This is a genomic window from Mycobacterium sp. IS-1264 (genome assembly GCF_001954195.1).
GTDB lineage: Bacteria > Actinomycetota > Actinomycetes > Mycobacteriales > Mycobacteriaceae > Mycobacterium.
The window spans coordinates 1-57,671 of the sequence record NZ_MBES01000086.1; the positions used below are offsets into that span (position 1 = coordinate 1).

The following is a 57,671-nucleotide window of genomic DNA, read 5'->3' on the forward strand; positions in this document are numbered from 1 at the left end:
ACCGAGACGTCGAACGCCAACGAATGCCATTGCGACCAAACCCGTTTCGCCAGCTCGAGGTGATCGGCGGCGGCGTCGGTGAGCATGTATGTGGTGCGTTCGCTGGGGTAGTTCGGGTCGATAGGCAGGTAGGCCGCGCCGGTTTTGGAGATGGCCAGCAGCGCGGTGACCAATCGGGTGGAGCGGGGCAGTGCGACCGCGACGATGGTTTCGGGTCGGGCTCCATAGGTGGTCAGCTGGGCGGCGAGATGGTTTGCCCGAGCGTCGAGTTGGTGATAGGTCAGGGTCTCGTCGTCGTCTTCGACCGCGAGCGCCTGGGGTGTGCGGGCGGCTTGGGCGGCGAACAGTTCTGGCACGCTGCCGCGCGGTATTGGGGTGGCGGTGTCGTTCCACCGGTTCACGACCTGGTCGCGTTCGACCGCATCGATGATCTCGATCTGATCGATCCGCCGCTCCGGATCAACCGAGACCTCATGCAAAAAAGACGTCAGCTGAGCTGCCAAACGGAACAGATCGTGCTTCGCATAGAGCAGCCCGTTTGCATCAAGTTGGACATAAACATCACCGCCCTGGCTCTTGTCGCCTTGACCCGTGTCGTAATATGCCGAGATCAGGAGATCATCACAGGCTCCGAAAGAGGCGCCCCGAAAAACTGCACGGCTTTCGCCAAATTTGATGTTCCCGAAGAATGGCAGAACATTGATAACGGGTCCAAATCGGCTTTTTTGTCCGTTCAACAGGCGGGCATCGCGCTGAATAGCCGAGATCTGATATCGGGAATGGGCAACCAGTGTGCTGATCTCTCGGTCCAGTGATTTCGCAAAATCAATGAATCGGATTCCTGGCGCCATGTTGATGCGCACCGGAACGACATTGGAAAGCATGCAGGGCGTGCTCCACGCGGTGCCGAACCTGTTAGCGACCGCTAGTCGAATCGAAAACTCCGATGGCGAACACGCTCGACTAAAGAAACCGGCCAGACACCCGGTCAAAAAACGCGGCAGGGACTGGTCAGCGCGACCCGCAGCAGTTCTGAGGAGAGTTGCATCGTCTCCGGTGAGAGCCAAGCTCTGATGCAACGTCGGCGGTTGCGGGGAATTTGGACGTTCGGAGATCGCCAGCGGCTCCGGCCAAGCCGTCGTGTAATTGGCCCAGAATTCTTTGTCCGAAACAAAGCTCTCGGAGCATCTATATTCCAAATCGTCGCTGGCGATCACTTCGGGACTGCAAAACTTGGATCGGGAAGGGCTGACGCTCGACGTCGCGGCCGTGTACACCTCCGCTATGCGCCGGACAGCGACGAGCAGCCCAAATCCGTCACAGACGATGTGGTGGACTACCACGAATAACGTATGGCGCGCCTCATCTAGCTTGATCAGCCCCGCGCGGTACAAGATATCGTGACTTAGGTCGAACGCGCGATGAGTCATCGCCGATATGATGATGCGTCCAGCGGATTCCGGGTTATCCGTATGGCTGACATCGACGTAATCCGGTTCCCAGGCGTCCGGGTCGCCCTGCGTTTGCCACAGTCCGGCTTCGTCTTGAACAAAGGTGACACGCAAAGTCGTTGCTTCGCGACAGACGTCACGCAAAGCTTTCGCCATGACGCGGTGATCCAGTGGGCCCAAGATTTCAAGGTGGCAGGAGATGTTATTTGGCGGATCGGGAACTAATTTCTGGGCAAACCATAAAGCCTCTTGCGCAGATGATGCTGCGATGCGACGGTCCGACACGACTACCTCCCACAACGGACGCTGATGCCGTCAATCCGGCTATGAAGTTTTGGGGTTTACCCGGTAGAGGCGACTATCGCCGTTATCGTGGAGAGCACGCCCAGGATTAGGTAATCGGTCCGTGTCCTCGTCTTCGGCTTTGGGTACGATGAGATTGGCGAGCTCGCCGATCGTGAGCTCGACAAATACCACCACTTCTCCAATATTCAAGGGAACGTCGAGAGCGCGTTCGACTTCCAGCAGGAGCTCCACCCGGGACGCTGACTCGAGGCCCAAGTCCAGCGACAGGTTGGTCTGATGATTTAGTTCCCGCTCAGAAAAGGACGGGCGCATGGCGCGTACGGCGCGGATGATCTCAGCGATCACGCGATCGCGGGTTAGCGGCGTGCCGCTTACCGGCGCCGTCTTTTTCGGAGTGTGAATCTCGGGTTTGTCATTGTGCGACGCGTTGGCAGAGCCGGTCATTGCCCGCCTCCATGAGATCTGCGGCAATTCGGCGCCTGCGCAGCTTGCCGCTGGTTGTCCTGCTTAGCCAGTTCCGCGGTACGAATCTGACTCCTGTCAGCGGCAGACCGGCCGCTCTGGCGGCTCCCAGGAGCTCGCGACGGCGGGCCGTTGCCGCCTCATCGCTGATGTCGGATCCGCTTTCGATCACTGCAACCATTTGGGTCGCCGCGTCGTTGTCGACTCCGACTACGGCAACGCGCCCCGTTTTGCCGAAGCCCGTCCGGACCAGGAAGTCTTCCACCTCGGTGGGCAAAAAATCCTGCCCGGCGACCCGTACGACTTCGGCCGCCCTACCGGTAAAGACCAGCTCGCCGTCGGCAATGAACCCCAGGTCGCCGGTGTGCACCGGAACCGACGCGGGGACCACTTCGCCCCCGAAGGGGCCCGAGCAGCGGGAAGCCGACCGCACGACTACATCGCCGATGATGCGCTCGCCGACAGGATGACCCCCGACCTCGATCCATACCTCGGTGTTGGGCGCGGGTGGGCCAACAGATACCAGTCGGGTATATCGCTCGCTGCGATCGGGGGTTTCGGGCGCATCCACCGTCCGCCAGTGCCGATCCCCGGGAGCGCAGGTCACCATCAGCGTCGCATCGGCGAGGCCGTAGCAAGGGCGCACGACATTTTCGCCGCAGCCGGCCGTTGATTCGAATGCCGTTAAGACATTAGGGCGTATGACATCGGCGCCGACGAGCACAGCTCGCAGCGCACCGAGGCGGCGGCCGCGCGATGCCAATGCCTTGGTCGCGATATGCATCCCCGCGGGAATGACCGGCCAAAAGCCCACTCGGTGAGTCGCCATCTGCTCGATCCACTGGGCCGGCGCCGTCAGGAACTCTTCTGGGCTCCACAGCAACAAGGGGCACCCGAGCGACAAACCGAGCAAGGTGCTGACAAGTCCCATGTCATGCGACAGTGGCAACCACGAGCCCGCCACGGGGTCCGATCCGACCGCGGTGGCATCCGCCAATATCTCCAATTGAGCGCTGAGGGCGCGATGTGATATCCGCAGCGGCCGAGGGCTGCCGACACTCCCCGAGCTGAACTGTAAAAAGGCCGTTTCCTCGTGAGCGACGTCGGGTTGTGAATCCTTTGATACCTGTTGCCACGTTCCGTGTAGGTAGACGAATCGAGCATTGACCTTTTCGGCAACATCGTTAATGCGTCTTTGCACCGCCGTAGCCGACTCATACGTTCGTGAACCAGACAGCACAAGTGGCACGCCGCCGGCAAGCGCCACGGCGAAAAGCCCGGCCAAGGCGTCCTGTGGCTCCTGCACGACGATCGGTACGACAGTGCCCGCGAGATCTGGGGCCATCGCCGATTCGGCCCGACCTGCGGCGACGATCTCACGCGCATCGAGCGTGGAGCGAGCGCGGATGATCGGTATCGCTGTCGATCTGCCTTCGATCGACTCGCAGAGGTCAACAAGTACGGAACGTTGGGAAACGAAGGTGTCTGGCAATAGATTTGCACCCAGGGATTTCATCGTCGCACCTCTCATAACCGGGTCGGATTTTTAGGGGCGCTGTTATGCGGTTACGTACGTAATTCGCGATCGCAAAAGCTTTCCGAAAAATCGCACCCGGGAAGCTGTCTCGTAGAATGGGAAAATGGGGCCCGATGAGTTCAAATATTGTTTGCCGTGTAGCGGCATGTAGAGTGGTATTCTGACGGTTTTTCGCCGCCATAATGAGCTGCCTCGTGGGGCAGCGGCATAAGATTTCGGGCCACCCGCCGAAGGTTTGGTGGGGCCCGATGGGCCGAATGGTGCAAATCGGGAGATGTGATTATGGCCGCTGACCACTTGCACAAACGCTGGCCCGCTAGGCGGGCGGTCGGGATTGCGGTCGCCTTCGGCGGCGATGCGCTTGAGCAACACTGTCCCCGGGTGGACCGCAAACTCGACCATCGCATCCTCCAACCGGTGCAGCACCCGCGTTTCGTAGGAGGGGTGAGCGTGCTGACCGCCGACGAATCTTCTCTCTAACTTCCTCTCTCTCCCAGCTCATCATGGCTCACATCGCTCTCGCTGCACAAGGCCCAAATTGTGTCGGCCTTCGGCCGGCATGGAATTGGGCGCGTGACTGAGCGGCCTTCGTGGCAAGCGGCCGCAAGCGTTACGAGTCGCTCACAGCAACCTGAAAAGCGTCAGTCGCGACATAAGATCTGGCGTCGATTTCGACGCGCTGCTCGGGACCCGGTTGCCCGCTGAGGCGCGATGATCCGATAAACCTGTGCTGAGCGGCAACGCGGCCCCGCGTTCACGGTCGGTGACCGTTTAGCGCCTTCGTCGTGTCACATCTCGTCCAGTTATCACCAAAGTCGCCAGTCGACCTCTTCGATCCCGTAGCGTAGGCTGCAACGTGGTTATTAAGTTTGCTAGGGCGGGGTCAATAGTTGCTCGTGCGTCTAATAGATCAAATTTGTCGTGCGCCTAATAAAAATGGCCAAATTGATCGCGCGCCTAATAACAGCCCCGAATTGTCGATGCCCATTAATTAACGCTCTCGAAGAAATTAATTAACACACTCGAAAGAAATCAATTAACGCATTCGAAGAAATGAGGTTACCTATTTGACCGCAGCGTTGCCCCCGGCGTTGCGTAGGGCGCTGGAACTGCTCGCCGATCCGCCCGCCGAGCCGGACGTCACAAGGGGCTACCTCGATCTGCTGGCCGCTGGATCGGTGGGAGAAGGCTCGGCATCGCCGAACAAAACCGGCGCGATCCAGGCGTTATGGGCCTCGCCGGCGGCGGCGATGGTCTACGACAATGCCCAAGCGGTGTTGCGCAAGCTGGTGAGCGCTTTTCAGCCCTCAGTCGACTGGCTCGACATCCCGCAGGGCGGCATCATCCTCGACGTCGGCTGCGGTCCCGCCAGCGTCACCGCGTCCATCGCCCGCGCGGGGGGGCCGGACGCACTGGTGCTGGGCCTCGATCGCTCCGAGGCGATGTTGGCGCGCGCGGTTCGTGCGCAATCGGGGCCACAGCTCGGGTTCCTACGCGCGGACGCCCAGCGGCTCCCACTGCGCGGTGAGACGGTCGATGCGGTCGTCTCGATCGGCGTGCTGCAATTCATGCCGGACCCGGCTGCCGCGCTGGCCGAGATGATGCGGGTGCTGCGACCGGGCGGACAGTTGGCGGTGGTGGTCCCCGTTGCTCGCCACGCCGTCCGATTCTGGCGCAGGCTACCGAGCCTCGATCCTTACGTGTTCACCCAAGACGAGGTCGGAGACATTCTGAAGGACCACGGCTTCGCCGGCGTGCAGACCAAGAATGTTGGGCCCGTTCAGTGGGTTCGCGGCCGACGTTCAGGAGATTCGGCCAAAAACCGTGGAGCACAAGGGCATACGGGCCGGTGGCCCTGACGGTGAGCTGAACCGCTACGTCGGCGCGTTGGCGGGCTGGAACATCCCGGAGCCGTCGGATTCCTCCTCGGCGCGGATCACGTGCACCACCGCGTTGATCAACGCCAGGTGGGTGAACGCCTGCGGGAAGTTGCCCAGGTGCCGGCCGGTACGCGGCTCGATCTCCTCGGCGTAGAGGTGCAACGGGCTCGCGTAGGACAACAACCGCTCGCAGAGTCGCTTGGCGCGGGCCACCTCGCCGATCTCGACCAACGCCGACACCAGCCAGAAGGAGCAAATCGTGAACGTACCCTCCTCGCCGGACAGCCCATCGTCGGTCTCCTCGACGCGGTAACGCAGCACCAGGCCTTCCTCGGTGAGCTCGTTGGCGATCGCGAGCACCGTGTTGCGCACCCGCGGATCGTCCGGCGGCAGGAATCGGGTCAGCACCACCAGCAGCAGCGAGGCGTCCAGCGCGTCGCTGCCGTAGCGCTGGGTGAACACGCCGCGGGAATCCACGCCGTGCTTCAGGATGTCCGCCTTGATCTCCTCGGCGATGTCCCGCCATTGCTGGGCATAGCTCTTCTCGCCCTGTCGCCTCGCCAGTTTGGACCCGCGGTCCAGGGCCACCCAACACATCACCTTCGACGACGTGAAGTGTTGCGGCTCTCCGCGCACCTCCCAGATTCCGCGGTCGGGCTCGCGCCAATGCGCGATCGCCTCCTCGACCTGTTTCTTCAACACCGGCCACAGGGTTTCAGGAACCTGCTCGCGTGACTTGGCGTGCAGATAGAACGAATCCAGGATCGAGCCCCAGATGTCGTGCTGGACCTGGTCGTAGGCGCCGTTGCCGATCCGCACCGGGCGGGCGTGGTCGTAGCCGGTCAGGTGGTGCAGCTCGTCTTCGACGAGGCTGCGCTCGCCGCCAACCCCGTACATCACCTGCAGTGGATGACGCTCGTTGCTGTTGGCGCCGGACACGTCGGCAATGAAGGCAAAGAAATCGTCGGCCTCGCGGTCCAGGCCCAGCGTGTAAAGCCCCCACAACGCGAACGTCGAGTCGCGAACCCAGGCGTAGCGGTAGTCCCAATTGCGTTGCCCCTGAGGCGTTTCCGGAAGCGACGTGGTACTGGCCGCCAGCAGGGCACCGGTGGGGGAATAGGTCAGACCCTTCAGCGTCAGCGCGCTGCGCTGCAAATACGCCCGCCACGGATGGTCGGGGAAGTTGCCGATGTTGATCCATTGCCGCCAGCATTCGGTGGTCTGCCACATCTTTTCCGCGGCCTCGGCGTAGGTCTGCGGCGCGGGGTGCTTCGTCCAGCTCAGCGCGACGAAGACGTCGTCGCCCTCGGTCATCCGGGTGCGTGCCCGGGCCTCCCGCCCCTCGATGCCGATGCGCAGGTTCGTGGTCAGCCGCAGCGTCGGGTGGCTGTCGGGTTGCCGGCCCGCCTGCGCGACGGCCTCGCCGTACGCGTTGGCCGAGTAGTCCCAGACCGCGGTGTCGCGGTGATAGTCGAATGCCGGCTCGCAGCTCATCATCAGTTCGACGGTGCCGCTGACGCAGCGCACCGTGCGAAGCAGGATGTGCTCGGCATCCCAGTCCATCGGGGTGCGACGGTGCGTGTGCGAGCGACGTTCGAGGTCGTGCCAGGGCCCCATCACCAGCGCGTCGCGCACGATCAGCCAGCCGGTGTGAGTCTGCCAGGTGGTCTCCATGATCAGGCTGCCGGGAAGGTAGCGGCGGGCCGACGGCACGGAGACGCCGTAGGGGCCCAGCCGGAAATGGCCGGCGCTGCGGTCCAGGATCGCGCCGAACACGCTCGGCGAGTCCGGCCTGGGCACGCACAGCCATTCCACCGAACCGGCCGGGGAGATCAGGCAGGTCGTCTCCCAGTCGGACAGAAACGCGTAATCGGCAATCGGCGGAAACGGGTTGCGCAGCGCTCCCGTGGACGCAAAGGGTGCGGGCGCGCTGAAATCGAGCGGCGACGCCAAGGCCGATTCGCGACTGCTCTCCGGCGCCGTTTCGAGGGCTTCCCCGGGGACGGCGTCGGCCGGTTGGTCGGCAGGTTGAGCGTGCAGCACCATTTCGACATCATCGACTGTCGACCTGCTCGCCGTCCATGATTTTGCTGATAAGCGTTGGCGGTGACCTTCCCGCCATAGTTGTGCGGCGCGTCATGCGAGTGGTGGCCCGCGCCACGAGGCTTTGCTGGACTGCCTCATCGGCACGGGCATCGCGTTGATGCGCCGCCGGCGGGGTGCGTGGCTCACCAGCGTGCCGGCGCACAATTGGCGATCGTCGCTGGGCTATTGATACACGCGTCAGACCGGCTGCGCCTCAAAGATTCTCGTCGCATCGTTAGTGGCGATATCGTCGAGCCCGGGATGCGCACGTACGAGACCGCCAGTGGTGGCAAGACTTTGGTAGAGCCGAACTGCGGGATCAGCAACGAGGCGACGGTGCGCAGCTGGCCGTTTCTGCGTATTGCCTTCTGCGCCAGCATAATACGAGTCCGTAAGGGCTCGAGCGTTGTACGCCAGTCCAATACGCGCCGACGTTGCAAAGCTGTGCCGCCGCGCATAGCGTCATCACGGGGTGACCCTCCGCGGCGTCTAGTCGGGGAGGGCACCAGATGGGTGGAGAGTCTGCCCGGGGGGATCAAGCCGGATATCCCCATTCAGTAACGAATGGAGAATGCGATGGAAACACTTCACAACCTCCGCAGATGGATCCTTGCCGCGGCCATGGCGGGCGCACTTGGTGCTTTCGGATTGGGCGCGGGGATGGCCAGCGCTGACCCGGACAACGGCGGCAGCGTCAACGGTGGTGCAGGTGGCGGCGTCAACGTGGGTCCGGTGCAAGGCGGTGTCGGCGGCAACACGGGTGGCGGCGTCAACGCCGGTCCCGGCGGCGTCAGCGGTGGTGCCGGCACTGGCACCGGCGGCGACCTTAACTTGGGTCCGGTTCAGGGCGGCGTGGGCGGCAACACGGGTGGCGGTGTCAACGCCGGTCCCGGCGGCGTCAGCGGTGGTGCCGGCAGCGGCACCCGCGGCGGCGTTGACCTGGGTCCGGTTCAGGGCGGCGTGGGCGGCCACACGGGTGGCGGCATCAACGCCGGTCCCGGCGCCGGCAGGTAATCCCTGGACAGGGCGGTGCCGGTGCTGTCGCGAATGCGGCGGCGCCGGCACCGCGTGCTTTTCCATCACGGTGACTTTTACGCTGGCGCGGGCCAACAGCAGGCCAGCCATCCTGCCCACCGGTCTGCCGCCGGCGATCCGTCGTTGCCCCGGATTGGAGGATGCGGCAGGCGCCGGCCGTTCTCGGCACATTGGTTTCCGGTGCCGGGGCGAATAGTGTGAGCCCGGTGAACGCGTTCCTGAATTGGTGGGACGGCAACGAGCTGTGGCTTTCGGGCTTGGCCTTTGTGTTACAGGCCATGGTGGTGATGCCCGTCGTGCTGGTGGTGGCCTACATCACGGCGACTTTGCTGGACGGTCTCCTCGGCAGGGGCATCGGGCTTATGCGCCGCGCCCGCCACGCCGACGGGGCGGCCGGTTAGCCCGCATGCCCCGCTCGCACGTGACGTTGATTCTCGTCACGCTCGTGGTACTGGTGATCGTCGCGTGGCTGCTAACGCACTGAGGCCGGTGGCCGATGCGGCGTCCGGTGGCAGCCCCACGAATTCCTGTTAGGCTTCGCGCCATGCACGCAGCAACCGGTGTTTTGGACTGCTATGTATTCGTGCACTGTTGTCGCTGACTCCCAAACCCGTGCGCGGTCTGGTCTGAGTTCGTAGCTCCTACTGAAATTCTCGGCGCCTTTCCGCAGTTACGGATCGATATCAATAGTCCCGTACTGGAAGGCCACCAATGTTCGACGACATCGCAGGCGCGCTGCGCCGGCGGCGGGTTCGCTATGCCGGAGCGCTCGGGCTGGTTGCCGCTGTCGTCGCGGCGTGTCAGGGCGGCCCCAGCGACGTCGTCGGTGGTGGCGGCCCGGCGAACGCCCATACGAGCCTTACCCTGGTCGCCTACTCCGCCCCAGAACCCGGCTGGAGCAAGGTGATCCCCGCGTTCAACGCCTCCGAGGAGGGCAAGGGCGTGCAGGTGATCACCTCGTACGGCGCCTCCGGCGATCAGTCGCGCGGGGTCGTCGACGGTAAACCGGCCGACGTCGTGAACTTCTCGGTCGAACCGGACATCAGTCGTTTGGTCAAGGCCGGCAAGGTTTCCAAGGACTGGAATACCGACGCGACCAAGGGCATCCCGTTCGGCTCGGTGGTGACTCTCGTGGTGCGCGCGGGCAATCCCAAGAACATCAAGGATTGGGATGACCTGCTGCGCCCCGGTGTCGAGGTCATCACGCCGAGTCCGCTCAGTTCGGGTTCGGCCAAATGGAATCTGCTCGCCCCGTACGCCGTGAAGAGCAGCGGCGGCCAAAACGCCGATGCCGGCGTCGATTTCGTGCGGCAGTTGGTGAGCGGGCACGTCAAACTGCGCCCCGGATCGGGACGGGAAGCCACGGACGTCTTCGTCCAGGGCAGCGGTGACGTGTTGATCAGTTACGAGAATGAGGCCATCGCCACTGAGCGACAAGGCAAGCCGGTCCAGCATGTCACCCCGCCGCAGACGTTCAAGATCGAGAATCCGGTGGCGGTGGTGAGCACCAGCCCGCACCTGGATGCGGCGCGGGCCTTCAAGAACTTTCAGTACACCGCGGCGGCGCAGAAGTTGTGGGCGCAGGCGGGGTTCCGGCCGGTCGACCCGGCGATCGCTGCCGATTTCCGCGACCAGTACCCGGCGCCGGCGAAGCTGTGGACGATCGCCGAACTCGGCGGCTGGGGCACGGCGGATCCGCAGCTGTTCGACAAGAACACCGGCAGGATCACCAAGATCTACATGCAGGCCACCGGATGACGGCCGCGATTACACCGGACCCCCCGGCGATCCGGCCGGAACTCGACGGCGCCGCCGGTCGATGGGCTCCACGCGGGTGGCCCTCGCGCGGGTCGGGCACCACGTCCTTCCGAGTGGGTGTGGCGCTGGTGTGGCTTTCGGTGATCGTGCTGTTGCCGCTGGCCGCCATCGCGTGGCAGGCCGCGGGCGGCGGTTGGCGCGCGTTCTGGCTGGCTGTGACGTCGAACGCCGCGGTGGAGTCGTTCCGGGTGACGCTCACGATTTCCGCCGGAGTCACCGTCGTCAACCTGGTCTTCGGTCTGTTGATCGCCTGGGTGCTGGTGCGCGACGACTTCGTCGGGAAGAGGCTCGTCGACGCGATCATCGATCTGCCGTTCGCGTTGCCGACCATCGTCGCCAGCCTGGTGATGCTCGCCCTGTACGGAAACAACAGCCCGGTGGGGCTTCATCTGCAGCACACCGCGTGGGGTGTGGCGGTGGCGCTGGCCTTCGTCACCCTGCCGTTCGTGGTGCGTGCGGTTCAGCCGGTGCTGCTGGAAATCGATCGCGAGACCGAGGAGGCGGCGGCATCGCTGGGCGCCTCGGGGCCGAAGGTCTTCACCTCGGTGGTGCTGCCGTCGCTGACCCCCGCGTTGTTATCCGGTGCGGGGCTGGCGTTCTCGCGTGCGATCGGCGAATTCGGTTCGGTCGTGCTGATCGGTGGTGCGGTCCCGGGGAAAACCGAAGTGTCGTCGCAGTGGATCCGCACCCTGATCGAGAACGACGATCGCACCGGCGCGGCGGCGATATCGATTGTGCTGCTGTCGCTCTCGTTTGTGGTGCTGCTCCTGCTGCGTGTCGTTGGCGCGCGCGCGGCCAAACGCCAGGAGTTGTCCGCATGAGATCTTCGTCGGGGGTTCGCTACGCCATCCGGTACGTCGCGCTGGCATACGTCTTCGTGCTGCTCATCGTTCCGGTAGCGGTGATCCTGTGGCGCACCTTTCAGCCCGGGTTCGGCCGGTTCGTCGAGTGGATCAGTACCCCGGCGGCCATATCGGCGCTGAACCTGTCGCTGCTGGTGGTGGCCATCGTGGTGCCGCTGAACGTGGTCTTCGGTATTCCGACGGCATTGGTGCTCGCGCGCAACCGGTTTCGCGGCAAGGGCGTGGTGCAGGCGATCATCGATCTGCCGTTCGCGGTGTCGCCCGTCGTCGTGGGCGTGGCGTTGATCCTGTTGTGGGGTTCGGCCGGTGCGCTGGGCTTCGTCGAACGCGATCTCGGGTTCAAGATCATCTTCGGCCTGCCCGGCATCGTGCTCGCGAGCGTCTTCGTCACCCTGCCTTTCGTCGTGCGCGAGGTCGAGCCGGTGTTGCACGAGTTGGGAACCGACCAGGAGGAGGCCGCCGCAACGCTGGGTTCCACGTGGTGGCAAACGTTTTGGCGGATCACCCTGCCGTCCATCCGGTGGGGCCTGACCTACGGCATCGTGCTGACCGTCGCCCGTACGCTCGGGGAATACGGCGCGGTCATCATCGTGTCGTCCAACCTGCCGGGGAAGTCGCAGACGCTGACGTTGCTGGTCTCGGACCGCTACAACCGTGGGGCCGAGTATGGCGCCTACGCGCTGTCGACGCTGCTGATGACCGTTTCCGTGGTGGTGCTGATCTTCCAGGTGGTTGTCGACGCCCGCCGGGCCCGAGCAGCCAGAGAGGTGTGAACGAGGGGACTCTATGACAGCCGCCCAGACCGACCAGAGCGAAAATGCCATCGTCGTGCGCGAGGCCAACAAGCGCTATGGCGATTTCGTCGCGCTCGACGACGTGGATTTCGTCGTACCCGCCGGCTCGCTGACGGCGTTGCTGGGCCCCAGCGGGTCAGGAAAATCGACCCTGCTGCGCACCATCGCCGGCCTCGATCACCCCGACACCGGAACCGTCACGATCAACGGTCGTGACGTGACGCGGGTGCCGCCACAGCGCCGCGGCATCGGATTCGTGTTCCAGCACTATGCGGCGTTCAAGCACATGACCGTTCGCGACAATGTGGCGTACGGGCTCAGGATTCGCAAGCGGCCGAAGGCCGAGGTCAAGGAGAAGGTCGACAATCTCCTGGAAGTGGTGGGGCTGAGCGGATTCCAGACCCGCTACCCCAACCAGCTGTCCGGTGGCCAACGACAGCGCATGGCGTTGGCCCGGGCGCTGGCGGTTGATCCGGAAGTGCTGTTGCTCGATGAGCCGTTCGGTGCCCTGGACGCCAAGGTCCGCGAGGACCTACGGGCCTGGTTGCGGCGCCTGCATGACGAAGTCCACGTCACCACGGTGCTGGTCACCCACGACCAGCACGAGGCGCTGGACGTCGCCGATCGAATCGCCGTGCTCAACAAGGGACGAATCGAGCAAGTCGGTTCTCCCACTGAGGTTTACGATTCCCCGGCGAACGCGTTCGTGATGTCGTTCCTGGGTGCGGTCTCCGCATTGAACGGCGCGTTGGTCCGACCACACGACATTCGGGTGGGGCGCAAACCGGACATGGCGATCGCCGGCGGCGACGGCACCGCCGAGTCCATCGGCGTCGTGCGCGCCGTCGTCGACCGGGTGGTGGCGCTGGGTTTCGAGGTGCGCGTGGAGTTGACCAGCGCGGCCACCGGCGGGGCGTTCACCGCCCAGATCACCCGGGGTGACGCCGAGGCGCTGGCCTTGCGGGAAGGCGACACCGTTTACGTGCGCGCGACCCGGGTGCCGCCGATCGTCGGCAGCGACACCGGCAGTCTCGGCGACGCCGACGAAGACCAGACGACGCTGACGACGGCGTAGCGGGCGGCGGCGGCCGTTATGCGTTGTCTCCCATGACCAAACCGTCGCGGCGCGGGTCGGCGCCGCCGGTCCACTTCGACGAGCTGCGGGTGATCGCCGAGAGCCCGCTGGACTGATCAGCCAAGTTGACCTGATGTCCCAGCGCGCGGAGGCCTTGCACCAGCGGGTCGTGGTCGCCGTTATCCGAGGCGTTGATTTCGGGGTCCTCGCCGCCGACGTTGGTAAGCGGTGAGTTCTCGGCGCCGAAATCGACCAGGGAGACGGCCTGCTGCGGGTTGAGTCCCCAATCCAGCATCGCCACAAGTGTTTTCACGACGTACTGAATGATCGTGGAACCGCCGGGCGAGCCGGTCACCGCGTACAGCGGGCCCCGGCCACCCGGCGAAGGGTCGAACACCAGCGTCGGCGCCATCGAGCTTCGTGGCCGTTTCCCCGGCTGGACGCGGTTGGCCACCAGTGCGCCGTCGGACGTGCGGGGCTCGGCGGCGAAATCGGTGAGCTGATTGTTGAGGACGAATCCGTCGACCATGTGGAAGGACCCGAACGACGCCTCGATGGTCGTGGTGAACGCGGCCGCGTTGCCGTAGGAATCGATGATGCTGACATGGCTGGTGCCGTGCTCCGGGGCCGGTGGTGCGACACCGGCGGGCATCCCGAAGTCGCCCGGCTTGGCGATCCCCATGGAGTGCTGCGGGGAGATCAGCGCGGCGCGACCGGCCAGATAGCCGGGGTCGATCAGCGCGTTGAGCGAGCCCCCGGGCGGCCCGACGAAATCGGCATCCGCGACGTATTTGTCGCGGTCGGCGTAGGCCAGCCGCTCGGCTTCGGAAACCAGATGCACCCCCATCACGCTCGGGCGGCCCCCGTTGAGATCGACACGGCTGGGCGGGTAGTCAGCCATCCGGAGATGCTCGAGGACTCCCAGCGTGGCTGCCACCGCGACGCCGCCCGACGACGGCGTGGGCATGCCGCAGACTTGCCGGCTGCGATACGTCGTGCACAGCGGTTCGCGTTTCTTGGCGACATAGCCTGCCAAATCCCCGCCCGTCATCTCACTTGGCGTGCGGCCCTCCGAGGTGTCGGCGGCCGCCGCGACGATGTCGCGGGCGATGGCGCCGGTGTAGAAGGCGCCGACGCCTCCGGAGGCTATGGCGAACAACGTTTTTGAGTACGCGGGGTTCGTCAGCCGCGTCCCCGCGGCTCTGGGTCCGCCGTCGGGATTGAGGAAATACCCGCGCGCCTGCGCGTCGCCACGCAGCTGAGCCGCCGAGTCGGAGATGGCGGCGGCCAACCGGGGGCTGATGTCGAAACCGCCGTCGGCCAACGCCATTGCGGAGTTGAAGAGGTCGCGCCACGGCGTGTGCCCGTGGTCGTTGTGCACGAGCTCGAGCATCCGCAGGATCCCCGGGACTCCGATCGAGCGCCCCGAGGCGCGCGCGTTGGGCCTGGGTGCGGCCCGATCGCTGTCGCTGATCCAGCGCAGGTAGTTCTCACCCGCCGCCGCGGGGGCGACTTCGCGGCCGTCGTAGGCCTGCACCGCGCCGCTACGGGCGTCGTAGTACAGCACGAACCCGCCGCCGCCGAGGCCCGAGGACTGCGGTTCGACCAGCCCCAACACCGCCTGAGCAACCACCAACGCGTCGGCGGCCGTCGCTCCGTCCCGCAACACCCGGCAGGCCGCCTGGGTCGCCAATGGGTTGGCCGTGGCCACCGCGTAGTGAGCGGTCTGCACGACGGTCATGTCGCTGCGGTAGCCGCTCGCGATCTCGGGATTCTGCGCGGTGTTCCGCGACGACGGCGGCGAAACCGCGGGCGTCGACGGAGTCTTGGGCACCGGTGACCCATTCGCCACGATCTCGCACGGGCCCGCCGCGTTGGGCGCGGCCGGATGGTTTCCGCCGCTACATCCGGCCAGGGACAGCACCAGCGCAGCCAGCGCGGCTCCGATTGGCAAGGGCGTGTTCAAGCAACGAAGTGTACTGAACGGGGATCAGGCCGCGATGCCCTGGAGTCCAGATTTGCGGGCCTCATCAAAGCGATTCAGCACGGTTTCGGCCACCAACCGGTGCGCGCCCAACGGTTTCGCCAGTTCCATGCCGGCGTTGTCGGCGAAACTTCGCACGCGGTCCGGCAGGCGCCCTGGCGCCAGGAACCACGGCGCGACGATGATCCGTCGGGCGCCCTGCCGCCGCAACCGGCCCGCCGCCTCGGCCAGCGACGGTTCGGGACGGGTCACGAACGCCGTCGTCGCGCCCGCCCAGCTCGTGCCCGCCAGCAGGTGGGTTGCCACCCGCCGAGTCCGCGCGTTGGCCATGGCGTCGGACGACCCGATCGCCGCCACCAGCACGCCAACCCCGTCGTCGTGCCTTGAGACACCTAGGTCGGTAACCCGCTGCCGCAGCACCGAGATCAGCCGTGGATCTTCGCCCAGCACATCGGCTTGGGCAACATCGACACCCGATTGGGCGATCTGGCCCGGGATGTCGACGCGGGCGTGGTAGGCGTTCGCCAACAGCAGCGGGGTGACGACGGCGTCGCGACAGTCGCTCAGTACGTCGGGCAGGCTGGGGGAGTTCAGCTCGCAGAACGCAAGGCGCACGTCGAGGCCCGGCCGCAGGCGCGCCACACGGTCCGCGACGGCGCGCGCACTGGCCGCCGATCGTGGATCCCTACTTCCGTGTGCCGTGAGCACCAGGGTGGTCACGAGGCGTGCAACCCACATTCGGTCTTCGACAGCCCCTGCCAGCGGCCGCTGCGCGGGTCGGCGCCCTCGGCGGGTTTCGCGGTGCAGGGAGCGCAGCCAATCGACGGATAGCCCTCGTAGACAAGGGGATTGACCAACACATCGTGCTCGTCGATGTAGTTCTGCATGTCCTGATCGCTCCACGCCGCCAGCGGGTTGATCTTCACCAGCTTGAACGCCTCGTCGAAGCTGATCAGCGGAGCGTTGGCGCGCGTCGGCGCCTCGACGCGACGAAGTCCGGTCACCCAGGCGGAATAACCGCGCAGCGCTTTGCCCAGCGGGGCGACCTTGCGCAGCCGGCAGCACTCACCGGGATCGCGGGCGAACAGGTCTTTGCCCAGCAGTTGATCCTGTTCGGCGACACTGTGCTCCGGCGTGACGTTGAGAACCCTTACGTCGTATACGGATTCGATCGCGTCGCGGGTGCCTATGGTTTCGACGAAGTGATAGCCGGTGTCCAGGAAGAGCACCGGCACACCCGGCCGCACCTTGGCCGCCATATCGACCAGCACGGCGTCCTGCATGTTGGAGGCCACCACGTAGTTGCACGTGGCCCAGCCGCGGGGTCCGTTGATGCCGCCGAAGTTCTCGTCGGTCCAGCGCAGGAGGTCGGCCGCGCTAGCGCCTTCGAGATCCGCGGCGCCCCGCTCCGCCAGCTCACGCAGTGCGGCCTCGCTCGGCATCGTTGCTTGATCGCTCATCGCAGGTCGGCCTCCTCCGCGCGAATCGCCCACTGCGCGAACCGTTCTCCTTCATTGCGGTGTTTGATGAAGTTTCGCACCACGCGGTCGATGTAGTCGCTCACCTCGTCGCTGGTGACCTTGTGCTGACGCAGCTTTCGGCCGAACCCGCTGTCCAGGCCGAGGCTGCCGCCCAGGTGTACCTGGAAGCCCTCGACCGAGCCGCCATGGCCGTCGTCGACCATCTGACCCTTGAGCCCGATGTCGGCGACTTGGATTCGTGCGCACGAGTTCGGGCAGCCGTTGATATTGACCGTGATCGGCACGTCCAGCTGGGAGTTGATGTCCTCGAGACGACGCTCCAGCTCGGGCACCAGACCCTGTGCCTTGCCGCGGGTTTCGGCGAACGACAACTTGCAGAATTCGATCCCGGTGCACGCCATCAGGTTTCGGCGCCAATGCGAGGGCTTGGACCGCAGCCCCAGCGCCTCGACGCCGGCGATCAGATCGTCGAGCTTGTCATCGGGTACGTCGAGCACCACCAGCTTCTGGTAGGGAGTGAACCGAATCCGGTCGGAACCGGCCCGCTCGGCCAGCTCGGCCACGGTCGACAGGATAGTGCCGGATACCCGGCCGGCGATCGGTGCGAACCCGACGGCGTTGAGCCCGTTCTTGAGCCGCTGCACCCCGACGTGATCGATCGGATGCTTGACCGGCTCGGGCGCCGGGCCGTCGATCAGGCGGCGCTTGAGGTATTCGGTTTCGAGAACTTCGCGGAACTTTTCGATGCCCCAGTCCTTGATCAAGAACTTCAGGCGTGCCTTCGACCGCAGCCGCCGGTAGCCGTAGTCGCGGAATATCGACGTCACCGCCGCCCACACCTCGGGCACCTCGTCCAGCGGGACCCAGGCCCCGACCCGCTGGGCCAGCATCGGGTTGGTGGACAGGCCGCCGCCGACCCACAGGTCCAGCCCCGGACCGTGCTCGGGATGGTTGACGCCGATGAACGCGATGTCGTTGATTTCGTGCGCGACATCCTGCAGACCCGAGATGGCGGTCTTGTACTTGCGCGGCAGGTCGGCGAAGTCGGGCTGGCCGATGTAGCGGCGCACGATCTCCTCGATCGCCCAGGTGGGATCGAGCACCTCGTCGAGTGACTCGCCGGCCAGCGGCGAGCCCAGAATCACGCGCGGGCAGTCACCGCACGCCTCGGCCGTCTGCAAACCGACATCGGCGAGCCGGCGCCAGATTTCCGGGACGTTCTCCACCTCGACCCAGTGGATCTGCAGGTTCTGGCGGTCGGAGATGTCGGCGGTGTCCCTGCCGAACTCGGTCGAGATCTGTCCCACCGTGCGCAGCGCGGCGCTCGACAGCGCGCCGCCGTCGCAGCGCACCCGCATCATGAAGTACTGGGCTTCGAGCAACTCGGCGTTGTCGTCGCCGGTGAACGTCCCGTCGTAACCCTGTTCGCGCTGTGTGTACAGGCCCCACCAGCGGAAACGACCACGCAGGTCGCTTTTGTCGATGCTCTCGAATCCGCCCTTGGCATAGATGTTCTCGATGCGCTCGCGGACCTCGAGGGGGGCGCCGGCCTGTTTCATTTCTTCGTTGGGGTTCAGCGGCTCGCGATCACCCAGCGCCCACTGGCCCTCATTCCGGGGCTTTGCGGGACGTGCCGTGGTCATTCGGGGGTTCTCCTTCGCGAACGTTGTCAGCCATCAGCGCGCAGGAAACCGGTATCTCCGGGCTGCGCAGATCCGGGGGCCAGCTGGAGGTACAGGTGGGCTGGGTCTACGACGTCAAGGCAGACAGCAACAGCTACAGACGCGCTTGAGGTCGATATGCCGCCGCGCCACTAGGGCGATACGCAGGCTGCGGTTGGCGACGGTCACGCGCCCATTCTGCCATGAATATCGACGAGCATCGCAACCAGGTGAAATTTCTCCTCACGGTGATTAAAACTAGTGATCCATCCTGGGCGAACGGGCTGCGAAAGCCGAGTATTCCCTGGGAGGAATCGGGCACCCCGGCCCATCCCGCCCGCCGTGGGATCATTTGGCATGGCCCTTCCCGACGTACCGCCCGACCTGCCCGACATGCAGGCGACGCGTGGGCGGCCGTTCGGGCTGTATGTCCATGTCCCGTTCTGCATCACTCGCTGCGGTTACTGCGACTTCAACACCTACACGCCCGCGGAGTTGGGTGGCGTCAACCCCGACGCCTGGCTGCAGGCGCTGCGTACGGAGCTCGAACTCGCGGCGGCACGGCTGGACGCACCGACGGTAAACACGGTGTTCGTCGGGGGCGGGACGCCGTCACTGCTGGGCGGCGAACGCCTGGCCGCGCTGCTGCGCATGGTGCGCGACCAGTTCGTACTGGCCCCGGATGCCGAGGTGACCACCGAGGCCAACCCCGAATCGACGTGGCCGGAATTCTTCGATGCCATCCGGGCGGCCGGATACACGCGGGTGTCGCTGGGCATGCAGTCGGTGGCCCCACGGGTGTTGGCGACCCTCGATCGTGTGCACTCACCCGGGCGCGCGGCGTCCGCGGCCGGCGAGGCGATGGCCGCGGGCTTCGACCACGTCAACCTCGACCTGATCTATGGAACCCCCGGGGAAACCGACGACGACCTGACGCGTTCCGTCGACGCGGCCCTCGAGGCGGGCGTCGATCACGTCTCGGCGTATGCCCTGCTTGTCGAGGAGGGCACCGCGCTTGCCCGGCGGGTCCGGCGCGGCGAGCTCGACGCCCCCGACGACGATGTGCTGGCGCATCGCTACGAGCTGGTCGACGCCAAGCTGTCGGCGGCCGGGATGGCCTGGTATGAGGTGTCCAACTGGTCCCGGCCCGGCGGCGAGTGCCGGCATAACCTCGGCTACTGGGACGGCGGCCAATGGTGGGGGGCGGGCCCTGGCGCGCACGGATTCGTCGGCGCGACTCGATGGTGGAATGTCAAGCACCCCAACACTTATGCGGAGATGCTGGCGCGTGCCGCGGTGCCGGTCGCGGGCTTCGAGCAGCTCGGGCCCGACGCCTTGCACACCGAAGACGTGTTGCTGAAAACCCGTCTGCGCCAAGGGCTTCCGCTGGACCGGCTGGATGGCGCCGAACGCGAACGTGCGCAAGCCGTCGTCGCCGACGGGTTGTTGGAGCCCGAGGGCGAGCGCCTGGTCCTCACGCCGCGCGGGCGGCTGCTTGCCGACGCGGTCGTGCGAACGCTGCTGGGGTAGTTCTCAGGTGGCCGGCCGTCAATCGGTCGGTTGAGGGACCGCCAACTTCTCGACGCTGCCCAGGGCGATCCGCGTGCTGGTCTCATGCTTGGACAGGGGCCGCATGTGATCCCATCCCTCGATGACCAGCCTTGGACTTTGGTCTTGGCCGCTGAACTCGTCCAGGTAGTAGCGGAGGGACTCACCTGTCGTGTGGTCGACGAGGGGCACACGCGAGCTCAAGTGGAGATGGACCGTCCGGGTATCCGATGGAAGCTGCCGCAGCTCCCGAATCACGTGGAACAGGTTGAAACACACCAGGGGACCATCCAGGTATAGGTGGTAGTCGCCGTCGTCGAATTCCCTGTCCGACACCGGATTCCGGAACAGACTGAGGAACCGGACGCCGAAATTCGGTTTGGCGGATTCCGAGCCGTTGCGCAGGGTGTGCCAGAGGCCCACGAACCATAGGTTCACCACCAGCTCCAGGGCGATGCCGGTGATGATGCCGATGAGTAGGTCGGTCGTGACGGTCACGAGCAGGGTGGTGGCGAAGACCACGAACTGCTCCGTGCCGATTCGTGCGACCTTGAGCCAGACCGCGGGCTTACACAGCTTGTAGCCGATGAAGACCAGGATGGCGCCGAGGACCGCCATCGGCACCATGTCGATCACATAGCGGCCGAATAGCACGAACAGCAGCAGGAAGCAGGCGTTGTAGAAGTTGGCCCACTGGGTCCGGCCGCCGGCCAGGACATTCGCGGTGCTCTTGACCATGCCGGGGATGATGGTCAAGCCGCCGAGCATGCTCGAGGCGCCGTTCGAAACACCCATGGCCAGCAGCGTCCGGTCCGGGTCGGACCGGCGGCGATACGGGTCAATGTTGTCCACGGCCGCGATCGTCGCCAGGGACTCGGTCGCGTCGATCAACAGGAGGGTGACAACGAGGTAGGCGAGGGGCAGCAACAGTGCGGTATCGGTGAATGCCTCCCCGAACTGGGGGAAGACGATCCCGTGCTCAAGCGAATCGGGCACGTTGATCAGGTAGTGCTTGTCCAATTTCAGGATGAATGTGCTGACCACCGTGCCGGCGAGGAACACCCAGACCGGAGGCGGCATGACCTTCAGCAGCCGCCCGGGGAGGGCCGACAGCACGAAAAGCGCTGCCAGGCAACCGATCCCGAGGGCGCAGACCTGCGGGTGTATCGACGGGACGTGGCTGGGCACTTCGCCCAGGACCGCCCAGAACTCGTGGGCGTCGAACTTCACTCCCATGAAGAGCGGAATCTGCTTGACGATGATCATCAGGCCGATCGCCGCCAGCATGCCCTGGATGGCCGCGGCCGGGAAGATGGCACTCAGGCGCGCCACCTTCAACTTGGCAAGGATCACCTGCAACACGCCCGCGATCGCAATGGCGACAAGGACTAGGGGGTAGCCCACTGCGAGCACCTCGGACGTGGGGGCGCCCCGGCCCAGGCGGGCGTGTCCCAATGCGATCATGCCGGCGAACAGCGCCGGCGCCAGCCCCGCGGCCGGGCCGCTGATGGTCACATACGAGCCGCCCAAGAACGGCAGGATGAAACCGGCGATGATCGCCGACATGATCCCGCAGATCGGCGGCGCACCCGAGGTCATCGCGATGCCCATCGAGAACGGAAGCGAGATCATCGCCACCGTGAAACCCGAGCGAAGGTCATAACGCCAATGTTTGAGGCCGGCCAGGCCATTGCGAGGCTTTTCGCTGTTGCGAAGCTTTTCGCCATTGCGAGGCTCTTCGGTCGGAGCGGTCCGGGCCTGCCGCACGCGTACGCGTGGGCCCCGCTCGACGGCGGCTTCATGAAGCACTGGCGCCTCCCGATGACCTAGTCCGGCGACGCGGAAAGCAGCGAGCGGCACGGGGCGTCCACGAACACGAATCAACCTTGAGGACTCACCAGGCCTCGGTCAACGTAGTGAACGCCTCTTTACGAACAATTAACAACGAGTTGACATGCGCTCGAATAACCCGTCCGGCGCACCGATGCTTGGTGCGCTCAGGCCGCGGCGCGTACGGCCGTCAGTCGAGACGGCGCGGCACGATCGGCATGGCTTGTGCCGCATGGCTTATCGAGACGCCATCGATCAATCGCCCGGCGACCCATGATGTTTCGTCGATCATTGAGCGATCTTCCAGCCGTTTGACCTCAGGTTCCCGGGAACCAGTGTCCGACCAGACGGACGATCTCGATGTACAGGGGGATTCCGATGGTGACGTTATAGGAGAACGTCAGACCCAGTGACGCGGCGAGCGGCAGCGTCGGGCTGGCTTCGGGGATTGCCAGGCGCTGGACCGCCGGCACGGCGATGTAGGACGCCGCACCGCACAGCACCGCGAACAGCACGTAGGTCCCGGTCTTGAAGTCGGTGTGGGTCAGGTAGGCGTAGCTGTAGGCGACGAAAATCCCCAGCGTTGCAAAGAGATTCGGGGCCAGCAGGCCGTAGAAGATGAAACCGAGGCCGGCCGACCGCAGGTCCCTCAATTTGCGCGACGCCGTCATGCCCATTTCCAGCAGGAACAGGCAGAGCACGCCCTGGAATGCCATGACGAAGAACTTGTCGTCGTCCGCAACGACCTTCTGTCCCTGCAGCCCGCTGATGAGGCCGATGACGATCCCGCCGAACAGGAGGACCAGCCCGGGGTTGAGGAAGACTTCCTGGAAGAGCTCGCGGGAGAACAGGGGGGCCTTGACCTTCGCCGGGCGTGGGTCGGCCTCCCAGTCGGGATGTTCCATCTTTTCCAGCGAGAGCTCCAGCTCCTGCTCGAGGGCGCGTTCCTCCTCGGACTCGAGGCTCGCGCCGTGCGGCGGCCGCGCCGCGGTTCCGGGACCGACTCCGACCTTGACGGGCGGGGTGTAGCCGGCTTCGTTGGGCATGTATCCCGCCGTGTCCAACCCCCGGTGCCGCAGGCGCGCCACCAGGTACAGCGCCACCAGGCAGCCGGGCACCTCCATGACGGCCAACATGACGGGCATGTAGGCGTTGAACGCGATGCCGACGGCGGTCAGGACCGCCACGCAGGTGGCAAAAGTTCCCGCGGAGTCCGAGCCGTAGTAGCCGGCCACAGTGGCGCGGTCGACGCTTCTTAGCCGCGTCAGCAAATTCAGCAGCAAGTAGGCGATGCCGCCGATCGCGAAGTTCAGTACGAAGCCCACCGCCATGAATCCCACGATGACCCCGACGCTGGAGGCATTGATCTTGGCGAGTTCTTCGCCGCCATGCCAGCCAATGGCCAGCAGCAGGTACATCGTCAGGCCCTGATAGATCACGTACGGGAATTCGAAGCGCACCTTGAGGATCGGAATGAGGAACCCAAAGTAGAAGAAGAGCAGGAGCGGCTTGAACAGGTTGTGGGTGAAGTTCTGCCAGAACTCTTGCAGCATTGGTGCCTCTCTTGTTGATCCGGCGATCAGGGGAAGCACCGTTCGCAACTACGACCATCCCGAGACCGTGCAAAAATTTAACCCCGCCGGTAGGCGTCCGCCAGTCGAAGACAGCGCGAAAAGGCCGTGTTTAACACAGGCGTATTCAAACGGTCGATTTCGCCAAAGTTGGTGGTCACAGCGCCGCTGGTCGACCGGTATAAGCGGCCCTAGACGTGAATCCACTGTGACTTTTCTGGGGATTCGCTGTGTAGCATTGGTGTCGCCCGGACACGCCGTGGCAGGGCCGACGCCGCCCGCGCGCGGCTAGGGGTTGCGCACGCTTAGATAGGTTAGGCTACATTTACTAACCGTGACCGACGTCAGCGTTTCGCCGAGTTCCGCCGGCACCACGTCATCGCCCATTCCGCTCCCCACCCACATCGAGCCCGCCGACCTGGCGGCCGAGCTGGCTGCGGTGCTGCCCGAGCGGTTGGGCGAGGAGTACCTGCTCTACGAGCACGGCGGTCAATGGGTGCTGGCCAGCGGTGTGCAGGCCATGGTCGAACTGGACAGCGACGAACTGCGCGTCATCCGCGACGGCGTGATTCAGCGGCAACAATGGTCCGGTCGGCCGGGCCCGGTCCTGGGTGAGACCGTCGATCGGTTGTTGCTGGAAACCGATCACGTGTTCGGCTGGATCGCGTTCGAATTCGGCGTCTACCGCTTCGGGCTGCAGCAGCGGCTGTCACCGCGAACCCCGCTGGCCCGATTGTTTTGGCCACGCACCCGCATCGTGGTGACCTCCGAGACGGTTCAGCTTTTCAACGCCGCCGCTTCTCACCGCGAGGCGGTGGTCGGCCTACTCGAAGGCGGTGTTCCGCGCGTGGGCGGCGCCCGCGACGTCGGAGTGACCGCCGACCCGTCGGGCTACCGCGATCGCGTGGCGACGGCCGTGGGCGAGATCGGTGCGGGCAACTACCACAAGGTGATCCTGTCTCGTTGCGTCGAAGTGCCTTTCGCGGTGGACTTCCCGGCAACGTATCGGCTGGGTCGTCGGCACAACACCCCCGTGCGGTCGTTTTTGTTGCGCCTGGGCGGAATTCGCGCCGTCGGCTACAGCCCCGAACTTGTCGCCGCCGTCCACGACGGCGAGGTGGTGACCGAACCCCTGGCCGGAACCCGCGCGCTCGGTCGCGGTCCCGCGCGCGACCGTGAGGCTCGTGACGATCTTGAATCGAATTCGAAAGAGATTGTCGAGCACGCGATTTCGGTGCGCAGCTCGCTGCACGAGATCACCGAGGTCGCCGTGCCGGGCACGCCGGTGGTCACCGATTTCATGACCGTGCGGGAGCGGGGGAGCGTGCAACACCTCGGCTCGACCATCAGCGCGCGGCTGGACCCCTCGCGCGACAGGATGGACGCCCTGGAAGCGCTCTTCCCGGCGGTCACCGCGTCGGGCATCCCGAAGGCGGCGGGTGTCGAGGCCATCCTGCGCCTCGACGATCACCCGCGTGGCCTGTATTCCGGTGCGGTGGTGATGATTTCAGCGGACGGCGGGCTGGATGCCGCGCTGACGCTGCGGGCAGCTTATGAGCGCGACGGTGCGACGTGGCTGAGGGCCGGCGCCGGCATCATCGCGGCGTCGGACCCCGAGCGCGAATTCGAGGAGACCTGCGAGAAGCTCTCAACCCTGGCGCCATATTTGGTTCCGCTTCGCTAGCAGTCCAGTCGGGTAACGGTTGGGGCACGTTTGTGTCACCCCGCGTCACGTCGCGCGGCACCGCGGTTTGCGTCGTCGAGAATGCGGAACATGACGCAATCGCGGGAGCCCGACGATGGCGCGTGAAATCTCGCGGCAGGCGTTCCTGCGGGGCGCCGCCGGGGCGTTGGCCGCCGGCGCGGTGCTCGGATCGGGCCGCGTCGGCTGGGTGCGGGCCACCGCCGCTCCGAGCGCCACCGGCTGGGACGGTCTGTCGAATGCCCTCGGCGGGGAGGTATTGCTACCGAACAGTCCCCAATTCGGTTCGGCCAAGCAGGTTTTCAACACCAACTACAACGGCTATACGCCGGCGGCGATCGTCACGCCCAAATCGGCGGCGGATGTGCAAAAGGCGATGGCATTCGCCGCCGCCAACAACCTCAAGGTCGCTCCGCGCAGCGGTGGGCACTCCTATATCGGGGCGTCCACCGCGAATGGCGCCATGGTGCTCGACCTGCGACAGCTGCCCGGGGACGCCAACTACGACGCCTCTACCGGGCAGGTCACGGTGACGCCGGCGACCAGTCTGTACACGATGCACCGGACCCTGGCCGCGGCCGGCCGCGGCGTCCCGACGGGTACCTGTCCCTCGGTCGGGGCCGCGGGGCACGCCCTGGGTGGCGGAATGGGCGCCCAGTCCCGGCACGCGGGCCTGCTGTGCGACCAGTTGACGTCGGCGTCGGTGGTGCTGCCCAGCGGCCAGGCGGTCACCGCGTCCGCCGGCAGCAACCCCGACCTGTTCTGGGCGTTGCGCGGTGGCGGCGGCGGCAACTTCGGCGTGACGACTGCGCTGACCTTCGCGACATTCCCCACCAAGGACGTCGACGTCGTCAACCTCAACTTCCCGCCACAGTCGTTCGCCCAGGTGCTCGTCGGTTGGCAGAATTGGCTGCGCACCGCCGACCGGAACAGCTGGGCACTGGCCGACGCCACGGTCGACCCAATGGGCACGCATTGCCGGATTCTGGCCACCTGCCCGGCCGGATCGGGTAACGGCACGGCGGCCGCCATCACCCGAGCGGTGGGAATGCAACCGTCCGGCACCGAGAATCACACGTTCAACTACATGGACTTGGTGAACTATCTGGCCGTCGGGAACCTCAACCCGTCGCCGCTGGGATACGTCGGCGGATCCGATGTCTTTCCGACCGTCAACGCCGCGGCCGCCCAGGGGATCGCCTCGGCCGTCAACGCCTTTCCGCGCGGCGCGGGCCGCATGTTGGCCATCATGCACGCGCTCGACGGTGCGCTCGCGAGCGTGGCACCGGGCGCCACGGCGTATCCGTGGCGCCAGCAGTCCGCCCTGGTGCAATGGTATGTCGAAACCGGTGACCCGGCGGCCGCGACCAGCTGGCTCAACACGGCACACCAAGCGGTGCAACAGTATTCGGTGGGCGGCTACGTGAACTACATCGAGGCCAACCAGCCGCCGTCGCGGTACTTCGGCCCGAACCTGGCCCGGCTGACCGCCGTACGGCAGAAGTACGACCCCAGCCGAATCATGTTCTCCGGGCTGAACTTCTAACCAGCTCGCTGCGGTAACGGACGGGAACGCACCAGGGTTGGCCACCAGAACCATGGCCCGAGGATTCGCAGGATGCACGGCACGACGAACGAACGCACGATCAGCGTGTCGAGCAGCAGGCCAATGCACACGGTCGAACCCACCTGACCGACGGTGCGCAGATCGCTGGTGAGCATTGCCAGCATGGTGAACGCGAACACCAAACCGGCGGAAGTCACCACGCCGCCGGTGCTTCCGAGCGCGCGGATCAGGCCGGTGTGGATTCCGGCGTGCAGCTCCTCTTTGACGCGAAGGATCAACAGCAGGTTGTAGTCCGAACCCACCGCCACCAGGATGATGAACGTCAGTGGCAATACCAACCAGTGCAGCGGCAGGCCGATCAGGTGCTGCCAGACGAGGATGGAGAGCCCGAACGCCCCGGCGTAGGAGAAGGCCACCGTGCCGGGGATGACAATGGCTGCCATCAGACTTCTGGTGAGGAACAACATGATCAAGAAGATCAGCACGAAGGCGGCGATCGCCACGATGAGCAGATCGGACGCCGCGTATTGCTTGATGTCCTTGTTGGTTGATCCCGAGCCGCCGATATAAACCTTCGAGCCGGCCAGCGAGGTCTCTTTGAGCGCCACGGTTATCGCCGTGGGGAACTGTTCTACATGCTGCACGCCTTCGGGGCCGTTGGCATCGCCCTCATGGGTGATGATCAGCCGGGCCGCCTTGCCGTCGGGCGACATCAGCAGCTGCATACCGGTTTTGACGTCGTCGTTGTCGAAAGCCTCGTGCGGGATGTAAAAGAAGTCATCGCTGCGGGACTGGTCGAAGTCGAGCCCCACATTGATCTGGTCGTCGAACGTCTGGTCGGTCTGGGTGGACTGCAGAGAAGACTGGCCGTAGGTGCTGACCAATAGAGAGGCTAACGCCTCCGAGTCGTCGGCTGTGAGTTTCAGCTGCGTGATGATTTGCGGCAAGGTCTTGTCGATGACCTCGAGAGAGTTTACGGCGTCCTTGATGTCGTCGGCCATCTTGTCGAGGCCGTCGACCGACTCGAACAGCGACCTGAATGCGTAGCAGATGGGAATGTCGAAACAGTGCTTCTCCCAATAGAAATAGCTGCGCATCGGCCGGAAGAAGTCCTCGAGGTTGGCAAGGTTCGACCTCAACTCGTCGGTGACCTGTTGCATGTCCTCCATGGTGATGACCGTCTTGTGCATCTCATCCGACATCGTTTGGAAGAAGCCGATCTCTTTGCGCAAGACCGCGACCGTGTGCTCCGTAATCTGTGCCTGCTCGTTGGTATTGGCGTTTTGCTGCTTGGTGAACGGGAGCTGTTGACCGCTCCCGCTGCCTTGTGTGGTGAACAAGTAGGGAATGGTGGCATGTTCCAAAGCCCGGCCCATGGGCCTGGTGATGCTTTGCACCATCGCGACGCCGGGAAGGCGTTCGAGGGCCTTGGCCGCGCGGTCTAGTGAGATGAAGTCACCCGAGTTTCGCATGTCGTGATCTGACTCGATCATCAGCATCTCGGAGAACAGCTTGCTCTTCGGGAAGTGCCGGTCGGCAGCTTGGAAACCGAGGTTGGCCGGGGAGTTGTGCGGCTGGTACTGGCGGTCGTCGTAGTTCTGCCGGTACGTCGGCACGAATATGGCCCCGAGCAGAACGGCAGCGGCGCTGGCGAAGAGGATCGGCACCGGCCACCGGACCACGCTCGCGCCGATGCGCCGATACAGATGCGCCTTGGCCTTGCTCCTTGGGTCGAAGAGCCCGAAAAGACTGCCCACGGTCAAGAAGGCCGGGCCCAGCGTCAGCGCCGCCGCGATGGTGAACAGCATGCTGATCGCGACGGCCGGCCCCATGGTGTGGAAATAGTTGAGTCGCGCGAAGGTCAGGCAGTAACACGCCCCCGCGATCGTCAGCCCCGAGCCGAGGATGACGGGTGCGACGCTCTTGTACGCGGTGTAAAACGCCTCCTCCCTGCTTTCGCCGTCGTGTCGGGCCTCGTGATAGCGGCCCATCAAGAAGATGCCGTAGTCCGTGCCCGCTCCCAGCGTCAGCGCGACGACGATGTTCACTGCGAATGACGAGAGCTCGATGTACCCGAGATGCCCAAGGGTGGCGATGACCCCCTTCGCGACCAGCATCTCGAACAGAACTCCGGCCAACGGGACAAACAGGTTGACGATGGAGCGGTACACCAGCAGCAACATCGCGATGATGAGGAAGATCGTCACGATCGTGATGTTGTTCAGGCTCGAATTCGCAATAGCCACAGTGTCTTTGGCGAGCGGGGCCGCGCCGCTGACATAGACCATGAGCCCGGGGGGCGGCGCGTCCTTGGCGACGATATCCCGAACGGCGGCAACGGACTCATTCGCTTGCATCTGGCCGATATCGCCCGCGAGACGCAACAGCACGTATGCGCACTTGCCGTCGAGGCTCTGCGCCCCTGCCGCCGTGATCGGCTTTCCCCACAGATCCATGGCGTACTGCACATGCTTGGGGTCTTGCTTGAACCGGCGCATCAGATCGTCGTAGTACCGGTGATCCGCGTCGCCTAGCGGCCGGTTGGCTTCGAGCACGATCATGGCCAGGCTGGTCGAATTCGACTCGTGGAACTTCGCCCCGATGCTCAGCAGCGCGCGCTGCGACGGCGCGTAGTGCGGGACCAGTGGGCCCGCGAGCTCCTCGGCGACCCTTTCGACCTGCGGCATGAAGGTGTTCGTCGACACGGCGAGCAGGCCCCAGAAGGCGATGATCGGGATCGCGAAGACGCGGACCATTCTGGGGACCAAGGGGCGCTTCGCCCGAGGCTGCGCCTGGTGTTCGCTCATGCGGATTTCACCAGGCAAAACACGTGTGCGTCCTGATGGGCATCGGATTGTTCAGCGCGGACAACGCCATTCACCCGCAACCGGCAGCCGACTTGACCGCCATGAACCTGCGCCGAGATGCTGCCGGACACGACGGTGAGGGTGGTTGCCTCCGTATGCGACCACGGCAAGGTCGTGAGATCGACCTGGTGTGGATGCCCGTTGATGTCCACCCAGACGAGCATCCCGCCATCGCCGACGGAGCCGAACAACTCGTACGTGAGCCGTTTGATACTGAACTCGGGAGGCGCTGCCGGCTCATTGACGGTGATGACGGGCGGGGGATTAGAGAACTGGTGCACCTTCACCATGGCCACCGCGCCCACGCCGATAGCAATGACCGCGACCAATGGCATCCAGACGCGCGCCAAGACGGTCCTGCCGACCGAACGAGGGCTCATTCGATCACCTCTGTAGAACTCGGTCCCGGATCTCGTCTGCGCATCCCGCCCCCGCCCTCGTGCCCATGCAGATAGTAGACGGTCATGTGCCTAACGGGAAATGGGGCCAGGCACAGACGATCGGCACCGCACCGGAACGCCTCAGTACGTCTTGCGCAGGCGCCTCTTCAGCCTTGCGCTTCTGAGAACCTGCACCGTGAGGTTCGTACCGGCCAACATGGGGAAAACGCCGAGAAATGTCCGCTCGGAGGGCGTCGCCCCATGCAGGTGGTAAAGGCTGCCGAACACATAAAAGCAGCCCACCATGAATAGAGCGCCGGGTATGCACAACGCCATCAACGAGCTGCGGGCGGCGATGATTTGCTGCGCGTAGTCCAACTCATCGGGTGACAGCGGTTCGCGTTTGCGCACTTTTTGCGTGACCGCCCTGGCGCTGCCTATTTCTTCGCCTATCGCGGTGGGCGTTCGGTCGCGCAATTGCATTGTGAAGACGAAAGCGACCGCCGCGAACACCAGCGCCAGCACGAGGGCGAGTACCGTCAGAAAACCCCACAAAGCTTCACCCATTGTTCGGCTCCTTCGCGCCTGCCGTCGAACTTAGCATCGCGCACGCGGCCGGCGCACGGCGTCAATCCACGCCGCCGACCTGGCGGGCGATCGCCTTTTTGTCGACCTTGCCGATGGGTGTGGTGGGCAGCGAGGGCATCGCGACCAACACGTCGGGCCGGGCATGCACGGCCACACCGCGCCGGTCGAGGTAGGCGTTCAGTTGCGCAAGGCTGATCGCTTCGCCGGTGAAAACGGCGGCGACGCAAATCTTTTCGCCCAGATAGGGGTCGGGCAGCGCAATGGCCGCGGCCGCGTAGATCGCGGGGTGGCGCAGCAGCTGCTCTTCGAGGTCCGCGGCCGCAATCGTCTCACCGCCGCGACAAATCACGTCTTTCACCCGCCCGGTGACCACCAGGTAGCCGTCTTCCCGACGGCGGACCAAATCGCCGCTGCGGAAGAACCCGTCGGGATCGAAGCAGCGCTCGTTGTCGCGCTCGGCACGGAAGTAACCGTTGAACGTATACGGGCCGCGTACCAGCAGCTCGCCCTCTTCGCCGGGTGACACCGGCTCGCCCACGCCGTCGACGACGCGCAGTTCGTCATCCGCGCACAAGGGCCGGCCCTGGGTGCCGTCCAGCAATTCCGGCGGATCGCCGGGACGGGTGAAATTGAGCAACCCCTCCGCCATGCCGAACACCTGCTGCAGGCCCGGGGTCAGCGTCGCGCGCACCCGTCGGGCGTCCTCGGGCTCGAGTTTGGCACCGCCAACCTGCAAGAGCCGCAACGACTTCGGTGTCACCGGCTCCCAGTCGCAGGCCTGTGCCCACAGTTTGGCCAGCGCCGGCACCAGCGCGGTGACGGTGACGCCGTGGCGGTCGATGGCGGCGAAGGCCGCCTCCGGGCTGGGGTCGGTGCCGAACACGGTGGTGGCGCCCACCGTCATCGCACCGAGTAGCCCCGGACAAGCCAGGGGGAAGTTGTGGCCCGCGGACAGCGCCACCAGATAGACGTCCGGTGCGGTGAGCCCGCAGACGGCGGCGCTCGCGGTCGCGTTGAACACGTAGTCGTTGTGCGTGCGGGGGATGAGCTTGGGTAGGCCGGTGGTGCCGCCGGAAACCAGTAGCAAGGCAGGCGATTCCGGATCCACCGGCGATTCGGTGTTCGGAACCGCCACCGACTCGCACAGCCGCCGCCATGAGACGAACGGACCGGGGTCGCCGTCGACGATGACGTGCTGGAGCGTGGGGTGCTCCTCGGCGAGCTGGCGTGCCATCGCCCGATAGTCGAAACCGTTTGCGGCATCAGCGATTAACAGCGCGCTGGCTTGACCGACGGCGGCAAAGTGTCCCAACTCGGCGGCCCGATGACCGGGCAGGCACATCACCGGGATCGCCCGCGCGCGCAACAGCCCGAACAACGCAACCGCGAATTGGCAGCCGTTCGGCAACTGCAGCAACACCCGGTCGCCCGGTCCGATGCCCAGGCCGCGCAGACCGGCCGCCGCACGGTCGGCCCGCTCGTCGAGTTCGGCGTAGCTGAGTCGCTCACCCGGCAGTGCGTCGAGCACGGCGATCCGGTCGGGCCAGCGTCGCGCAGCGTCGGCGAGGATCGCGTCCACGGCCCGACCAGTCCAATACCCGGCCGCCCGGTACGCGGCGGCCCTATCGGCCGGGAACGGTACGAATCCCTCCACGCCTTCGGCCGCCGGCTGCGCGGTGTCTGCGGGCATCGGACTCCTCAGTGGGGGGCTAGTGGCGGCGACCCGGTGATCGAGGATAGGGTACCCAAAGAAATTAGGGCAGCCTTTGCTAATTCCGAGGAGGGTTCGTGGTACGTGCCCCGGCGTGCTCGGAGGATATCCGCGCGGAGGTGGCCGAGCTGCTCGGCGTCCCGGCCGACACCGTTCACCCGGGTAGCAACCTTATCGGCCAGGGCCTCGACTCGATCCGGATGATGACGCTGGCCGGTCGCTGGCGCCGCCACGGCATCGGGATCGATTTCGCCACGCTGGCCGCGACACCGACCATCGAGGCGTGGTCGGAGTTGGTGACGGCGGGTGCGCCGGCGACCACCGACGAAGCGCCAGCCGACCAGCCCGCTGGGGACGACCGCGCTTCCGACGATTTTCCGCTCGCCCCGATGCAGCACGCGATGTGGGTCGGCCGCCAGGACAACCAGCAGTTCGGTGGGGTGGCCGGCCACCTCTACGTCGAGTTCGACGGCGGCGCCACCGACCCGGACCGGCTCCGTGCGGCGGCCACCCGGCTGGCGCGGCGTCACCCGATGCTGCGCGTGCGGTTCGGATCCGACGGCACCCAGCGCATCGCCCCGATCTCGGAATGCCCCGACTTCCCCGTCACCGTCGAGGACCTGCGCCACCTCGCCGGTGACCTCGTCGAGCGGCGCCTGGCCGAGATCCGCGACGCCAAATCGCACCAGCAGCTCGACGGCGCGGTGTTCGAACTGGCGTTGACGCTGCTGCCCGGCGAGCGTTCGCGCCTGCACGTCGACCTGGACATGCAGGCCGCCGACGCGATGAGCTATCGCACCCTGATGTCGGACCTGGCCGCCCTCTATGTCGGCCGCGAGCTGCCCGCATTGGGTTACAGCTACCGGGAATACCGCCAAGCCGTCGCGCGGGAGGAGACGCGGCCGCAACCCGCCCGCAACGCCGACCGCGAGTGGTGGGCGCAACGCATCCCGCAGCTGCCCGACCCGCCGGCGCTGCCATCGAGCGGGGGCCGCGAGTCGCGCCGAAGCACCCGACGTTGGCACTGGCTGGACCCGGCGACCCGCGACGCGCTGTTCGCCCGCGCCCGGGCACGCGGCGTTACCCCGGCGATGGCGCTGGCCGCGGCGTTCGCCAATGCGCTGGCGCGGTGGTCGGGGGCGCCACGGTTCCTGCTGAACGTGCCCTTGTTCGCCCGCCAGGCCCTGCACCCCGACGTCGACCTGCTGGTCGGCGACTTCACCTCGTCCCTGCTGCTGGACGTCGACCTGACCGGCGCGGGCACCCCCGCTGCGCGGGCACGCGTGGTACAGGACGCCATGCGGTCGGCCGCCGCCCATTCCGACTACCCGGGGCTGTCGGTGTTGCGCGACCTGAGCCGCCACCGCGGCACGCAGGTGTTGGCGCCCGTGGTGTTCACCAGCGCGCTCGGGCTCGGCGAATTGTTCAGTGCCGATGTCACAGGGCAATTCGGCCGCCCCGGATGGATCATCTCGCAGGGCCCGCAGGTGCTGCTGGACGCGCAGGTCACCGAGTTCGACGGCGGGGTGCTGGTGAACTGGGACGTGCGCGACGGCGTCTTCGCACCCGGCGTCATCGACGCCATGTTCGCCCATCACGTCGACGAACTGCTCCGGCTGGCCGCGGCTGACGAACCGTGGGACGCGCCGGGCCCGTCGGCGCTGGCGGCCGCGCAGCGCGCGGTGCGTGACGCGGTGAACGGCCGCACCGCCGCGCCCAGCGGTGAGGCGTTGCACCACGGGTTTTTTCGGCAGGCGGGGCTGCGGCCGGACGCGCCCGCAGTGTTCGCCAGCTCCGGCGACCTCAGCTACGCGCGGTTGCGCGATCAGGCGCTGGCGGTGGCGGCGGCGTTGCGCGCGAGCGGGATCGGCGCCGGCGACACGGTCGCGGTCATGGGCCCCAAGACCGCCGAACAGGTGCCGGCACTGCTGGGAATCCTTGCCGCCGGAGGCGTGTATCTGCCGATCGGGGTCGACCAACCCCGCGACCGCGCGCAGCGCATCCTGGAAACCGGTGGAGTGAGGCTGGCCCTGGTGTGCGGCGGGAAGACGCTGTCGTTACCGGTGCGGGAGCTCACGATCGCCGACGTGGTTCGCGACGCACCCGCCGCGCCGGCGGGCGTCGTGCCCGCGGGCGGCGATCCGGCCGACCTCGCCTACGTGCTGTTCACCTCGGGTTCGACCGGGCAGCCCAAGGGCGTCGAGATGACGCACGACGGCGCGATGAACACCGTCGAATTTCTCACCCGCCACTTCGATATCGGCGCCGCCGATCGGTGCCTGGCCCTGTCGACGCTGGAATGCGACATGTCGGTGCTGGACGTCTTCGCGACCTTGCGCGCGGGCGGGGCGATCGTGATGGTCGATGAGGCGCAGCGGCGCGACCCCGACGCGTGGGCCCGGCTCATCGACGATCACCACGTCACGGTGCTGAACTTCCTGCCGGGCTGGCTGGAGATGCTCGTCGAGGTCGGCCAGGACCGGCTGTCGTCGCTGCGGGTGGTGCCTACCGGCGGCGACTGGGTACGTCCCGGCCTGGCCCGCCGGTTGCGGTCCCTGGCGCCGAACGTGCGGTTCGCCGGGCTGGGTGGCGCGACCGAAACCGCCGTCCACGCAACCATTTTCGAGGTCGGCGACGACCTGCCGACCGACTGGACCGCCGTGCCGTACGGCGTCCCGTTCCCGAATATCGCATGCCGCGTCGTCAACGAGGCCGGTGCCGACTGCCCCGACTGGGTCGCCGGGGAGCTGTGGATATCCGGACGCGGCATCGCCCGGGGTTACCGTGGCCGCAGCGAACTCACCGCAGAACGTTTCGTGCTCCGCGACGGCCGGATCTGGTACCGCACCGGTGATTTGGCCCGCTATTGGCCGGACGGCACCCTCGAGTTCGTCGGCCGCGCCGATTACCGCATCAAGATAAGCGGCTACCGCGTGGAGCTCGGCGAGATCGAGGCGTCGCTGCGGCGAGTGCCCGGGGTGCGGGCGGCCGTGGCCGCCCTGGTTCCCGCGCCCGGCGGCGCCGAGGTGTTGGCGGCCCAGGTTTGCCTCGAAGACGCCGCGCTGGACGCCCGGCGAATTCGCGAGGTCCTCGTCGATCTCGTTCCCGCACACATGATTCCGGCACATATTTCGGTGGTCGAGCGCATCCCCTTCACCGACGGCGGCAAGATCGACCGGCGCGCCGTCGGCGGCGAGCTGGCCGCGGCGGTGGCCGAGCAGTCCCGCGACACGTCAGCGCGCTACGAGGCGCCCCGAACGCAGCTGGAACGGGCGCTGTGCCACATCGTCGCGGGGCTGCTGAACCGCGACGCCGTGGGCGTGCACGACGACTTCTTCTCCCTCGGGGGCGATTCCGTGCTTGCGACACAGGCCGTCGCGGCCATCCGCCAGTGGCTCGATTCGCCGAGCCTGATGGTCGCCGACGTCTTCGCCACGAGGACCGCCGCCACGCTGGCGCAACTGCTCATCGCCCGGGACTCCGACGCCGGACGACTCGAGCTGGTGGCCGAGGTGTACCTGGAGATCGCGGACATGTCGCGCGTCGACGTGTTGTCCGCGCTCGATGCGCCGACCGACCAACCCGTCCGACGGGAATTCCAGCCCTGGGTGAAGCGGTTTACCGGTGCCACGGCGAACGGCTCGGTGGTCGTGTTCCCCCACGCCGGCGGTGCCGCCGCGGCGTACCGGTCACTGGCTAAAGCGCTGTCGGCCAATGACGTCGACGCCTACGTGGTGCAGTACCCGCAGCGCGCGGACCGCCGGCATCACCCCGCCGCGCAGAGCATCGGCGCGCTGGCAACCGAGTTGTTCGAGGCGGGCGACTGGGCCGCGGCGGCTCCGCTGAGCCTGTTCGGCCATTGCATGGGCGCGGTGGTGGCCTTCGAGTTCGCCCGCGTGGCCGAACGCAACGGGGTGCCGGTTCGCGTGCTGTGGGCCTCGGCCGGGCAGGCCCCGTCGACGGTCACCGCGGATGGACCGCTGCCGACCAGCGCCAGCGGCGTGCTGGCGGACATGGTGGATCTCGGTGGCACCGATCCGGCGCTGTTGGAGGACGAGGAATTCGTCGAACTCTTAGTGCGGGCGGTGCAGGCCGACTACACCGCGCTGAACGCCTATTCGTGCCCGCCGGACGTACGCATCCGCGCCGACATCCATGCGGTCGGCGGCAGCCGCGACCACCGGATCAGCCGGGAAACGTTGGCCACGTGGCAAACTCACACCTCCGGCCGGTTCACGTTGACCGATTTCGAGGGCGGCCACTTCTACCTCAACGACCATCTCGACGCGGTGGCCCGGATGGTGAGCGCCGATGTCCGATAACGACCCGGTCGTGATCGTCGGGCTGGCGCTCGAAGCGCCCGGCGGGATCGAAACCGCCGACGATTTCTGGGCGATGCTCTCCGAGCAGCGGGAAGGACTCGGCCCGTTCCCCACCGATCGGGGCTGGGCCCTTCGCGAGCTGTTCGACTCATCGCGGCGAGACGGCTTCAAGCCCATCCGCAACCTTGGTGGATTCCTGTCCAGCGCATCGGCATTCGATCCCGAGTTCTTCGGCATCTCCCCGCGGGAAGCGACGGCGATGGACCCACAGCAGCGGGTCGCGCTGCGGGTCGCGTGGCGCAGCCTGGAGAACGGCGGGATCAATCCCGACGACCTGGCTGGTCACGATGTGGGCTGCTATGTCGGCGCCTCGGCGCTCGAATACGGCCCCGGTCTTTCCGAGTTCTCGCATCACACCGGGCATCTGATGACCGGGACGTCGCTGGGCGTCATATCGGGGCGCATCGCCTACACGCTGGACCTGGCGGGGCCCGCACTGACGGTCGACACCGCGTGCTCGTCCGCGCTGGCGGCATTTCACACGGCCGTGCAAGCGATCCGGGCGGGCGACTGCGACCTCGCGCTCGCCGGCGCCGTGTGCGTGATGGGCACCCCGGGCTATTTCGTCGAGTTCTCCAAGAAGCACGCGCTGTCCGATGACGGCCATTGCCGGCCCTACAGTGCGCACGCCAGCGGAACCGTCTGGGCGGAAGGCGCGGGCATGTTCGTCCTGCAGCGCCGGTCCAGGGCGGTGGCCGACGGGCGCAGCATCCTCGCCGAGGTCCGCGCCAGTTGCGTGAACTCCGATGGGCGCAGCAACGGACTGATGGCGCCGAGCGGCGACGCGCAGCTGCGACTGTTTCGGCGCGCCATCGCCCAGGCCGGGGTCGAGCCCGTCGAGGTCGGGATGATCGAGGGGCACGCCACCGGAACCCGGGTCGGCGACCGGACGGAACTGTTGTCCATGGCGGCCAGTTACGGCACCGCACCGCCGGGCCGCGGGCCGCTGCTGGGATCGGTCAAGTCGAACATCGGGCACGCGCAGGCCGCGGCGGGCGCGTTGGGTCTCGCCAAGGTCATCCTGTCCGCCGAACACGCCGCGGTGCCTCCGACGCTGCACGTCGACGAACCCAGCCGCGAAATAGATTGGGACGACCAAGGTTTGCGGTTGGCGGACAAGCTGACGCCGTGGCGGGCGGTCGACGGATGGCGCACCGCGGCGGTGTCCGCGTTCGGGATGAGCGGCACCAATACCCACCTGATCGTCTCGATGCCCGACACCAGCAACGCGCGCAGGGTCGCCTGATGGCCCGGTTGCCCGACGGGCGCATCCCGGTACTGCTCAGCGCGCACGCCGGCGAACTCGTCGCCGCGGACGCCCGGGCGATCGCCGACTATCTCGACCGCTTTCCGGAAGCGACTGTGCCGCAGGTAGCCCGGCAACTGCACACGACCCGGCGGGTGCGCCGGCACCGTGCGGTGCTCCGCGCCGCCGACCGCCTCGAGCTAGTCGACGGGTTGCGTGCGCTGGCCGCGGGGCGCGAGCATCCGCTGGTCGCCAGTTCGGCGCTGGGGTCGGCTCCCCGGCAGGCGTTCGTGTTTCCCGGTCAGGGCGGCCACTGGCCGGGCATGGGCGCCGTCGCCTACCGGGCGCTCCCGCGCTATCGGGCGGCCACCGATGGGTGCGTCGCCGCGTTCGACGCCGCCGGCATCGCGTCGCCGCTGCGCTACCTCACGGCTACCGGAGCGGCGGAGACGTTCTCCGAAACCGAGGTCCAGGGCGCCCAATTCGTCCACGCCGTCGCCTTGGCGGAGGTGTGGCGCTCGTGCGGCGTGGTCCCCGACCTCACCATCGGCCAGAGTCTCGGTGAGGTCGCCGCCGCCGTCGTCGCCGGCAGCATCACGATGCCCGACGCCGTCGCCGTGGTGGCCGCCCGCGCCGCCGTCGTCGACCGGCTTCCGGGCCGCTACGCGATGGCCACGTTGGGCATCGGCGCCCCGGCGGCCGAGGCGCTCATCGCGGCCACCGACGGCTGGGCGGAGGTGTCGGTGGTCTACTCCGCCTCCACCGTCGCGGTGTCGGGCGACCGCGACGCGGTGCTCGCAATGGCCGACGCGGTTCGCGCCGATGGCCAGTTCGCCCGCGAGATCAGCGCCGGCTTCCCAGGGCACACCAGCCTGCTCGAGTCGCTCCGCGACGAACTGCAAACGCGACTGCCCTCCTCGGAATTCGCCGAATCCCCAGTGCAATTCATCGGCGGCACCACCGGCGACGTCGTGGCGCCGAACACACCCTTCGGCGACTACTGGTATGCGAACCTGCGCAACACCGTGCGGTTGGACCGCGCGTTCGAGTCGGCAATCCGTTGTGGTGCTGGGTCGTTCATCGAGCTGTCGGCACATCCCGCGCTGCTGTTCTCGATCGGCCAGATCTTCGAGGCGGACCGACCCGAAGACCCGGCGGTGCTGGTCGGCTCGGGTCGCCGGGATGAGCCCTTGGTCGACACACTGTCGGCCAACATCGTCACCGCGGCGGTCGCGGATCCGGGCTACGCCTGGGGAGACCACCTGAATGCCGATGCCGGCGCCGGCTTGCGGGGATTCCCGAACGCGCCGATGCGCGCAATCTCGATGTGGGCGCAGCCGGAGCCGTTGTCCGCCGTTCCCGCGACAGCGGACGGGCTCAACATCTCCGTCGAGCACTGGGAGCGCACATCGCCGCCGACAACGGGGGCGCCCGCGCGGATCGCGGTGATCGACCTGGGTGCCGACGGGGCGCTGGCGAGCGCGCTCCGTGCCGCGGTCGACTCCCACCCGGTAGCGCAGCTCAGTCAACCGCGGGATGCGGAGATCGTCGTGGCGATCGCGCCCACCCTCGAATGCGCCGGGGCGTACCAGGCCGCCGAGGTGCTGCCAGGAGTGATCGGCGCCGGTTTGTTCGACTATGCGAACTTGCCGGGGCCCCGATGCCACACCGTCTGCCTGATCACCGTGGCGGCCGAACGGGTGGGCCAGCTCGACGCGTCGCAGTCGGCCACCCATGCGGCGCTGGCCGCGACACACCGCAGCATCGGATTCGATTACCCCGAACGGGCTTTCACCCACCTCGACCTGCCTTCGTGGGAACTGGCGCCAGCCGCCTGCCTCGCCGCGGTGGACGCACTGATCGCCGGTGTCGGTGAAGCCGCGCTGCGCGGCGTCGCCGACGGGTACGCAATGTTCGAGCGCACGTTCCGCGATGCGCCCGCCGCCCCGCAATTGCCATTGGACTCTCGCGTGCTCGACGACGTCGTGATCACCGGGGGCGCCGGCGCCATCGGCCTGCACTACGCCCGCTACCTCGCCGAGCGCGGCGCGCGGCGCATCGTGCTGCTGAGCCGCCGCTCCGCGGATCCTGCAGTGCTGAAGACCTTGGCCGCCGAATACGGAACCGAGCTGCTGTCACCGCCGTGCGACATTACCGATCCGGCCCAATTATCGCTTGTCGCAGCCCAATACGGCGGATCAGCGGCTTCGCTGATCGTGCACGCGGCGGGCACCGCCACGTTCGGTACCGCGCCGGCGCGCACGCCGGGCGCCGTCGCCGCCACGTTCGCCGCCAAGGTCGGCGGCCTCGCCCATCTGACCGAGTTGTGGCCCACCCGGCCGGACGCACGAATGCTGTTGTGTTCGTCCGTATCCGGAATGTGGGGCGGACGTGGGCACGCAGCGTACTCGGCGGCCAACCGCCTCCTGGACGTCATGGCCGCCGAGCTGCGTGCCTCCGGCAGGCACTGCGTCGCGGTGAGATGGGGGCTGTGGCAGGGCTCGGGCATCCTGGATTCGACCGAGCGCGCAGACATCGTGCGGTCCGGTCTGCGCCCGATGGCACCCCGGGCAGCGATCGAGGCGAGCCTATGCGCGTGGCACCACGACCCGCTGGTGTTCTCCGCCGACGCTGCTCGGTTGCGAATCTTCCTGGACGCCACGCGATCCGAGGTGCCCGACCAGCCTTCCGAGCTGGGCTCGGCCGACGCCGCGGTGCCGATCGTCGACGCGGTCCGCGGCCAATTGGCGGCGGTGCTCGGCATCACGCCGGCCGGCGAATTGAGCCTCACCGAATCGCTCTTCGATCTGGGCATCGACTCGATGCTGGCGGTCGAACTGCGCAAACGCCTGAAAAGGACGACCGGTCGGACGGTGTCGCTGGCAACGCTGATGGGTGAGATCACCGGCGACGAACTTGTCGAACAACTCGAGCGTGCGAACGAGCGCTCCGAAGCAGCACAGAAAGTGGACCTCAAAGATGGACAAAGCGCGTGACTGACATCGCCGACACCGCGCGGCTAGACGCGGCCCGACTGGAGCTGCTTCGTCGCAGGCTTGCCGAACGCGGTCTCGTGTCCGAAACCGAAGACACCGGCAGCAGTACCGCCGACCAACTCTCCGACGGCCAGGCTCGGATGTGGTTCGTGCAGATGGCCGACCCGAGCGGCGCGCTGCTCAATGTCTGCGTCTCGTACCGGATCACCGGCGATATCGATCTCGCCCGGCTGCACGACGCCGTGGATGCGGTGTCGCGCCGCCACCGGATCCTGCGCACCACCTACACGCTCAGCGATGAGGGCGAGCCCCGGCCGACGGTGCACGACGATCTCCGACCGGCGTGGGCGCAACACGACTTGACCGACCTGACGGTGCAGGCGCGCCGGCTTCGCCTCGAAGTGCTGGCTCAACGCGAATTCGCCTCGCCCTTTGATCTTTCCGCCGACGCACCGTTGCGGATCACCGTCGTGCGCACTGCCGCCGAAGAACATGTCCTGCTGTTCGTGGCCCATCACATCGCCTGGGACGACGGCTCGTGGCGCGTCTTCTTCGCCGACCTCACCAAGGCCTACGGCGGCGCCGACCTCGGACCGGAACGTTCCTTGCCGGCCCCATCCGGACCGGACACCACCGAGGCCGATCTCGACTACTGGCGCGCCATCATGGCCGATCCGCCGGAGCCACTGGAACTCCCGGGGCCGGCCGGCACGACCATGGCGACCGACTGGCGCGCCGCCCGTTGCACGATGCGGCTGTCAAGCGACACCGCCCAGCGAGTGACGGCGTTGGCCCGCGACACCGGCTGCACCCCGTACATGGTCCTGCTGGCCGCGTTCGGCGCGCTGGTGCACCGCTACACCCACAGCGACGACTTTCTCGTGGCCGCCCCGGTACTCAACCGCGGCGGCGGAACCGACGACGCCATCGGCTATTTCGGTAACACGGTGGCGATGCGGTTGCGGCCGCGGCCGGCGATGAGCTTCCGCGAGTTGCTCAAATCGACGCGCGATATCGCCACCGGCGCGTTCGCACACCAACGGGTCGGCCTGGAGCGCGCGGTGCGCGAACTGAACCCCGATCGCCGGCACGGCGCGGAACGGATGACTCGGATCAGCTTCGGATTTCGCGAGCCCGACGGGGGCGGATTCCGCCCGCCGGGCGTCGACTGCGTGCGTTACGACCTGCGCGGCAACCTCACCCAGCTGCCGCTGGGTTTCATGGTCGAATTCGACGGCAGTGGTGCGCTGGTCGAGGCCGAACACCAACTGGACATTGTTGAACCCGCCCTGGCGCGTCAGCTGTTGGAACACTTCGCCGTGCTGCTCGACGACGCCCTCGCCCGGCCGGAGCAGCGGCTGGCCGCGCTGGCGCTGATGGGCGAGGCCGACGCCGGGTGGCTGCGCGACGTGTCGCGCGGCGAGGCGTTCGACACCGCACCCAGAACGCTCGCCGACCTGGTGTCCGAGCAGGCCGCGCACACTCCAGAGGCGATCGCCGTCAGCTACGAGGGTCGCCGGCTCACCTATCGCGACATCAACGAGCAAGCAAACCGGTTGGCGCACTGGTTGATCGGGCGGGGGATAGGCAGCGAGGACCGCGTCGCCGTCCTGCTCGACAAGTCGCCGGATCAGGTCGTCACCGCGCTGGGGATCGCCAAGTCCGGCGCGGTATATGTGCCCGTCGACCCCACCTATCCGCGGGAGCGGCTGGACTTCATCCTCGGGGACTGCGACGCGAAGCTGATATTGCGCGAGCCGGTGACTGACCTGGCGGCCTACCCCGCCCACGACCCGACGGAAGACCGGCTGCGGCCGCTGCGCCCGGACAACACCGCGTATCTGATCTACACCTCGGGGACCACCGGAGTGCCCAAGGGCGTCGCGGTGCCGCACCGCCCCGTCGCGGAGTACTTCGTCTGGTTCAAGCGCGACTACGGGGTCGACCACACCGACCGGCTGCTGCAGGTCGCCTCGCCCAGCTTCGACGTGTCGATAGCCGAGATCTTCGGCACGCTGGCCTGCGGCGCGCGAATGGTGATCCCGCGCCCCGGCGGACTGAACGACATCGGTTATCTCACCGCCCTACTGCGCGACGAGGGAATCACGGCGATGCATTTCGTGCCGTCCCTACTCGGGCTGTTCCTGTCGCTGCCGGGCGTCAACCAATGGCGAACGCTGCAGCGGGTGCCCATCGGCGGCGAGCCGCTGCCCGGGGAGGTGGCCGACAAGTTCCACGCCACATTCGACGCGCTGCTACACAACTTCTACGGCCCGACCGAAACCGTGATCAACGCCAGCCGCTTCAAGGTGGAAGGCCCGCAAGGCACTCGCATCGTGCCCATCGGCCGGCCCAAGATCAACACCACGATGCACCTGCTCGACGACTCGCTGCGGCCCGTGCCCGTCGGCGTGATCGGCGAGATCTACCTCGGCGGAACGCATCTGGCCCACGGATACCATCGCCGGGCCCGGCTGACCGCCGAACGATTCGTCGCTGACCCGTTCAATCCCGGCGCCCGGATGTATCGGTCCGGGGACCTCGCACGCCGCAACGCCGACGGCGACGTCGAGTATGTGGGTCGCGCCGACGAACAGGTAAAGATCCGCGGTTTCCGGATCGAACTGGGTGACGTCGCCGCCGCCATCTCGGTCGACCCCACGGTCGGACAGGCCGTCGTGGTCGTCAGCGACCTGCCACGGCTGGGCAAGAGCCTGGTCGGCTACGTGACACCCGCGGCGGGAACCCCTGAGGTCGATCTCGACCGCATCCGGGCTCGGGTGGCGGCCGCCCTGCCCGAATACATGGTGCCGGCGGCATACGTTGTGCTCGACGAGATTCCGATCACCGCGCACGGCAAGATCGACCGCACGGCGCTGCCCGATCCCGAGGTCGGCTCCGGCGTCGAGTTCCGCGAACCGGAAACCGCCACCGAGCGGCGCGTCGCCGAACTGTTCGCCCAGCTGCTCGGCCGCGACCGGGTCGGCGCCGACGACTCGTTCTTCGACCTCGGCGGCCACTCGTTGCTCGCGACGAAATTCGTTGCGGCGGTGCGTAATACGCTCGGCGTCGAGATCGGTGTGCGGGAAGTCTTCGAACTCGCGACGGTAGCGCGCATCGCCGCACACCTCGACGCCACAGAGACGCCCGGTTCGGCGCGGCCGCGATTGACGGCAGCAGCGCATGACGGGCCGGTGCGGTTGTCGTCGTCGCAGCTGCGAAGCTGGTTCACCTATCGCTTCGACGGACCCAACGCCGTCAACAACATCCCGTTCGCCGCGGCGCTTCGTGGTCCCTGCGGCACCGAGGCCCTGGCGGCGGCCATCACCGACGTGGTGGCGCGCCATGAGATCTTGCGTACCACCTACCGCGAAATCGACGGCGTGCCACACCAGATCATCCATCCACCCGCCGAGGTGCCGGTCCGGCGCGCCACCGGACCCGACCAGGACTGGCTGCAGGCCGAACTGGACGACGAGCGGCGCCACGTCTTCGATCTCGAAAACGAATTGCCCATTCGGGCGGCGTTGCTGAGCCTGCCGGACCGCAACGTCGTGTCCTTGGTGGCGCACCATATCGCCGGCGATCACTGGTCCGCCGGTGTGCTGTTCACCGATCTGCTGACCGCCTACCGGGCCCGCAGCGGCGGGCAGCCGCCGTCCTGGGAACCGCTGCCGGTGCAGTACGCGGACTTCGGCGTGTGGCAGGCGGCGCTGTTGGACGACAGTGCGGGCATCGCGGGCCCGCAACGCGATTACTGGATCCGCCAACTCGAGGGCTTGGCAGGCGAAAGCGGTCTGCGCCCGGACTTTCCGCGCCCCGCCCTGCTCAGCGGCGCCGGGGACGCCATCGAGTTCAGTCTCGCGTCGGCGACCCGCGCGAAGGTCAAGGACCTGACGCGCGAACTCGGCATCACCGAGTTCATGCTCCTGCAAGCCGCCGTAGCGGTGGTCCTGCACAAGGCCGGCGGCGGCCCCGACATCCCGATCGGCACCCCGGTCGCCGGTCGCAACGAACCCGAACTCGACCGGCTGATCGGGTTCTTCATCAACATCCTGGTGTTGCGCAACGACCTGAGCGGAAACCCGACGCTGCGCGAGCTGCTGCGGCGGACCAGGGACATGGCGTTGGCGGCCTACGCGCACCAGGACCTGCCGTTCGACCAGGTGGTGGACGCCGTCAGCCCGGCGCGGTCACTGTCGCGCAATCCGCTGTTCGACGTCGTGGTGCACGTGCGGGACCAGTTGCCACAAGACACCGTCATCGACAGCGGCCCGGGCGGCGACACCACTTTCAGCGCTTTGGAATCGACGTTCGACGTCGCGCACGCCGACATGTCCGTCAACTTCTTCGCATCCGACGACGGCTACCGCGGCCACGTCATCTACCGCCCCGAACTGTACAAGCGCGGCACCGCACAACGGTTCGCCGACTGGCTGGTCCGCGTCGTCGAGGCGTTCGCGCACCGGCCCGACCAACCGCTGCGCGAGGTGCAGATCGCCAGTGCGCAAGAGCGGCAGCGCATTCTGGGCCGGTCCAACGCGGACGACGTATACCTGCTGGACGCCGCGCTGAACCCCGTCCCGACCGGCGTGGTGGGCGACGTCTACTACGGTGGCGGCCCGGCCGTCCGCGCGCGGCTGGCGGGACCATCGCCGACCGCCGCCCGTTTCGTCGCCGATCCCTTTGCCGCGCAACCCGGTTCGCGGCTCTACCGCACCGGCCAGCGCGGCGTGTGGGACGACGACGGGCAACTGGAACTGTTGGGCGACTCCGAAACGCCGCCTCGGCCCGCGCAGGCGGCGGACACGCAGCCCGCCGAACCGCCCACCACCGCCACCGAGCGCGCGCTGGCGGCCATCCTCACCGACGTTCTCGATGCCGGACCGGTCGGGCGGCACGACGAGTTTTTCAACCTCGGCGGGGACAGCATTTCCGCGGTGCGGGTGGCCGCACGGGCGCGGGATGCAGGGCTCCCGCTCACCCCGCGGATGGTCTTCGAACATCCCGTGCTGCGTGAGCTCGCCGCCGCCCTCGACGCCAAGTCCGAAACCGAGCCCGACGACCGGCATTACGCGCCGATGAGCGCGTCGGGACTTTCCCCCGACGAGTTGGCGGCCCTGACGTCGTCATGGGGCCAGCAGCCGTGACGCGAGCCGACGAGCGACCGGCCATCGAAGACGTGATGGCGCTCAGCCCCCTGCAGCAGGGGCTGTTCTCGATGGCGGCGCTGACGGACGAATCCGGTGATGCCGACCCGTACGTGATCGCGATGGCCGCCGACATCATGGGCCCGCTCGACGTTCCCTTGCTGCGCGAGTGCGCCGCGGCGATGCTGGCCAGACATCCCAATCTGCGCGCAAGCTTTGTCCACGGTGATCTGAGCCGGCCCGTGCAGGTGATTCCGAGCATCGTCGAACTGCCGTGGCGGTGTGTGCGCGCCGATCCCGCGGAGGTGGCGGCGCTGGAAGCCGAGGAGCGCCGGCGCCGTTTCGACCTGGGCCGCGGCCCGCTGATCCGCTTTCTGCTCATCGAATTGCCGGACCAGCATTGGCATCTGGCGGTCGTCGCGCACCACATCGTCATCGACGGGTGGTCGTTGCCGCTCTTCGTTTCCGAGCTGCTCGCCCTGTACCGGGCCTCCGGCGACACCGCCGCGCTGCCGCCGCCGCCGCGCCCGTACCGCGACTACATCGGCTGGCTGGCGGGCCGTGATCAGACCTACAGCCGCGCGGTGTGGGCCGAGCACCTCAACGGCGTGGACGGCCCGACCCTGCTGTCGCCGGCGCTGACCGACACTCCGGCGCGGGCCGGCATTCCGAGTCGCACCACGCTGCGGCTGGACCGCGATGCCACGACCGCTCTCGCCGAGGCCGCCCGCGGCCGCGGCGTCACGCTGAACACCCTCGTTCAACTGGCCTGGGCGATAATGCTTTCTGCGGTGACCGGCCGCAGCGACGTGGCGTTCGGGGTGACCGTGTCCGGCCGGCCCGGCGAACTGCCCGGCGTCGAGACGATGGTCGGGCTGTTCATCAACAGCGTTCCGCTGCGGGTACGACTGGATCCCCGCGAGACGGTCGGGACGCAATGCGTTGCCCTGCAACGTGAATCCGCCGCGCTGCGGGACCACGGCTACCTGGGGCACGCGGAGTTGCGTTCGATCGCCGGTGTCGGGGAGATGTTCGACACGCTGCTGGTATACGAGAACTTCCCTCCCGGCGAAGTCGTGGGGGCCAGCGAGTTCGTCGCGAACGGCGTGACCTTCCGCCCGGTGGCGCTGGAGAGCGTCTCGCATTTCCCGGTGACCATCGCCGCACACCTGAGTGCCCGCCAATTCACCGTATTGGTCGAGGTGCTCGACGGCGCGCTGGGCGCGTTGACCCCCACGGACCTCGGCGGGCGGCTGCTGGCCGTGCTGCGGCGCTTGGTGGACAAGTGGGACCGGCCACTGCGTGAGATCGACATCCTGCATGACGGCGAGCGGGACTCGACGGGCTCGCCGGCCGCGGGCACGACCGGCGTCGCGGTGCACACCCGATTCGGCGAAATCGCTGCGGCCCAGCCCGATTCGATCGCGGTCAGCTGGGCCGACGGCCGGCTGACGTACCGCGAGCTCGACGCGCTCGCCGACCGGATCGCCGCGGCCCTGATCAGGGCCGGCGTGGAAGGCGAGACTCCCGTGGCCGTCATGCTGCCGCGGGGCCCGAACTACGTGGCCGCGATGCTGGGAATCCTCAAAGCCGGCGGCATGCTGGTGCCGCTGGACCCGGCCATGCCCGACGAGCGGGTGGCCGAGATCCTGCGGCAGACGTGCGCCGCGATTGTCGTCGACGACGAATTGTTCGCCGCTTTTCTCGCCGGGCCCGCCGACTACCGGGCGGCCGCGGCGGCACCCGACCACGCGGCCTATGCCGTCTTCACCTCGGGCACGACAGGCACGCCGAAGGGCGTCGTCGGCACCCACCGGGCGCTTTCGGCGTACGCAGACGACCACATCGAGCGCGTTCTTCTGCCGGCGGCCAGGCGAATCGGGCGACCGCTGCGCATCGCGCATGCCTGGTCCTTCACCTTCGACGCGGCATGGCAGCCGCTGGCGGCGTTGCTCGACGGCCACTCGGTGCACGTCGTCGACGACGACGTGCAACGCGACGCCGAGGCGCTGGTCGAAGCCATCGCCCGGTTCGGGCTGGACATGATCGACACCACGCCGTCGATGTTCGCCCAGCTGTACAGCGCGGGGCTGCTGCGGCGGGTGCCGCTTCCGGTCCTGGCACTCGGCGGCGAAGCCCTGGGCATCACCGAATGGCAAGCGATCCAAGCGGAATGCGCGCGCACGGCAATGAGCGCGTTCAACTGTTACGGGCCCACCGAGACCACGGTCGAGGCGGTCGTGGCCGCGATCGACGAATACGCGCGGCCGGCCATCGGGCGCCCGACCCGGACCACCCGCGCCCACGTCATGGACCCCTGGCTGCGCCCGGTGCCCGACGGCGTCGCGGGTGAGCTGTACCTGGCGGGCGATCAGCTGGCCCGCGGCTACCTGGGACGCGCGGGCGAGACCGCCGCGCGGTTCGTCGCCGACCCCGACGGCCGCGGCGGGCGGATGTATCGCACCGGAGATGTGGTGCGCCGCATGCCCGACGGGGGTCTCGAATTCCTCGGGCGCGCCGACGACCAACTGAAGATCCGCGGTTTCCGCGTCGAGCCGGGCGAGATCGCCGCGGTGCTCAACGACCACGACGGGGTGCGCGGCGCGCACGTGTCGGCCCGCAACCACACCCACGGGCCGCGGCTCACGGCGTATGTCGCGGGCGGGCCCAACCCGCCGACGGCGGCCGAACTGCGCTCGATGCTGCTCGAGCGGCTGCCGCGCTACCTGATCCCGCACCACATCGTCGTCCTCGACGAACTGCCGCTGACTGCGCACGGCAAAATCGACGAAAACGCCCTGGCCGCAAACGATTCCGTCGAAGGACCGATCGTCCCGCCGGAGACGCCGACCGAGAAAGCGCTCGCCGACGCGTTCACCGACGTTCTGGGGACCGCCGAGGTCGACGTCACGGCCGGCTTTCTGCAACTTGGCCTAGACAGCATCGTGGCCCTGTCGGTCGTCCAGGCCGCACGCCGCCGCGGCATCGCGCTGCGCGCCAGGCTGATGATGGAATGCGAGACCCTCCGCGAACTCGCCGCGGCCCTCGACTCCGACACCGCACGGCACACAGCCGTCGAAGCGACCGGCGAACCCATCCCGGTGTTGGCCGGCGTTCATTGGCTCTACGAATACGGCGAACCGCGCCGGCTCGCGCAGACCGAAGTTATCCGGCTACCCGACACGATCACGCGCGAAGGCCTGGATGCGCTGCTGTCCGCCGTCATCGACGGGCACGAAGCGTTGCGATGCCGGCTCGACCGCGACGCGATGACGCTTGTCGCACAACCGAAAACGGGCATCCTCAGCGAAGCGCGGGTCACCGGTGATCCGGCCGGCGAGGTCGCCAGGCAGACCCTCGACGCCTTGGAGCGGCTCGACCCGCAGGCCGGTCGGCTCTTGTCCGCCGTATGGCTGCGCGGGCCCGACGGCCCGGGTGTCCTCGTGTTGACCGCCCACGTGCTTGCGATGGACCCGGCCTCGTGGCGCATCGTGCTCGGCGAACTCGACGCCGGCCTGCACGCCCTCGCCGCGGGACGCCAACCCGCGCCGGCGCGTGAGCACACCAGCTACCGGCAATGGTCACGGCTGCTGCACGAACGGGCCGCGGCCCTGGACACCGCAGGCTTCTGGGCCGCCGAACTCCAGGGCGCCGACCCGCCCCTGGGCGCCCGCAGGCTGCGGCCACTGACCGACCGGGCCGGTGACGTCGCGATCAGCATCTCGACCTGCGAGGCCGACCTCACCGCCCGGCTGCTCGCCAAAGCCGCAGCGGGACAGGCGATGGGCGAACTACTCGTCACCGCGACCGCACGCACGGTGACCGCGTGGCGGCGCCGACGCGGACAGGACACACCGGCACCGCTGCTGGCGCTCGAGACGCACGGCCGCGCCGACGTCGACGTCAACGAGACGGCCGACACCAGCGACACGGTCGGACTGCTCAGCGCGATCTACCCGCTGCGCATCCACACCGACGGCCCCACCGACCTGGCCCGAATCCCCGGCAGCGGCATCGATTACAGCCTGCTGCGGTATGTGCGGCCCGACACGCGCCTGCGCGAACTCCCCGAACCCCAGCTGCTGCTGAACTACCTCGGCAGCGTCCACGTCGGCGTCGGCGACCTGGACCTCGCCCGCGAACTGATGTCCGGCCTTGGGCACGTCCCGGAACCGCAACAGGCGGTGCGCCACGAGCTGACCGTGGCGGCAGGAATCGTCGGCACCGGCGATGCCCCCGTCCTCGTCGCACAGTGGCGAGCGCTGCCCGACATCCTCGATGACTCGGATATCGCCGCGCTGCAACAACTTTGGGTCGAAGCACTGCAGGAGTTGACGACATGAGCACGCTTGCGGTCCTGGGCGCCGGGGCAAAGGCGGTGGCCGTCGCCGCCAAGGCGTACGTATTGCGCGAAATGGGCGTCGACGTTCCCGACGTGATCGCAGTCGAACGCACCGGGGTCGGGGCCAACTGGCAGGCCAGCGGCGGCTGGACCGACGGGGCGCATCGGCTGGGCACCAGCCCGGAAAAGGACGTCGGGTTCCCCTACCGATCGGCACTGGCACCGCGCCGCAACGCCGAACTCGACGAGCGGATGACGCGCTACAGCTGGCAGTCCTATCTGATCGCCACCGCGTCGTTCGCCGAATGGATCGATCGCGGCCGGCCGGCACCCACCCATCGCCGGTGGAGCCAGTACCTGGGATGGGTCGCCCAGCACGTGGGCCTGGACGTCGTGCACGGCGAGGTCGACGGGCTGGCCGTCAGCGGTGACCGCTGGGCGCTGCACACCCACGAGACCACCGTGCACGCCGATGCCCTGATGATCACCGGACCCGGCCAGGCCGAGAAGTCGCTGTTGCCCGGCAATCCGCGGATGCTCTCGATCGCCCAGTTCTGGGACCGCGCCGCCGGCCATGACCGGATCAACGCCGAACGGGTGGCGGTGATCGGCGGCGGTGAAACGGCCGCGTCGATGCTCAATGAGCTGTTCCGGCACCGGGTTTCGACCATCACCGTCATCTCGCCACAGGTCACGCTGTTCACCCGCGGCGAGGGATACTTCGAGAACTCGCTGTTCTCCGATCCCACCGACTGGACCGCGCTGACGCTGGACGAACGCCGCGACGCGCTGGCGCGCACCGACCGCGGAGTGTTCTCGGCCAACGTTCAGGAAGCGCTGTTGGCGGACGACCGCATCCACCACCTGCGCGGCCGGGTCGCCCACGCGGTGGGGTGGGACGGCCAGATCCGGCTCACGCTGTCCACCAACCGGGGCAGCGAAAACCTCGAGACCGTCCACGGTTTCGATCTGGTCATCGACGGATCCGGCGCCGACCCGCTGTGGTTCAGCTCGCTGTTCAGCCAGGACGCCCTCGACCTGCTCGAGCTGGGCCTGGGTGGCCCCCTGACCGCTGACCGCCTGCAGGAGGCCATCGGCTATGACCTGGCCGTCACCGACGTCGTCCCGAAGCTGTTCCTGCCGAACCTCGCCGGACTCACCCAGGGGCCCGGATTCCCCAACCTGAGCTGCCTGGGACTGCTGTCGGACCGGGTGCTGGGATCCACGACGAACCCGTCCACATCCGCCCCGGTGAGACGCGAGCTTGGTCGTAACGTGACCGAGTCGAGACACAAATAGCGGTCGCAGGGGGCACAATTACACCACCTAACACAAGACGAACGGTATGAGGCCGTCCGCCGCATTCCAGGTGCAACTCAGGGGGAGGACCTGACCATGACAACGAGTTTGACAATGACCTTGAAGACCTTGAAATCCGCCGCGACTGGCGTTGCGGCCGTGGCCGCCATCGGCGCCGCCGGCATCGGCGTGACGTCGGCCGCATTCGCCCCGGCTAGCGCCGATCAGGTGCAGCTGGCCGCGGTCGGCGCGCCGCTGCCGCAAGACCCGCCGCCCCCGCCGCCCTTGCCGGGCCAACTGCCGACCCCAGAGCAGTTGTCCACACTGTGCACCCAAGTGACCGACCCCGGCGTTAACTACAGGGACAAGGTCAATTTCGTCGAAAACGGCATCCCTCAAAACGAGGGTATGGTCGCCGACCACGATCTGAGGAAGGCCTACCGGAACGGGAACTTTCCGGAGACGTTCGCCGTGACCAACATTGCGCCGGCCGGCCCGAACATGGCCCAGGCCGACGTGGCCATCTCGGGTCCGAAGTTCGCCGGGCCGGTCACCAAGCACCTCGTGTTCATCAATCAGGGGGGCAACTGGGTCCTGCAGCACGACGCGGCGCTCGCTCTGATTCAGGCATCGACCGCTACGGGCTAAACCGCACCCAGATTCTGGGCGCCTACACAGCAAGCGCATAGATTGGACACACGTGCGCGGGCCTAAAGTAACCGTGCCCATGAAAGGGGGACGATGAAAACCGTCAAGTTCTTTGCCACCGGCGCGGCTACCGTGGCCGCCATCGGGGGAGCGGCGACCGCGATCGCTTTCGCCGCGGCGCCAAGCGATCTGGCCTCGGTGCAATTGGCCGCAGTCGGTGCGCCGCTGCCGCAGGATCCGGTGCCGCCCGCGCCACCGGTTCCGGGTGCGAATGTCCCGACCGCGGACCAGTTGAGCAGCGTGCTGACCAGCCTGGCCGATCCCAACGTTCCGTTCTCCAGCAAGAGCAATCTGGTTGAGGGCGGCATCAGCGGGATCGAAGCGCACGTCGCGGACAAGAAGCTGCAGAAGGCGGCGAAGAACGGCGACCTGCCGCTGTCGTTCGACGTGTCGAACATCCAGCCGACGGCGTCCGGTTCGTCCGCGGACGTCGCGGTCTCCGGACCCAAGCTGACGTCGCCGGTCACGCAGAACCTCTCGTTCGTCAGTCAGGGCGGCGGCTGGGTGCTGTCGCGCGCGTCGGCGATGCAGTTGCTGCAGGCCGTTCAGTGATCGCCGCGCAGCGCGCGTAGGTCGAGCTTGGCGAGGCGTGCCGGGTCGGCCAGCACGTCGATGGCCGCGATGCGTCCGTCGCGCACCACGAATCCCATGATGGCCGTGGCGCGCCCGCCGACGAAGATCACCGCGCCCGCGGCGCCGTTGACGGTCGCGGCCCTCGCCTCGCGCTCGGGGCCCGCGTAACTGCGGGCCAGCCTGGCCACCGAGGCCGCGCCGTCGGCCCGGAAGCCGCGCGTCCCGGCGCCGAAGTCGCCGCGCAGCACCACGTCGGGATGCAGCACCGACACCAACCGGTCGAAGTCGCCGCTACGTCCCGCCGCGAAGAAGGCGTCGACGGCTTCGCGTTGCGCGGTGAGGCTGCCGTCGGGCACCGGGTCCGCCTGCTCGATGCGCCGGCGTGCCCGGCTGGCCAGCTTGCGGGTCGCCTCCGGCGTCCGGTCGACGATGGGTGCGATCTGGTCGAACGGGACGGTGAAGACGTCGTGCAGCACGAACGCCAGCCGCTCCGCCGGCGGCAGCGTATCCAGCACCACGAACAGCGCCAGGCCCACCGCGTCGGCCAGCATCGCGCGGTGTTCGGGATCGGACTCGCCGACCGGATCGACGATCGGGTCCGGTAGATGGGCGACCAATTCCTCCCGTCCGTGGGAGTGGCGGTCGCGCAACATGTTCAGGCAGATGCGGGCCACCACGGTGGTCAGCCAGGCGTCGAGGTTGGCGATGCCGTCCGCGCCGCTGCGACGCAGCCGCAGCCACGCTTCCTGCACCGCGTCCTGGGCGTCGTCGATCGAGCCCAGCATGCGATATGCGATGGCGCCCAGCTGTGGTCGGGCCGCCTCAAAACGTTCCGTGAGCGACGCGGTCACGTGCGACCGGTGTCCCGCTGTGTGTCGGGCAGGGCGCACACCCGGTTGCCGGAAAAGCCGGACGACCCGATGCCGAGCGCGATGTTGAACCGGGCGCGAAAGTTGCCCAGGTTGATCACGTGGGTGAGCGCAACGAGTTGGGGCGTGTCGAAGTGGGCACGCAGCGCATCGAAAAGCTTGTCGCTCACCTCGACCGGGGTGCGGCTGATCGCGGTCGCATACTCCAGGATCAGCTTGTCGACGTCGGAGAAGCACGGGGCGTTCTGGTAATCGGCCATCGCGAGCAGCTCCTCGTCGGTGATTCCCCACTGGCGTGCGATCTGCGAACCGAGGTCGATGCAGTACTCGCAGCGGACGGTCGTCGCCGCCTTCAGCTCGGCCAGCGCGCGCTCGCGCGGGCTGAGGATATCCAGTTTCGACTCGGCCATCTCGAGCTTGCCGATGGCGCTGAGCAGCCGGGGGATGTGTGCATACATCCGCAGCGGTTCCAGCATCCCGGCCGTTTCCAGGCCGGTCATCTGCGCCAGCTTGCGTCTGGTGAAGAAGAAGGCGATCTTGGCGCCCAGGCCGGCGTCGCGGTCGGACACTCCGTTGAGACGGGGCATGGCGGTCCTCCTTGAATGTCGTCCTTACTAGGTCGACACCTGGCGGCGCTCAAACGTGACCGGGCCCCTCAACGGCTAGGTCTGCTGGCTCAGCGGCAAATCCATGTCGAACACCCGGGCATGCAGCACGGTGCGATTCCGCAGGGCGGCACGCACCGCGCGATGCAGGCCGTCCTCGAGATAGGTGATGCCTTTCCACCGCACCGCGTGCGGGAAAAGGTCGCCATAAAAGGTGGAGTCCTCCGACAGCAGGCGGTCCAGTGCGAGCACCGTGGTCGTGGTGACCAATTCGTCGAGCCTGATTTGCTGCGGGGGAATCTGGGACCACTCTCGGTACGAAAGCCCGTGCTCGGGATAGGGCTTACCATCGCGCACGCCCTTGAAAATCATTGGGGGATCTCCCGCGAGGCGTCACCCGGGCCCGACGACTGCATGTTGGACAGGCTAGCCGGAAAATCGTCTGCCGCGGCTGCCGACGCCCGCTCATGGCAGGTCACACCTCGTGAGACCGTAAAATGGACGCGATCAAGGAGGTGGGCGTCGATGGGAAGCGCGGACGAGCGTCGCTTCGAGGTGTTGCGTGCGATCGTCGCCGACTTCGTCGCCACCAAGGAACCGATCGGCTCCAAATCATTGGTGGAACGCCATAACTTGGGCGTGTCCAGCGCCACGGTCCGCAACGACATGGCGGTGCTGGAGGCCGAGGGCTACATCGCCCAGCCCCACACCAGCTCCGGTCGGGTGCCCACCGAGAAGGGATACCGCGAGTTCGTCGATCGGCTCGATGACGTCAAGCCGCTGTCGTCGGCCGAGCGGCGCGCGATCCAAAGCTTCCTCGAGTCCGGCGTCGACCTCGATGACGTGCTGCGCCGGGCTGTGCGCCTGCTGGCTCAGCTGACCCGCCAGGTGGCCGTGGTCCAGTACCCGACGCTGTCGACCTCGACCGTTCGCCACCTGGAGGTGATCGCCCTGACGCCCGCGCGGCTGTTGATGGTGGTCATCACCGACACCGGCCGGGTCGATCAGCGCATCGTCGAACTCGGCGATGTGATCGACGATCATCAGCTTTCACAACTGCGTGAGATGCTCGGTCAGGCGTTGGAGGGCAAACGGCTGGCGGCGGCCTCGACGGCGGTGGCCGATCTCGCCAGCCATCTCGAGGGTTCCGGAGGCTTGGGTGACGCGGTTGGCCGTTCGGCGACGGTATTGCTGGAGTCCCTGGTGGAACACACCGAGGAGCGCCTGGTGATGGGCGGCACCGCCAACCTGACCCGCAATGCCGCGGACTTCGGCGGTTCGCTGCGGTCGATCCTGGAGGCCCTCGAGGAGCAGGTGGTGGTGCTGCGGTTGCTGGCGGCACAGCAAGAAGCCGGCAAGGTGACGGTGCGCATCGGTCACGAGACCGCGGTCGAGCAGATGGCGGGCACCTCGATGGTGTCCACCGCCTACGGCACCACCGACACGGTGTACGGCGGCATGGGCGTGCTGGGGCCCACCAGGATGGACTATCCGGGAACTATCGCCAGCGTGGCCGCGGTTGCTCTCTATATCGGTGAGGTCCTGGGTGCTCGATGACTGCGCACCCCGACAATGGATAGCCGCGTAGGCGCGGCGTAAGAAAGGTCAGGCGTGGCACGCGACTACTACGGGCTGCTCGGCGTGAGCAGAAACGCCAGCGATGCGGACATTAAGCGCGCGTATCGCAAGCTGGCGCGCGAACTGCATCCCGACGTCAACCCCGATGAGGCCGCGCAGGCGAAATTCAAGGAGATCAGCGTCGCCTACGAAGTGCTCAGCGACCCGGAGAAACGCCGGATCGTCGACCTGGGTGGCGACCCGCTGGAAAACGCCGCCGCCTCGGCCGGCGGGTTCGGCGGGTTCGGCGGTTTGGGCGATGTCTTCGAGGCTTTCTTCGGTGGCGGCTTCAGTGGCGGGGCCACGTCACGCGGTCCCATCGGCCGGGTGCGGCCCGGCTCCGACTCGCTGCTGCGGATGCGCCTGGACCTGGAGGAGTGCGCGACCGGCGTGACCAAGCAGGTGACCGTCGACACCGCGGTGTTGTGCGACCGCTGCCAGGGCAAGGGCACCAACGGCGATTCCGCGCCGATTCCCTGCGACACCTGCGGTGGCCGCGGCGAGGTGCAGACGGTGCAGCGTTCGCTACTGGGCCAGATGGTGACGTCGCGGCCGTGTCCGACCTGCCGCGGTGTCGGAGTGGTCATCCCCGACCCGTGCCACCAGTGCATGGGCGACGGCCGGGTGCGGGCCCGTCGGGAAATCAGCGTCAAGATCCCCGCCGGTGTCGGTGACGGCATGCGCGTCCGGCTCGCCTCCCAAGGGGAGGTCGGGCCCGGGGGAGGACCGGCCGGCGACCTGTATGTCGAGGTGCACGAGCAGGCCCATGACATTTTCGTTCGCGACGGCGACGACCTGCACTGCACGATCTCGGTGCCGATGGTCGACGCGGCGCTGGGCACCACGGTCACCGTTGACGCCATCCTCGACGGCATGAGCGAGATCACCATTCCGCCTGGGACGCAACCGGGTTCGGTCATCACGCTGCGCGGCCACGGGATGCCGCACCTGCGCTCCAGCGCGCGGGGCAATCTGCACGTTCACATCGAGGTCGTGGTTCCCACACGGCTCGACCATCAGGACAGCGAACTGCTGCGCGAGCTGAAGAACCGCCGCAGCCGCGACGTGGCCGAGGTCCGCTCGACGCACAGCGGCGGCGGGCTGTTCAGCCGGCTGCGCGAGACCTTCACCGGGCGCTAGCCACAGTCACACGGATCGCGCACATGGTGGCGACGCTGTTCTACATCGACGCACTGCCCGACGCCGGGGCGCTGGCCGTCGTCGACGGCGACGAAGGATTTCACGCCGCCACCGTGCGCCGGATCCGTCCCGGCGAGCAGCTGGTGCTCGGCGACGGAGCCGGCGGCCTGGCGCGCTGCGTGGTCGAGCACGCCGGGCGCGACGGGCTGCGTGCCCGGGTGCAGGAGCGCTGGCGCGTCGCGCCCGCGCGGCCCTCCGTGACGGTGGCGCAGGCGCTGCCCAAGTCCGAGCGCTCGGAGTTGGCGATCGAATTGGCCACCGAGGCCGGCGCCGACGCGTTCCTGGCCTGGCAGGCGGCTCGGTGCGTGGCCAACTGGCAAGGCGCGAAGGTCGACAAGGGTCTGCGCCGCTGGCGCGCCGTCGCCCGATCGGCGGCCCGCCAATCCCGTCGGCCGCGCATCCCCGCGGTCGACGGCGTGGTGTCCACTGTGGCGTTGACGCGGCGGATTCGCGACGAGGTGGCGGCCGGTGCGAAGGTGTTGGTGTTG

38 protein-coding genes (1 of these 38 running past the window's edge) are annotated in these 57,671 nt (G+C 67.2%); 21 read left to right on the forward strand and 17 right to left on the reverse strand.

Annotated features, from left to right (window positions below; translation table 11 throughout):
* The 3 genes from A5744_RS22710 to A5744_RS22720 all read right to left on the reverse strand — a co-directional run.
* On the reverse strand, positions 1 to 1,736 hold a 1,736-nt coding region (locus A5744_RS22710; protein ID WP_170874569.1), incomplete at its 3' end, for a condensation domain-containing protein.
* A gap of 39 nt (positions 1,737 to 1,775) precedes the next feature.
* Positions 1,776 to 2,201, reverse strand: a complete 426-nt coding sequence (locus A5744_RS22715; protein WP_076064632.1) for a phosphopantetheine-binding protein — start codon at positions 2,199 to 2,201, stop codon at positions 1,776 to 1,778.
* The gene (locus A5744_RS22720; RefSeq protein WP_170874570.1) at positions 2,170 to 3,735 is read right to left on the reverse strand and encodes an AMP-binding protein; all 1,566 of its coding nucleotides are present in this window, start codon (positions 3,733 to 3,735) and stop codon (positions 2,170 to 2,172) included. Before A5744_RS22720 ends, A5744_RS22715 begins: the two co-directional genes overlap by 32 nt.
* Positions 3,736 to 4,823: 1,088 nt before the next feature.
* Between A5744_RS22720 and A5744_RS22730 the strand changes: the two genes are divergently transcribed.
* Positions 4,824 to 5,615, forward strand: coding sequence for a methyltransferase domain-containing protein (locus A5744_RS22730; protein WP_076064635.1), 792 nt, complete (start codon positions 4,824 to 4,826; stop codon positions 5,613 to 5,615).
* 15 nt (positions 5,616 to 5,630) lie between these two features.
* Here A5744_RS22730 and A5744_RS22735 read toward each other — a convergent pair whose 3' ends face one another.
* On the reverse strand, positions 5,631 to 7,682 hold the full coding sequence (locus tag A5744_RS22735; RefSeq protein ID WP_076064636.1) for a glycoside hydrolase family 15 protein: 2,052 nt from the start codon (positions 7,680 to 7,682) through the stop codon (positions 5,631 to 5,633).
* Positions 7,683 to 8,297: 615 nt separating this feature from the next.
* On the opposite strand from A5744_RS22735, the gene A5744_RS24750 reads away from it, so the two are divergent.
* The 6 genes from A5744_RS24750 (at position 8,298) to A5744_RS22765 (ending at position 13,306) form a co-directional block, all read left to right on the forward strand.
* On the forward strand, positions 8,298 to 8,735 hold the full coding sequence (locus A5744_RS24750; RefSeq protein WP_076115645.1) for a hypothetical protein: 438 nt from the start codon (positions 8,298 to 8,300) through the stop codon (positions 8,733 to 8,735).
* A 218-nt stretch (positions 8,736 to 8,953) separates the two neighbouring features.
* Positions 8,954 to 9,157: a hypothetical protein gene (locus A5744_RS22745; RefSeq protein WP_240563158.1), complete on the forward strand. Its 204-nt coding sequence runs from the start codon at positions 8,954 to 8,956 to the stop codon at positions 9,155 to 9,157.
* 310 nt (positions 9,158 to 9,467) lie between these two features.
* Complete coding sequence (locus A5744_RS22750; protein WP_076064639.1) at positions 9,468 to 10,514, forward strand: sulfate ABC transporter substrate-binding protein; 1,047 nt, start codon at positions 9,468 to 9,470, stop codon at positions 10,512 to 10,514.
* Positions 10,511 to 11,395: a sulfate ABC transporter permease subunit CysT gene (gene cysT / locus A5744_RS22755; RefSeq protein ID WP_076064640.1), complete on the forward strand. Its 885-nt coding sequence runs from the start codon at positions 10,511 to 10,513 to the stop codon at positions 11,393 to 11,395. The genes A5744_RS22750 and cysT overlap by 4 nt, the downstream gene beginning before the upstream one ends.
* Positions 11,392 to 12,210, forward strand: coding sequence for a sulfate ABC transporter permease subunit CysW (gene cysW, locus A5744_RS22760; RefSeq protein WP_076064641.1), 819 nt, complete (start codon positions 11,392 to 11,394; stop codon positions 12,208 to 12,210). Before cysT ends, cysW begins: the two co-directional genes overlap by 4 nt.
* 13 nt (positions 12,211 to 12,223) lie before the next feature.
* Complete coding sequence (locus A5744_RS22765; protein ID WP_076064642.1) at positions 12,224 to 13,306, forward strand: TOBE-like domain-containing protein; 1,083 nt, start codon at positions 12,224 to 12,226, stop codon at positions 13,304 to 13,306.
* Positions 13,307 to 13,322: 16 nt separating this feature from the next.
* Here the strand turns inward: A5744_RS22765 and A5744_RS22770 are convergent, their stop codons facing one another.
* The 4 genes from A5744_RS22770 to A5744_RS22785 are packed head-to-tail and all read right to left on the reverse strand — an operon-like array spanning position 13,323 to position 18,414.
* The gene (locus A5744_RS22770; RefSeq protein ID WP_240563159.1) at positions 13,323 to 15,272 is read right to left on the reverse strand and encodes a gamma-glutamyltransferase family protein; all 1,950 of its coding nucleotides are present in this window, start codon (positions 15,270 to 15,272) and stop codon (positions 13,323 to 13,325) included.
* Positions 15,273 to 15,296: 24 nt separating this feature from the next.
* Positions 15,297 to 16,028 carry a sirohydrochlorin chelatase gene (locus A5744_RS22775; protein WP_170874571.1) on the reverse strand — a complete coding sequence of 244 codons (732 nt, stop codon included), beginning with the start codon at positions 16,026 to 16,028 and terminating at the stop codon, positions 15,297 to 15,299.
* Positions 16,007 to 16,750 carry a phosphoadenylyl-sulfate reductase gene (locus tag A5744_RS22780; RefSeq protein ID WP_076064644.1) on the reverse strand — a complete coding sequence of 248 codons (744 nt, stop codon included), beginning with the start codon at positions 16,748 to 16,750 and terminating at the stop codon, positions 16,007 to 16,009. Before A5744_RS22780 ends, A5744_RS22775 begins: the two co-directional genes overlap by 22 nt.
* Positions 16,747 to 18,414 (reverse strand): nitrite/sulfite reductase, encoded by a 1,668-nt coding sequence (locus tag A5744_RS22785; protein WP_076064645.1) that lies wholly within the window; start codon positions 18,412 to 18,414, stop codon positions 16,747 to 16,749. The genes A5744_RS22780 and A5744_RS22785 overlap by 4 nt, the downstream gene beginning before the upstream one ends.
* Before the next feature lie 375 nt (positions 18,415 to 18,789).
* Here A5744_RS22785 and hemW point away from each other — a divergent pair, with 375 nt between their 5' ends.
* On the forward strand, positions 18,790 to 19,962 hold the full coding sequence (hemW, locus tag A5744_RS22795) for a radical SAM family heme chaperone HemW (RefSeq protein WP_076064646.1): 1,173 nt from the start codon (positions 18,790 to 18,792) through the stop codon (positions 19,960 to 19,962).
* Positions 19,963 to 19,980: 18 nt separating this feature from the next.
* On the opposite strand, the gene A5744_RS22800 is transcribed toward hemW, so the two are convergent.
* Together A5744_RS22800 and A5744_RS22805 are read right to left on the reverse strand one after the other, a co-directional pair.
* The gene (locus tag A5744_RS22800) at positions 19,981 to 21,747 is read right to left on the reverse strand and encodes a SulP family inorganic anion transporter (RefSeq protein ID WP_256385464.1); all 1,767 of its coding nucleotides are present in this window, start codon (positions 21,745 to 21,747) and stop codon (positions 19,981 to 19,983) included.
* A gap of 380 nt (positions 21,748 to 22,127) precedes the next feature.
* Positions 22,128 to 23,363, reverse strand: coding sequence for a sodium-dependent bicarbonate transport family permease (locus tag A5744_RS22805; RefSeq protein WP_076064647.1), 1,236 nt, complete (start codon positions 23,361 to 23,363; stop codon positions 22,128 to 22,130).
* A gap of 352 nt (positions 23,364 to 23,715) precedes the next feature.
* On the opposite strand from A5744_RS22805, the gene A5744_RS22810 reads away from it, so the two are divergent.
* Both A5744_RS22810 and A5744_RS22815 read left to right on the forward strand, forming a co-directional pair.
* Positions 23,716 to 25,065: a salicylate synthase gene (locus A5744_RS22810; protein WP_076064648.1), complete on the forward strand. Its 1,350-nt coding sequence runs from the start codon at positions 23,716 to 23,718 to the stop codon at positions 25,063 to 25,065.
* Between the two features lie 115 nt (positions 25,066 to 25,180).
* Positions 25,181 to 26,629, forward strand: a complete 1,449-nt coding sequence (locus A5744_RS22815; protein ID WP_076064649.1) for an FAD-binding oxidoreductase — start codon at positions 25,181 to 25,183, stop codon at positions 26,627 to 26,629.
* Here A5744_RS22815 and A5744_RS22820 read toward each other — a convergent pair.
* From A5744_RS22820 to A5744_RS22835, 4 genes are all read right to left on the reverse strand, one after another.
* The gene (locus A5744_RS22820) at positions 26,626 to 29,457 is read right to left on the reverse strand and encodes an RND family transporter (RefSeq protein WP_076064650.1); all 2,832 of its coding nucleotides are present in this window, start codon (positions 29,455 to 29,457) and stop codon (positions 26,626 to 26,628) included. The two genes, A5744_RS22815 and A5744_RS22820, sit on opposite strands and share 4 nt — an antisense overlap.
* A complete protein-coding gene (locus tag A5744_RS22825) occupies positions 29,454 to 29,897 on the reverse strand; it encodes an MmpS family transport accessory protein (protein ID WP_076064651.1) in 444 nt (147 codons plus the stop codon). Before A5744_RS22825 ends, A5744_RS22820 begins: the two co-directional genes overlap by 4 nt.
* A gap of 141 nt (positions 29,898 to 30,038) precedes the next feature.
* Positions 30,039 to 30,464: a hypothetical protein gene (locus A5744_RS22830; RefSeq protein ID WP_076064652.1), complete on the reverse strand. Its 426-nt coding sequence runs from the start codon at positions 30,462 to 30,464 to the stop codon at positions 30,039 to 30,041.
* Between the two features lie 61 nt (positions 30,465 to 30,525).
* Complete coding sequence (locus tag A5744_RS22835; protein ID WP_076064653.1) at positions 30,526 to 32,175, reverse strand: AMP-binding protein; 1,650 nt, start codon at positions 32,173 to 32,175, stop codon at positions 30,526 to 30,528.
* Positions 32,176 to 32,273: 98 nt separating this feature from the next.
* Between A5744_RS22835 and A5744_RS22840 the strand changes: the two genes are divergently transcribed.
* The 8 genes from A5744_RS22840 to A5744_RS22875 all read left to right on the forward strand — a co-directional run bounded on the left by A5744_RS22840 (position 32,274) and on the right by A5744_RS22875 (position 52,871).
* On the forward strand, positions 32,274 to 36,518 hold the full coding sequence (locus A5744_RS22840; RefSeq protein WP_076064654.1) for a non-ribosomal peptide synthetase: 4,245 nt from the start codon (positions 32,274 to 32,276) through the stop codon (positions 36,516 to 36,518).
* Positions 36,508 to 37,824: a polyketide synthase gene (locus A5744_RS22845; protein ID WP_076064655.1), complete on the forward strand. Its 1,317-nt coding sequence runs from the start codon at positions 36,508 to 36,510 to the stop codon at positions 37,822 to 37,824. The genes A5744_RS22840 and A5744_RS22845 overlap by 11 nt, the downstream gene beginning before the upstream one ends.
* Positions 37,824 to 40,820, forward strand: a complete 2,997-nt coding sequence (gene mbtD, locus A5744_RS22850) for a mycobactin polyketide synthase MbtD (protein WP_076064656.1) — start codon at positions 37,824 to 37,826, stop codon at positions 40,818 to 40,820. The genes A5744_RS22845 and mbtD overlap by 1 nt, the downstream gene beginning before the upstream one ends.
* Positions 40,817 to 45,970: a non-ribosomal peptide synthetase gene (locus A5744_RS22855; protein ID WP_076064657.1), complete on the forward strand. Its 5,154-nt coding sequence runs from the start codon at positions 40,817 to 40,819 to the stop codon at positions 45,968 to 45,970. Before mbtD ends, A5744_RS22855 begins: the two co-directional genes overlap by 4 nt.
* Positions 45,952 to 50,313, forward strand: coding sequence for a non-ribosomal peptide synthetase (locus tag A5744_RS22860; RefSeq protein ID WP_076064658.1), 4,362 nt, complete (start codon positions 45,952 to 45,954; stop codon positions 50,311 to 50,313). The genes A5744_RS22855 and A5744_RS22860 overlap by 19 nt, the downstream gene beginning before the upstream one ends.
* A complete protein-coding gene (mbtG, locus tag A5744_RS22865; RefSeq protein ID WP_076064659.1) occupies positions 50,310 to 51,611 on the forward strand; it encodes an NADPH-dependent L-lysine N(6)-monooxygenase MbtG in 1,302 nt (433 codons plus the stop codon). The genes A5744_RS22860 and mbtG overlap by 4 nt, the downstream gene beginning before the upstream one ends.
* A 120-nt stretch (positions 51,612 to 51,731) precedes the next feature.
* Positions 51,732 to 52,259 (forward strand): hypothetical protein, encoded by a 528-nt coding sequence (locus A5744_RS22870; RefSeq protein WP_076064741.1) that lies wholly within the window; start codon positions 51,732 to 51,734, stop codon positions 52,257 to 52,259.
* 93 nt (positions 52,260 to 52,352) lie between these two features.
* Positions 52,353 to 52,871, forward strand: a complete 519-nt coding sequence (locus tag A5744_RS22875) for a hypothetical protein (RefSeq protein WP_076064660.1) — start codon at positions 52,353 to 52,355, stop codon at positions 52,869 to 52,871.
* On the opposite strand, the gene A5744_RS22880 is transcribed toward A5744_RS22875, so the two are convergent.
* From A5744_RS22880 to A5744_RS22890, 3 genes are all read right to left on the reverse strand, one after another.
* Positions 52,865 to 53,743 (reverse strand): sigma-70 family RNA polymerase sigma factor, encoded by an 879-nt coding sequence (locus A5744_RS22880; RefSeq protein ID WP_076064661.1) that lies wholly within the window; start codon positions 53,741 to 53,743, stop codon positions 52,865 to 52,867. The genes A5744_RS22875 and A5744_RS22880 overlap by 7 nt on opposite strands.
* The gene (locus tag A5744_RS22885) at positions 53,740 to 54,348 is read right to left on the reverse strand and encodes a carboxymuconolactone decarboxylase family protein (protein ID WP_076064662.1); all 609 of its coding nucleotides are present in this window, start codon (positions 54,346 to 54,348) and stop codon (positions 53,740 to 53,742) included. The genes A5744_RS22880 and A5744_RS22885 overlap by 4 nt, the downstream gene beginning before the upstream one ends.
* A 75-nt stretch (positions 54,349 to 54,423) precedes the next feature.
* On the reverse strand, positions 54,424 to 54,738 hold the full coding sequence (locus A5744_RS22890; protein WP_076064663.1) for a type II toxin-antitoxin system VapB family antitoxin: 315 nt from the start codon (positions 54,736 to 54,738) through the stop codon (positions 54,424 to 54,426).
* A gap of 153 nt (positions 54,739 to 54,891) precedes the next feature.
* Here A5744_RS22890 and hrcA point away from each other — a divergent pair, with 153 nt between their 5' ends.
* The 3 genes in view from hrcA to A5744_RS22905 are tightly spaced (at most 54 nt apart) and all read left to right on the forward strand, a layout consistent with a single transcriptional unit that may run on beyond the window.
* Positions 54,892 to 55,923, forward strand: a complete 1,032-nt coding sequence (gene hrcA, locus A5744_RS22895) for a heat-inducible transcriptional repressor HrcA (protein WP_076064664.1) — start codon at positions 54,892 to 54,894, stop codon at positions 55,921 to 55,923.
* A 54-nt stretch (positions 55,924 to 55,977) separates the two neighbouring features.
* Positions 55,978 to 57,123: a molecular chaperone DnaJ gene (gene dnaJ / locus A5744_RS22900; protein WP_076064665.1), complete on the forward strand. Its 1,146-nt coding sequence runs from the start codon at positions 55,978 to 55,980 to the stop codon at positions 57,121 to 57,123.
* A gap of 23 nt (positions 57,124 to 57,146) precedes the next feature.
* Positions 57,147 to 57,671: the 5' portion of a 16S rRNA (uracil(1498)-N(3))-methyltransferase gene (locus A5744_RS22905; RefSeq protein WP_076064666.1), read on the forward strand. The gene runs 237 nt beyond the window's last position; only the first 525 of its 762 coding nucleotides appear in the window; its start codon is at positions 57,147 to 57,149; the stop codon falls past the right edge of the window.

Coding starts and splice junctions, on each gene's coding strand:
- A5744_RS22875 (WP_076064660.1), top strand. CDS start 52,353: ATGAAAACCGTCAAGTTCTTTGCCACCGGCGCGGCTACCGTGGCCGCC.
- cysT (WP_076064640.1), top strand. CDS start 10,511: ATGACGGCCGCGATTACACCGGACCCCCCGGCGATCCGGCCGGAACTC.
- A5744_RS22825 (WP_076064651.1), bottom strand. CDS start 29,897: ATGAGCCCTCGTTCGGTCGGCAGGACCGTCTTGGCGCGCGTCTGGATG.
- A5744_RS24750 (WP_076115645.1), top strand. CDS start 8,298: ATGGAAACACTTCACAACCTCCGCAGATGGATCCTTGCCGCGGCCATG.
- cysW (WP_076064641.1), top strand. CDS start 11,392: ATGAGATCTTCGTCGGGGGTTCGCTACGCCATCCGGTACGTCGCGCTG.
- A5744_RS22715 (WP_076064632.1), bottom strand. CDS start 2,201: ATGACCGGCTCTGCCAACGCGTCGCACAATGACAAACCCGAGATTCAC.
- A5744_RS22890 (WP_076064663.1), bottom strand. CDS start 54,738: ATGATTTTCAAGGGCGTGCGCGATGGTAAGCCCTATCCCGAGCACGGG.
- mbtG (WP_076064659.1), top strand. CDS start 50,310: ATGAGCACGCTTGCGGTCCTGGGCGCCGGGGCAAAGGCGGTGGCCGTC.
- hemW (WP_076064646.1), top strand. CDS start 18,790: ATGGCCCTTCCCGACGTACCGCCCGACCTGCCCGACATGCAGGCGACG.
- A5744_RS22805 (WP_076064647.1), bottom strand. CDS start 23,363: ATGCTGCAAGAGTTCTGGCAGAACTTCACCCACAACCTGTTCAAGCCG.
- A5744_RS22845 (WP_076064655.1), top strand. CDS start 36,508: ATGTCCGATAACGACCCGGTCGTGATCGTCGGGCTGGCGCTCGAAGCG.
- A5744_RS22780 (WP_076064644.1), bottom strand. CDS start 16,750: ATGAGCGATCAAGCAACGATGCCGAGCGAGGCCGCACTGCGTGAGCTG.
- A5744_RS22830 (WP_076064652.1), bottom strand. CDS start 30,464: ATGGGTGAAGCTTTGTGGGGTTTTCTGACGGTACTCGCCCTCGTGCTG.
- A5744_RS22775 (WP_170874571.1), bottom strand. CDS start 16,028: ATGTGGGTTGCACGCCTCGTGACCACCCTGGTGCTCACGGCACACGGA.
- A5744_RS22735 (WP_076064636.1), bottom strand. CDS start 7,682: ATGGTGCTGCACGCTCAACCTGCCGACCAACCGGCCGACGCCGTCCCC.
- A5744_RS22835 (WP_076064653.1), bottom strand. CDS start 32,175: ATGCCCGCAGACACCGCGCAGCCGGCGGCCGAAGGCGTGGAGGGATTC.
- A5744_RS22765 (WP_076064642.1), top strand. CDS start 12,224: ATGACAGCCGCCCAGACCGACCAGAGCGAAAATGCCATCGTCGTGCGC.
- A5744_RS22820 (WP_076064650.1), bottom strand. CDS start 29,457: ATGAGCGAACACCAGGCGCAGCCTCGGGCGAAGCGCCCCTTGGTCCCC.
- mbtD (WP_076064656.1), top strand. CDS start 37,824: ATGGCCCGGTTGCCCGACGGGCGCATCCCGGTACTGCTCAGCGCGCAC.
- hrcA (WP_076064664.1), top strand. CDS start 54,892: ATGGGAAGCGCGGACGAGCGTCGCTTCGAGGTGTTGCGTGCGATCGTC.
- A5744_RS22860 (WP_076064658.1), top strand. CDS start 45,952: ATGGGGCCAGCAGCCGTGACGCGAGCCGACGAGCGACCGGCCATCGAA.
- A5744_RS22750 (WP_076064639.1), top strand. CDS start 9,468: ATGTTCGACGACATCGCAGGCGCGCTGCGCCGGCGGCGGGTTCGCTAT.
- A5744_RS22815 (WP_076064649.1), top strand. CDS start 25,181: ATGGCGCGTGAAATCTCGCGGCAGGCGTTCCTGCGGGGCGCCGCCGGG.
- A5744_RS22885 (WP_076064662.1), bottom strand. CDS start 54,348: ATGCCCCGTCTCAACGGAGTGTCCGACCGCGACGCCGGCCTGGGCGCC.
- A5744_RS22720 (WP_170874570.1), bottom strand. CDS start 3,735: ATGAAATCCCTGGGTGCAAATCTATTGCCAGACACCTTCGTTTCCCAA.
- A5744_RS22785 (WP_076064645.1), bottom strand. CDS start 18,414: ATGACCACGGCACGTCCCGCAAAGCCCCGGAATGAGGGCCAGTGGGCG.